The sequence below is a fragment of the Streptantibioticus rubrisoli genome, from assembly GCF_024436055.1.
GTDB lineage: Bacteria > Actinomycetota > Actinomycetes > Streptomycetales > Streptomycetaceae > Streptantibioticus_A > Streptantibioticus_A rubrisoli.
This window is the reverse complement of the sequence record NZ_JANFNH010000033.1, coordinates 1-56,551: the sequence shown is the minus strand read 5'-3', so window position 1 is coordinate 56,551 and position 56,551 is coordinate 1. Positions and strand designations below refer to the sequence as shown.

Genomic DNA, 56,551 nt, shown 5'->3' with positions numbered 1-56,551 from the left:
GCCTGATGGTTCACCTCTTCGATCACCAGGCAGTCGGGCTCGGCCTCGTCGAGAGAGAGGTCGGCCCAGCCGCGGGCGAGGACTGCGCGGCGGCCGAGTGCGCGGGCGGCTGCGATCATCGTCCGGGCGATGCCCTCGGGGGCGCGCACGCTGCCGAATCCGAAGTAGATCGGCGGCTCGCCGGCGTCGAGGAATTCTTCCAGCCTGGGCGGGAGCGGGCGGTGGTCCGTGAGCGTCCATGCCCCGGTCTGCAGTACGTCCAGCTCCGATGGCTCGGGCCACGGTGCCAGGATGGGATCGGCGGCGAGCCAGGGGGCGTCGGTGAAGATGTGGCGCCTGACGTCGCTGACCGGGGCGAGCCCGGTAGCCTCGCGCTGCGCGTTGAGAGCCGCGCCCCACATGACATTCCAGCGTTGTGCGTCCTGGGCCCATAGGGCCTGGTTGTCGATCGTGCCGTCCGTCGGCTTGTCTCCCAGCAATCCGAACACGGGCGGCGCGTGGTGCGGGGACGGCAGCGTCATGGGCGCGAACGCGGCGTACACATAGCCGATGCCTCGCCGTTCGGCCACCGAGCGAGCCGCGACCGCCAGAGCACCGCCTGCCACGATCACATCGCATCCCTCGGCGGCCGAACCCACCACCGCGAACTGATCCGCAACCGTGCCCTCGATCATCTGTCGTCGCTGCTCGGGCGTGGGCACGGTCCCTGCCGGCCGCTTCGCCGTAGTGTGTAGTTCCGGGCCGACCGGAACATAGGTGATGCCCAGTGACTCCGCCCACTCCTGGAAATCAGGCGGTGCGCACACCACAGCTTCCTGTCCCAGCTCCTGCAGCCGCAGGGCCAGGCCAATCACTGGCTGGACCTCTCCTCGCGAGCCGATCGTGGACAACAGCACCCGCATGTTCACTCCCAGGTTTTCCTGCCGCGTCTCGTCACGCGGAGGGCCATATTCGCCGCATATGGGGGCCTTGCGGCAAGATCCCCCGTGCGGTATACGGTTGAACGGGAGATGGAAGCGGGATTGTCTGTCGCCTCGGCTTCCGAACGGCGACGCCTACCACAAGCGCGTGGCGTCATCCCCTCTGCCGCCGCTAGTTGATTATGGAGCCCGGACGTCGTACGGCTGTTTCGTCGGTGGGGGCGTGAAGCGTCGCATTGTAGGCGGGCGGGGGTATGTGGAGCTGGTCAGTGGTGTAGTCGCCGAAGCAGAGCACGTTCTCGCGCCGATAGGGGCTGAGCACCGCCAGGTCGCTCACGTTCAGGCTCCAGCCCTCACGGGTCATCCGGCGCAGGGTGCGGGTCATGTCGATGGTGGTGGAGAAGACCACACTGGCGGCGACGAAATCGAGAAACTTGACCGCCTTGTCCTGCAGTTCCGGGTCGTGGCTGGCCAGCCAGCCGGCGTTGCCGAAGTGCAGCCACTTGGTGAACCCGTTGTAGGCCTCGGCCATGTTCGTCGCCCGCTGGATCTGCTCCCGCAACGCTGGATCCGACAGACCCCTCATGATCGCAACGGGTACTGAGACTGTGGCTATGTACGCGGGTTCTCGCTCGCGTACCCGGCCAGGCACCGCCTCATCTCGCGGAGTTGCTTCGTCTACGAGGGCTTGGCTGGGGCCTACGGGTGCCGCAGTGCGCTGCGCGTTGTTCAACCCCACTGCGAGATAGGCCAGTTGGCCAGACAGTTGGGAACTTCAACTTGGCGTGATCAGAAGTGAGGCCCGGCCGCGCGGCGGTCCGAGCCTGGGTCGAGTTGGCGGTCAGAGACCGGCGACGCGGTTGTGCCTGGGCGTGCTGGTCGGTGTACGGGTCGACGTAGCGGACCGTCAGTCCGAGGATCGGGGTCGGCCCCAAGGCCGAGCCAGCGGAAGATAGCACGAGGACGCGGGGCGCCTTACTCAGTAACGCGCCCGACGCTGACTGTGCGAGCCTGCGTTCATGACCGACGAACAGCCCACGCCCGCAGAGCTTTTGGCCTTTCGTTTCTGGCGAACGGCGCCGAGTCGGCGGCCGCAGCAAATGCCCTGTTCGAGGCGTGGGCCTCGACCACGGCGCTGTCGCAACTGCGGCATCTCCATGAGACGCAGGCTCTCGCGTCGTGGCTGGTCAACGGGGCTGAAGGGTCGATGAAGGCGCGTGCGTTCGCTTTGACGATGGACACGATCGACATCTTCGGCAGGGGCGAGGATCACTGGTATCAAGCAGCCAAGACTTCCGGTGACCCTCAGCTTAGCGAGAATGCGGTCCGGGGGCGGAAGATCAAGGCGACGTTGCAGCGCGACCTGGATGCCCTGTGGGTGCAGCGTGGCTACCCCCGAGTGGCGAAGCCAAATCGCCAGCAGTTGTTCGATACGCACTTCACAGAGGTCGGGGATATCCCGCGTTCGCGATGCTCTCGAACGCCGGCGGGCACCCCAGCCTCATGCAGTCGATGCTGCTGTACGGGGACCTTGAATCTGGCAAGTTCGCCTACGACTTCGACGGGCTGCACGTGCAACGCGCCTACTGGATCACGCGGGTCGGCGCGGTCTTCCTCGGCCTGTTGGATCTGGCCGCGCCCGTGCTCGGCTGGAATGACTGGGACGAGGAGGGTTTGGCCTTGCGCGCCAGGTTCGATCCTGTCGCCGAAGAGGCAGCGCGTCGCTACAACGCCCTCATCGAGGAGGCGATGAGCAAGCGGTCAAGCTGGGCGTAGCCAGCCGCGCGGTACTTCTTGCCACCCTGGGCGAGGCGGGCGGCGGCCTGAACCGATGCCCACCTCTGCCACTCAGATGTGTCGTCTCAGGAGGTTGGTGCCGCTTCAGCGGCGATAACGACACGCCGATGGGCGGTGTCCGGGTGGGGCTAGCTGCGCCAGCCGCCTGGGCAGGGTCTGTGGCATGGCGGCGAAGTGCTGAGCCTCCCTGAGCTCGAATCTCTTCAGGCCGGATGAAAGCCCGGTCGGCTCCTCATATCCAACAGTGCCCGAAGGCCGCCCAGACCCGAGCTGTGGTGGCGGACCGGCCGCGGCGGCTGACCCGGACAAGTAAGTCAAGCCTTACTTTCAAGGAAATTTGGCTGCATAGTGGAGGGCCGAGTCGAGGGGAAGGCTAGTTTTGTCCCAGGCCAATGAGGGTGCAGCAGGACAGGTCGAGGTGGAGCAAACCCATGTGGCCGCCATGTACCGGCTGCTCGATGAGCGATTGGCGGATGCACGGGCCCAGCTGGCGGATGTGCTGAAGTCATCGGCCGACAGCGCGGGCGAGGTATACGCGCGCGATGTGGCCGCAGAGCGTCTGGCACGTCAGGTTCGTCGGCTGGAGGGGGCCGAGGAGGGGTTGGCGTTCGGCCGGGTTGATGGCGCGGACGGAACCGTCCTGCACATCGGACGGCTCGGCCTGCATGTGGATGACCGGGACCTGCCACTGCTCGTCGACTGGCGAGCGGACGCGGCGCGGCCTTTCTACGAGGCGACGACCGTCCACCCCATGGGGCTGCGGCGCCGGCGTCATCTGCGAGTCGAGGGCCGTGCGGTACGTGCGGTGAGCGACGAGCTACTGGACGGATCGTCGGCCGCAGTCGGTGACATCGTCGGTGATGGTCCGCTAACGGAAGCGCTGGAGGCGCAGCGCACGGGGCGGATGCGTGCGGCGGTGGCGACGTTGCAGGTGGAGCAGGACGCGATCGTCCGGTCCCCGCATCGGGGGGTGACGGTGGTGCAGGGCGGCCCCGGGACGGGCAAGACCGTGGTTGCGCTGCACCGGGCGGCGTATGTGCTGTACGCGTTCCCGGGAGTGGCCGCGCGCGGTGTGCTGGTGCTCGGGCCGAACGCGCGGTTACTCGACTATGTTTCCCAGGTGCTCCCCTCGCTGGGGGAGAACGACGTGCTCCTGGCGACGTGCGCGGAGCTGGCCGGGGTGGAGCCCGCCGGTGTGGAGTCGTTGGATGTCGCGCGCCTTAAGGGGAGTTCCGCGCTGGCCGAGGCGCTCGCGGGCCTGGTGCGCTCCCGGCAGGCACCTGTCGGCTGCTTCGCGGTCCGGGTGGGGCAGCAGTGGGTCCGGCTGGAGAACGTAGATGTCGCGGCGGCGCGGGAGGCGGCGGTGGCGAGCGGTCTGGCGCACAACCGGGCGCGGGAGGTGTTCAAGGAGCACCTGATCGGCGCGGTCACGGATGCCCTGGAGCGCGACGCCGTCGAGGCCCTCGAACATATCGACGCCGAGATCGCCGAGAGCACGGGCCTGGATCTCGATGCCGCGGCCGAAGCCGATCTGCGGGCTCTCGGCTTCGACGACGCGCCGGCCGCGGATCCGGCCGAGGTGTTCGACGCGGACGCCGTCCGCGCGGACCTCTCGGGCGACGCCCACGTCGACCGTGCGGTGGAGGCCCTCTGGCCGCCGCTGACGCCCGACGTGGTCGTGCGGACCCTGCTGGCGGACGCTCGCACGTTGGCCAGGCACCTGCCCTCGCTCGCCCGCGACGAACAGTCCCGGCCGGTGCGTTCGCCTGATGCCCCGTGGACGGATGCCGATGTGCCGCTGCTTGATGAGGCGGCGGCCCTGGTGGACGGGCTGCCGGAGCGGTCGTTCGGGCACGTCGTAGTTGATGAGGCTCAGGAGCTGACCGCTATGCAGTGGCGGATGGTGATGCGTCGGTGTCCGACCAGGTCGATGACGCTGGTGGGTGACTTCGCCCAGGCGGGCCCTGCGACGGCGGCAAGCGACTGGTCCCAGGCACTGGGGCCGCATCTCGGCAACCGGTTCTCCCTGCACACGTTGACCGTGAGCTACCGCACGACCCAGGAGATCCTGGCGAGCACCCACGGCCTGCTGGCGCGGATCGCCCCCGGTCAGACGCCGAGCCGGTCGATTCGCCACGGCGTTCCTCCCCGCCACCTCGCCAGCTGCCCGCACTCCCTTGCCACCACCGTGGCTGGGGAGCTTCGGAGGCAGGTGGCAGCGCACCCGGGCGACCTGCTCGCCGTGATCTGCGCGGACGACCGGGTCAAGGAATTGGCGTCGGCCGATGTCGAGCGGTGGGCCCGCCTCGTGCCGGCTTCCGAAGCCCGCGGCCTGGAGTTCGACGCGATCGTCGTCGTCGCCCCGGAGGAGATCGCCGCAGCCCGCCCCGGCGGTGAGCGCGACCTGTATGTCGCCCTCACGCGTGCAACCAAGAGACTGTGCACGATCGCCGTAAATACGGCGTCACAGCACACCTCATGACGCCTGTGATGGACGCTCGGAGCGGGTACCTCGAGGGGCTGATATGGCGGGACATCCCAACGCCCCGCTGACGCCAGAAGGACGTCGTCGGTTTGGATCTCGTCTGGAGTCAGATTGCCAGAGGCGTCGACTGACTCTGGGGCGGGAATCATGTCGGCGGTGATGACAAGGTCGGCAGGACGGCTCGTGCTGTGAGGCGGGGCAGACTGCCGACGAGCCAACGCGCTCTGCTGCTGCGAGCGTCGAGCACGCAGGGCGGAGGTGCTATCGCCCTTGCTCATTACGCGGCGCCCTTCTTCGGGAGGAGAGACCACGGTCGATCATTTCCGTGATCAACTCGTCGTAGGCCGATCCTTTGGCGGTGACGGGCTGGAGCATCGACTGGGCGTAAACCTGCCAATGCGGGATGGTGGTGGTGAACACCTGCCAGCCGTCGTCTTCGAGATAGCCCCGTTGCTCCTTGGTGGCCTTGGCGTTGGCGCCGGTGCGGTTGAACAGCAGATGATCTCCCGCATCGGGAGACGCTCGATGCGGTCGATGTCCGCAGGGGGTAGGAGCGGCGTTGAGGATGGCGATGTCTGCGACACGCAGGACGGACTGCACAATGCTCCGGTGATCTTCGGCGTGACCGCAGTCGAACACAGCAAGTTCATCTCCTGAACTAGGCGGCTTTCCCGGTCTTGCCTGGACAGTGGCTGTAGTTCCACTTGCTGGCGATCAGGTGGCGGCGCCAGTTCACTCGATGACCGCCGCATGGACTCAATCATTCCGTTTATCCCACGGTGACAAACTGCCCTAAGACGCCACAATGGGCGAGCCGTCCCACCATGTGTACGGTGTACTTAATGAGCTCCTGATCGACTTTATTGGCGGCATCGGCGCAGGCCGGGAAGTAGCAAATCAAGATCGATTATGATGCTGGTCGACTGACCCTTGACAAACCTTTCAGATGGAAGAAACCATGGTGAACCCTGCTGGGCAAACAGAGCCATGGGAGGGCGCGAATGACTATAACGGATCAGTCGTCAGTGTCGCGACTTGAGGCCGATCTCTTCTTATTACACGCGCCCAGCGTATACGACTTCCGCGAGCGCGACGACATGCTGTTCGCCTATCTGAGCGACAGCGACAGTGTCAATGTCACATCGGTCTATGAGATTTATCCAATTGGCTGGTTCTCGATAAAGCAGCGGCTGGCCGACTGCGGGTTCGACACGAAGATCGTGAATGTCGCCTCGTTGATGCTCATGCATCCCGAAATAGATGTCAGGCGATTACTCGCCCGCTTCGAGGCGCCGATCTTCGGGTTCGACCTCCATTGGATGGCGCACTGTCACGGCTCGGTCGAACTCGCGGCCCTCGTGAAGGAAGTGCACCCCGAAGCGCTCACCATCTTCGGTGGCATCTCGGCGACCTACTATGCGAAGCAGCTGATTGAGTACCCGAGTGTCGATGTCGTCGTTCAGGGTTACGACACCCTCGACCCGGTCACGGAGCTGGTCGCCAGGGTCAAGCAAGGCAACAGGGACTTTCGTTCCATCCCTAATCTGCTGTACAAGGTCGATGGAGAGGTCCAATCCACCGGCTTCTCGCACACGCCGGACAGCAACTACAACAATGTGCGCAACGACTGGTCGTATTACCGCGAGGTGGCCGACGGAGGGCCGTCAGCGTCCAAGCTCATCATGACCTTGCCCAACACCGGGTGCGCGCATGACTGTGGCTGGTGCGGCGGGTCACGGTTCGCCTACCGCAACATCATGGGCGTCCGCAAGACTCTGGTACAGAAGGACAACGACCTCGTTGTCGAAGAGCTCCGCACCATGCGAGAGGCAGCGAAGCGCACCTCGATATACGCGCTTCAATGTTATTCCGAGAACAGAACGCGGATGCACCAGTATCTGGATGCCGTGAAAGAGCTCGGATACAAGAGCGTCCACTTCGAGCAGTTCAGTCTGACGCCGCCCGACATCCTCAAGAAGATGGGCGAGTCAACAGATTCCTATATCATGCTCTCCCCGGAGTCCCACGACCTGAAAATAAGCAAGGCGGCCGGTCGCGGGAACTACACCATGGAGCAGATGGAGGAATGGATTCCGCGCGCCCTGGATTACGGCGTGAAAGGCATCATGATCTGGTTCTTCATCGGTATGCCGTACCAGGACCGGCAATCGGTGATGGATACGATCGCGTACTGCGAGCGACTCATACGCAAGTTCGGAGGGTGGGCCGCCCTTCCGCTCATTTGCCCGATGGTGCCGTTCCTCGACCCGGGGTCCCAGTTCTTCGAAGAACCGGAGAAACACGGCTACCGTATCCACCACCGCACGCTGGAAGAACACCGCCAGGCCATGGTCGAGCCACTGTGGTACCGGCGGCTTAACTACGATACGCGCTGGCTGGACAGGCGCCAGCTTCAGGACGTCTCCTACGAGGCGATCACTCGCCTGGTGGAGATCAAGGGCGAGTACGGGGTGCTCCCGGCCGGGTTCTGCAAGGCCGTTCTCAAAACCATTGACGAGACACGGGCGCTGCTCGGGGAAATGGAAAGCGCGCTGCGACTCGACAAGAAGCTGCCGGCCGACCTCCGGGACGAGATCCGTAACTACAACCGCAAGGTCCTGGCCTATACGAACGACCAGATCATGCCGGTTCCCCGGCCGCTCGGCGGCCGCTGGTTCGATGATGCCACCGTCCCGCCACAGATGATCGAGGACATTCTGGCGTCGTCGGCCGCCTCGTCTCCGGTCCGCGGAGCGTAGATGAACTCGCCGTCGCATATCCAGGACGATCCATCCGCACGCCTCCGGCCGTTCCTTGGGCGTTCGCCGGGCGCACAGCGCCGGTGCGGTGAGGAAAGTCCGCAGGGGCGCCCGGTGCACGGGAGGTCGAGGTGCGCATCGCTGTGATCGGTGGTGGTCCCGGCGGGCTGTACTTCAGTGTGTTAGCCCGTCAACTTGGCCCCGCGGATGAGATCACCGTCTGGGAGCGGAACGCACCCGATGAGACGTTCGGGTTCGGAGTGGTGCTGTCCGACCAGGCGCTGGGCGGGATTGAGCGCGCTGATCCGGCCGTCGTGTCCGAGATGCGGCCGATACTCGCCCGGTGGGACGCCATCGATGTGCACTACCGTGGCACCACGTTCACGGCCCGCGGGAACGGGTTCGCCGCGATGAGCCGCGCTGGCCTGCTCACGACCCTGCAGCGGCGCTGCGCTCAACTCGGCGTTCAGGTGCGCTATGGAAGCGAGATCACCGATGTGGATGCCGTCGCCGCTGACCATGACCTCGTGGTGGCCGCTGACGGGGCGAACTCCCTGATCCGGGAGCGGTACGCGAAGACCTTCCGGCCCACGGTGCAGAACGGGAAATGCCGGTACATCTGGCTGGGCACCGACCTGCAACTCGACTCGTTCAAGTTCTACGTGGTGGACACACCGGGCGGGGCCATACAGGTGCACGCCTACCCGAACTCCCGTCATGCCAGCACTCTGATACTGGAGTTGTCCGAAAGCGCCTGGCGCGCGGCCGGGTTCGCTGATGCCGCCACTTCACAGCTCGCGCCGGGGGAAAGCGACGAACGGTCGATAGGAATCATCGCCGAGCTGTGCAAGGACATCTTGGACGGGCACAAGCTGTACCGGAACAACTCGCGCTGGCTGCGCTTTCCCACGGTGCGGTGCGAGACCTGGCGGCATCGAAACGTCGTGCTGATCGGCGACGCGGCGCATACGGCGCACTTCTCCATCGGCTCGGGCACCAAGCTCGCGATGGACGACGCGTCAACCCTGGCCAACAGCCTGCACGAGCAGCCGAGCGCGAGAGCGGCACTGGCCGCGTACGAGGCTGGGCGCCGCCCGGCGGTCCTGTCCCTCCAGCGCGCCGCGCAGGCCAGCCGGGAGTGGTTCGAGAACATCGACCAGTACACCCACCAGGATCCGCAGCAGTTCGCGGTGAACCTCCTGACCCGCAGCCGCCGGGTTTCCTACGCCAGCCTGCGCCGACGCGACCCCGAGTTCATCGCCCGGGCGGAGCGGTGGTTCGCAGGCTCGGCGGGCGGCCAGGTGAGCCCACCGATGCTCCAGCCGTTCGCCCTCGGCCGTCTGGACCTGGTCAACCGCGTCGTGGTCTCCCCTGGCGAGGTGCTCCACACCCGCGACGGTGTGCCGGATGACCTCCAACTGGTGTACCGGGGCGAGGAGGCACCGGGAGAGGCCGGGCTGGTGATGACCGGGCCGGTGTCCGTCTCCGCTACGGGCACGGCTACCCCCGGCGGTGCCGGACTGTATACCGGGGAACAGACGGCCGGATGGCGGCGGGTTGTGGATTTCGTCCACGCGAATTCGCTGGCGAAGATCGGCGTGCAACTCGGCTACTACGGCCCTGACGGCTCCACCAAGTCCCTTGGCGAGTTGCAACGCGAGTTCGCCGCCGCGGCCCGGCGCGCCGCCGCCGGGTTCGACCTGCTGGAACTGGACTGCGCGTACGGCAGTTGGCTCTCCTCGTTTCTGCCCCCGTCTGCCGACGAGCGGGGTGGGAGCAGCGGCTCGCTGCGGGACCGGCTCTGCTACCCGCTTGAGGTGTTCGGCGCGATCCGCGCTGTGTGGCCGGCCGAGCGGCCGGTCAGCCTGCGCATCTCACCGGCGCAGTGGGACCCGGGCAGGGACGGTATCGATGCGGCGGCCGAGATCGCGAACGAGTTCGCCGCGCGCGGCGCGACGGCGGTGCACGTCTGTGCCGGGACGCCGACCGACCGGGACGTGTACGCGGACCGGATCCGGAACCAGGTCGGGCGCGAGAACGAGATCGCTGTGATAGCGGCGGGATCGATCTCCGCATCCGACGTCAACGTGATCGTCCTGGCCGGGCGTGCGGACCTGTGCGTCGTCGACCAGCCGACGGTGGACTCGCCCTGGTTTTCCATGCGCGGGACACCGGATCGTTCCGCCTCGAATGAGTGGTCATAACGGAGAGGATGCCGTGCCCCCTATCGCAGATCTTGGCTTACTGCCGGAAAGTGCCGCTGAACACCATGGTGAGACCACCCTGCGTGCGGACACGTCATGGGCCTCGGCCTGCCGCACACCGAACACGGTGAGCGACTTCGCGGCCGTGGTCGCGGACTATGCCGACCGGTTGTGGGGTGCCGGGGTGCGGCCGGGCGCTGTGGTCGCCGTGGTCAAATCCAATCACTTGGATATCCAGGCGATCCAGTGCGCCGTTGTTCGCATCGGTGCGCTGCCCGCGCTGTTGTCGGTGAAAATGGATCCGGCCGATCTCCTGTACTGCCTCAAGGAACTCCAGCAGCCCTATTTCCTGACCGATGCCGAGGGCGCCGCGGTCCTGCGTCCCTGGCAGGACCGACTGGGCGAGATCGTCTCCCGCGTCCTCACGCTCACGCCCGAAGCCGCACTGGCCGGAGCGGTCGAGCTCAGCGAGTCGGCAACCCACCAGGTCACCCGCCGTCCCGGCACGGACCCGACCCTCATCACGCATTCCTCCGGCACCACCGGGAAACCCAAGCTCCTCGTGCACACGGTGGATTCCCTGTACGCCCACGTAGCCCCCCAGATGGGCGTGGTGCAATCGCTCAACTACGCCGGGATCAGCGCGAAGTGCCTGTCCTTCGTGCATGTACGGATGGCGTCCGGGCTGCTCACGGTGCTCAATACAGGAGTGCCGTTCCTCAGTATCACCTCCCCCGACCTGACCTCTGTGCGCCAGGCACTCCTGCGGTACCGGCCGGAGACTCTGGAAGCTCAGCCCAACATGTTCCTGCGCTGGGAAGCGCTGGCGCGCGAGACGCCGAATCCGTTCAGCTCGGTAAAGCGCTATGTCAGCAGTTTCGACGCGATTCACCCTCGGACGCTGCGGACACTTCTTGAGGCATCGGACCATCCGAACCCGACATTCATCCAGGCGTACGGGCAGACCGAGACCGGCCCGGTGACACTGCTGGTGACCACCCGTTCCGAGATCCGGGAGCCGGGGCGGCTGAACTCCCGTGATGTGGGCGCGCCGCTCCCCGGCATGGAGATCCGCATCGTGGATCACGCCGGATCGGAGCTTCCGGCCGACACACCCGGGAACATCGAAGTACGCACCCCCGCCCGGGCCGAATCGATGATCGGCCGTGCACCGCTACCCGGCCGTGACACCTGGTGGCCCATGGCCGACATCGGCATGCTCCGCGCCGACGGGCACCTGGAGCTGTATGACCGGCGAGTGGACCAGGTCCCCGGCGTGCCCAGCACCCTGCGCGCCGAGGACATCCTGCTCGACGAACTGCCGGAACTGGCCGAGGTCGTGATCATCGCCATGGACGGGACGGTCAGGGCGGTGGCGGCCACGGTCGACGGCAAGCCGATAGACGAAGACCGATGGCAGCGCGCCCGCGGCAAAGCCGGGCTGCCGGAAGACACCGGGGTCGACTACCGGCCGTGGGAGGAGTTTCCGCTCACCGGCACGATGAAGGTCCGCCGGAACCGGCTCCTGACGCACGGAGCCCTCGGATGAGCCGCTCAGTGGCGCCGCCTGCGCTGGTGTCCGACCAACGGTTCCTGCCGACGGAGAAAAAGGCCGCGGCGCTCGTGCTCGGCGCCGCCTTCATGCTGCTCGCCGACACCTCGATCGTGAACGTCGCGATCCCGAGCCTTCAGCGAGGTCTCGGGGCCAGCGTGCCGGACGTGCAGCTGGTGGTCGCGGGCTATGTGGTCGCTTACGCGGTGATACTCATCACCGGTGGACGGCTGGGGGACCTGTACGGCAGGCGGCGCATGTTCATGATCGGCGCCGCGTCCTTCACCCTGGCGAGCCTCGCCTGCGGCCTGGCGCAGAGTCCGGGGGAGCTCATCGCCAGTCGGGTGTGGCAGGGCCTCTCGGCGTCTGTGCTGTATCCGCAGGTCATCGCGACGTTGCACATCGCGGTTTCCGCGGAACGGCGAGGGCGCGCGTTCGCGCTGCTCGGAGCGGTGGTGAGCGGCGCCACGATCGCAGGCCCGATCATCGCCGGGCTGCTCATCGCGGCGAATGTCGCCGGGTTGCAGTGGCGCCCGATCTTCCTGATCAACGTCCCCGTCGGTGTCGTTCTGGTGGCGTTGGCACCCCGTATGGTGCCAGCGCAAAAGGGACTGCGCCTGCGGCTGGACTACGCGGGCTCGCTCACCGTCGTCCTGCTGCTGGTCGCGCTCTTGGTGCCGCTCACGATCGGCCGTGATCAGGGCTGGCCGTTGTGGGGATGGCTGCTGCTCATGTGCACGCCTGTGCTGCTGGCCGTCTTTCTCTGGCTTGAGTCAGCGCTGGAACGGCAGGGCAGGTTTCCGTTGCTACGGCCGGGTCTGTGGACCGATCCGGCTTTCCGGTTGGCCCTGGCCCTGTACCTGGTGTACTTCTCCGCGGTAGTGCCCTTTTTCCTCTACTTCTCCATCACTATTCAGTACGGCCTTGGTTACGGCGCGCTCGCGACGGCCGTGGCGATGGCGCCGTACGCGGTGGGAAGCACGATCACTTCCTTGTGGTCGGCGCGCATCGTGTCACGATTCAATGCGCCCCGCACCATTCTCGCCGGCTGTGTCGTGTGCGCCGTCGGCAGTGCGTGCATGATCGCCGCTATCGACTGGAACAGCTCGGGGCGGAATTTCGGATGGGTGATGGCACCAACAATGGTGTTCACCGGCCTGGGTCTGGGCCTGGTACTCGGTCCGTTGTTGAACTTCGTGCTGGCTCGTGTTCGGAACGACGATTCCGGGGCGGTCTCCGGGGTGCTTTCCACAGCGCAGCAGCTCGGATCATCGCTGGGCGTGGCCGTGATCGGACTGGCCTTCTTCAGGGACTTTCGTGGAGACCTGACGGCCTTGCGCTATCCGGCACTGCGGATCGACATGATGCTCGGGCTGGTCGTGGTGGTGACGGCTTTCGTGCTGGCATCCGCGCTCGTCTGGCTCATCGCGCGCCGCAACCGCGCCGACCGGGACAGTCCGGCTTCATGACAAGGAAGGCATGACAGCGAAGGTGGGAGCACCCGTGGACGGATCCTCTCGATCAGGTGCCATGACGATGCGGCAGAAGATGCTCGACCAGATAGCCGCTGGCACCATCCCGATTCCGGCCTTCGTGGCGCGCCTGTCACTCCAGGTCGTCGCGATGAAATGGCGAGCCGGGGCCGTCGTGGTCAACTTTCATATTCCCGATGATCTCTGTGTGGAACCGAATGTGGCCTTCGGCGGCCATGTCTCCAGCATTCACGACCAGGCCGCCGGGTTCGTCATGTACAGCCTCCTGGAGGACGACATGATGTTCGCCACGACCCGGCTGGACGTTAAATATCTGGCGGTGACGCGTCCTGGAGACGTGTGCGCCGAAGCCAAGCTCGACACGATGAATGAGCGCTCCGCCGATGTGCGTGTCTCGCTGCTGCAAGGCGGAAAGGTGACAAGTGAGTCGCTCGTCACCGAAGCGATAAGAAAAGTCAAAAAATGACCTGGGTGCCCGCGCACTCAGTTGACCAGACAGTCGCCAACATGCTCCCATGACGAATCTGCGAGAGAGAAGAGGACGCCGTGTTAACCGACCGGGATGTGCAGGAGCTGGTAGCAGGCGTCCTGGAGGTCGACGTTGCCGATGTCGGTATCGACACGTCATTTTATGAGGAACTCGGGATGGATTCGCTCCATAAAGCGGAATTCATCGTGGCGCTGGAGCGTACCTGCGGCGAGGAGTTCACCCCGGCGGATGCCGCGAAGATGGACAGTGTCGGTGACGTGATGCGGCTGCTTCGCGACCGGCCGCGGGTGCCATGAATCCGGCCACCGGAACTGCGAACCCGGTCGAGTTGCTGCTCCTCGGCCATGCCGGTGGTCGGCGCTGCGGCGTCGACCGTCGAATCGGTGAGGTCACCTACGCCGACATGCGGGGTGCGGTGACGGAGTACGCCGGGCGCCTGCGGGCTGCCGGGGTGCGGCCTGGCTGCCGTGCGGTCGCCGTCTCCGACGACTGCATCGCAGCGATTACCGCCGTACTCGGCTTATGGTGGCACGGCTGCGTGCCCATCGTGCTCCACCCGACGCTCCGGCCTGCGGACATCGGCTTCATCGTGCGGGACAGCGAGGCGGAGTTCGCCGAGCTGAACGTCGCCCCAGAGCAGGCTGCGGGCTTGCGGGCCGAGCTGAGCGAGATCGACGCGGAGAGGCGGGCGGCCGGGCGCGTCGGGCTGCTCACCGAACTCGGCCCCGTACCCGCGGGCCAGTCCACGCTCCCGCCTGCCGGGTTCCGCGAAACCGATGAGCTGCTGGTTCAGTACACCTCCGGCAGCACCGGCAGGCCCCGGGGCGTACGCCACTGCCTGCGGGCGGTGCGCGCGATCCTGCGCGGCGTCGGCAGCATGCTGGAGCTCACCGCGGACGACGTCGTGCTGTCCACGGCGAAACTGTCGTTCGGCTACGGATTCGGGAACTCGCTGCTGCACCCGTACGCGGCGGGCGCGAGCTCAGTGCTGCTCGACGGGCAGGCGGACGCCTACAGCGTGGCGGCGGCGCTGGACGAATTCCGGCCGACCGTGCTGTTCTCCGTGCCCCGGCTCTACGCTGGCCTGCTCAATCTCGCGGAGCAGGGCAAGGCGATCGAGACCGGCTCGCTACGACTGGCCGTGGCCACCGGGGAGCATCTGCCAGCTGAACTGGCGACCCGTATCGCCGTAGCGTTCAACGTGCCGCTGATCAACGGGTTCGGCGCCACCGAGGCCCTGCACACGGTCGTGGCGGCCGTCGTGGGGCGGGGGAGGGCCACCGGTCCTGGATCGATCGGTTTCCCGGTTCCCGGAGTGACCGCGACCATTCGCGATGACGCCGGGCGGCCGGTTGGCGATGAGATCCCCGGTCGGCTGCACCTCACCACGGAGTCGGCCGCGCTCGGCTACCTCAACCGGCCTGAGGACACCGCCCGCGTGTTCGCCGACGGCGGCGTCTACACGGGTGATATCGCCTTCCGCGCGGCCGGTGGCGACATCTGCCACGTCGGCCGCGCCGACGACATGCTTCTGCTCGGCGGATACAAGATCGCGCCAGCCGAGATCGAGCGCGTGGTCCGAGGAGTCGCCGAGGTCGCTGACTGCGCGGTCGTGGGCAGCACGGATCCCACCGGGCTCGAACAGGCCACGGTGTACGTCGTAGCGCGGGAACCGGCCCACCCGGACGAGGCCCGCAAGGCGGTGAAGTCGGCACTGCGCGCCGCCCTGGCCCCGTACAAGAGGCCGTCCCGGGTCGAGATCATCGACCAACTCCCTGTCACCGCCAACGGCAAGCTGGCCCGCTTCCGGCTCCGCCGCCAGCCTGGCGGCCCCGTCGGCAGTCCGGAGGGCAGGACATGAGCTGGGAGATCGTCGGGATGAGCGCGGTATGCGCACTGGGGGACACCGTCACCGGTATCCACCGCGCGTTGTGTTCCGGACAGTCGGGCCTGGCACCGCTCTCGAGGTTCGACGCGTCCAAGTACCGCGCGGCGGCGGCGTATGAGGTGCCGGACCGGGTGCGACCTGGTGTGGATGAACCCCTCCGGGCGACACGCTGGCTCGTCCGCGTTGTCCGGGAGGCCCTGACCGACGCGGGCCTGCCGGAACCAGAGCCCGGGCTGCCGGTACTGGTCGGGACCACGCACCGGGAGATGAGGACCGCCGAACTCTGGTGGCAGCACGATGGCCGCCTGTCTCCCGCCGATCTCCACTTCACCTCGGCTCTGCACTCCGCCTTCGGCCTGCACAACGTGCACACCATCACCAGCGCCTGCGCGGCTTCGCTGTACGGGCTCGGGATGGCCACTGACCTGATCGACCTCGGAGAAGCGGACACCGTGGTGGTGGCAGGCACCGACTCGATCACCGAGAGCTCGTTCGGTGGGTTCGACCGGATCCAGTTCCCGCCGCCGGACACGATCCGCGCGTTCGACCGGTCCCGTCGCGGCATGATCATGGGCGAGGGCGCGGTGGCGGTGGTGCTGCGGCGAGCCGGTACGCACCCCGGCCGGATACACGGCCGGGTCCGGGGTGTGAGCATGAACTGCGACGCGTCGCATCCGACGGCACCGGATCCCGCTGGTATCGCGCGGGCGATCGAGGAGGCCCACGACCGCGCATCGGTCGCTCCTGACGACATCGACTTGGTGATCGTGCACGGAAGTGGCACGCACCAAAGTGACCTGGCCGAAGCGGTCGCGCTGAAAGAAGCGTTCAAAGCCACCGATCCCGGCCCGCTCGTCACCGGTATCAAAGGCGGCATGGGCCATATTTCCGGTGGGGCCGGGCTCCTCAACCTCGTCGTGGCTCTTGAGGCGATCCGTTCCCGGACGTTGCCCCCGGTCAGCGATCTCACCGACCCGATCGAGGAAGTGGGGGAGCTGCGGATCGTATCCGGTCAGTCGGCCACCGGGCCGTTCGCCACCGCGCAGGTTCACGCCGTCGGTATGGGCGGGATCAACGCCGTGGCGATCGTGGAAGGGGCCGCGCGATGAGCACTTCGGCTGCCATGCGGACCGCGATCACCGGTGTGGCCTGGGCGGTGGCGGGACCCGATTTCGACCCGGCGACCGCGCTGGCCGGGCGGGGGATGCGTCACAAGGACCGGTCGTCGCGGTTCGCGGTGCGGGTGGCGCACCGAGCACTTGAGGACGCCGGGTTACTGGGCGCGCCGGAACTCGACGGTGCGGCGGTGGTCGTCTCCAGCAACTTCGGCAACCTGGACCCGGTATGCGACTCCGTCTCGACGATCGCTGCCGGTTGCAGCAGGGATGTCAGCCCGATGCGCGTACCGCACCTGTCGAGCGCCGTCTCAGCGGCCTGGGTCGCCATCGAGCACGGCATACACGGCCCGAATCTGACGCTGTGCAACGGCACTTCGAGCGGGCTGGACGCCGTGGCCGCGGCACGGAACCTGATCGCGGCGGGCCGGGCCACGGCGGCGCTGGTGATCGGAGTGGAACCGGATACCCCTTCGGTGGCCAGACTGCACAAAGAGACCGCTGGTACCAGATGGATCGACGGGGCCGTGGGCTTGGTGATCGAGCCCGTGCAGCACGCCGTGAGTCGCGGTGCGCGGATCCGCGCGGAGATCGCCGGATACGGCAAAGCAGCCGACGAACGGTCCGCCGTCCAGGCGGCGGGTGGCACGGCGGTCCGGCGGCGACTGGACGGCGAGCCGACCGCACGGTTCGGGCGGTGCTCGGGCGCACTGGGTGTGGTGCAGTGCGCGATGGCCGTGGAGCGACTTGGGAACGAGGCGGTGCTCGCCGTCGCGGGCGGCGGTTCCGGGGAGAGTGACGGGACATCGGTCGCGGCGCTGGTACTCACGCCCCCTCGGGGGAGGGACATATGAACACGTCCAACGGCGACCGGCGGGTCGTGATCACCGGTCTGGGGGCGATCTCCTGCCTGGGCACCGGTGTCACCGCGTACTGGGATGGACTGCTCGCGGGCGGCGGGCAACCGGCTGAGGTCCCGCTGCCACATCTCAACATGCGGACGAAGAAGATGTATCTGGTCGACCGGGCGGAGATCCCCGCCCAACCCTCCCACTACGCCGGGGTGGAGCTGGGCAGCAGCCCGCGCCTGGCGGTCGCCGCGGCCGAACAGGCACTCACCGACGCGGGCTTGGAGTACGGGGCGTGCGACGCGATTCCCGTGGTGCTCGGGGCGGAGCTGGGCAACGCGGACATGCAGGAGATCCAGCGCAGCTCTGGACGGACGGCATGGACGACGCTGACGCCCGCAGCCGCTGTCGTGGGAGCGGGAATCGGCTCGCGGGCGGCGCTGACAAGTGTGGGAAACGCCTGCTCGGCCAGTGGCTACGCGCTCACGATCGCGTTGGACATGATCCGTGCCGGTGAGGCGACCACGGTGCTGGTCGGCGGGGCCGAGGGGATCACACGGGCCGGGATGGGTGCGTTCAACCGGCTGGGAGCCGCGGATCCGGTGCGCTGCCGACCGTTCGACCGGAACCGGGCGGGAACGATGTTCGGCGATGGCTCGGCCATGATCGTGCTCGAAGCGGACGATCACGCCCGGCGGCGCGGCGCCGAGCCGTACGCCGAGTTGGCTGGTGCGGCCTGGAGTTGTGACGCCCACCATCCGACGGCCCCCGATCCGTCGGGTGACCAGATCGTCCGCGCGATGACCGCCGCGCTGGCCGACGCGAAGCTGAGCAGCTCCGATGTGGGCTGCGTCATTCCACATGGGACGGGAACGCCGCTCAACGACGTGGTGGAAAGCCAGGCTCTGCGCAGAATGTTCGGCGAACGGATACGTGAGCTGCCGCTCTTCTCGCTGAAGGCGATGATCGGTCACACCACCGGTGCGGCAGGCGCGTTCGCCTGTCTTACGGCGACGCTCATGCTGCGCCACCGGAAGGTCCCGGCGAACTCCCCGATCGATCAGGACCCGGAGTGCGGCGTCTGGCTTCCGCAGGAGGGTCCCGTGCTGTTGGACGGGCCCGCGGTCCTGGTCAACACCTACGCGTTCGGCGGGAACAACACCTCTTTCGTCGTGAAGGACGTCGCCGGGGAAGGTTCAAAGTGGTCACGGTGAGCACTGGTGAGCTGGCCGTCGTCGGCATGGGGATTGTGGCGCCGGGTATCTCCGGGCCCGAGGGCGCGCTGGCACCCCTCGGGGAGGCGGCTCCCGGCTGGTTCCGGGCGGAGGTCGCACTGCCCGGACGCGGCTACCGGCGGCTGCCCGACGCGTGTAAGTACCTCCTGGCGGCGTCGAGACTGGCGGTCAGCGACGCCGGGGACCGGTTTTCGAAGACCGAGCGGAACCACCGGGCTGCGGCGGTGGCCATCAACAACACCGGCGCCGCGCTGCTGGAGGAGCTGGACTACACGATCATGCGAGAAGGCGCCGAGGAGTTGTCGCCGTCCAGCAGCCCGTTCATAGCCATGAGCTCGTTCGCCAGCCGGCTATCGATGGAACACGGTATTACCGGATTCAATCTCACCGTCAACTCCCCGTTTACCGCTGGTCTTGAGGCGCTGCGGATAGCGGCCCGCGCCGTCGCCGCGGGCCGGGCCCGGGCGGTCCTCGTGGGCGCGGTCGAGGAAGCGCTGTCACCTTCCCAGTCGACTGGCCCCGGATCGGAGGCGGGCGCCGCCGTGCTCCACTGCGAGCCCGCCGTGGAGGGAAACGCGCGCTATGGCACGTGCGGGGTACGCGGCGCGTTCCTGGCTCCCGACGCGGCGGGCGACGCCGCCGCTGTCCTGGGCCCGCTGGTGGGCGACGACCCGCCGGGCCGGATCGACGCTGTGCTGGACGACTCCGCGGTGGGAACGGCCGCCGCCCGGTGGCTGGACCGCCTGGCCGACAAGCGCGAGGTCGTCATCGTCCCGGCCCCGGCGCAGGCCGGCTGCCTCGCCCCGCTGCAGCGCGTCATGGGCCTGTTCGCGCAGCAACACACGGCCCCCACCCGGCGGGCGGTACTGGCAGCCTCCGCCCAGGGCACGCTCGCGTTCGCCGAGCTGACCGTCGTGCCACGCACTGCCATTGGAGTTGACGGCGAAGAAGCACTCGCCGTCTGAAAAGACATCGAAAGGAGAGCCGCACGTGTCAGGCAACCAGACAGCTGGCGTCGACCTCGAAGAGCTGCGTGCGCTGATCGCCGAAGAACTCGAACTCCCGGTCGAAGAAATAACCGACGAAGCCGACCTCAAAAACGACCTCGCCGTGGACTCGCTCACCGCGATGGAAGTCGCCGTGCAACTCGAGAAGAAATACCGAATAAAAATCGACGAAGGAGAAATCACCTCACTCACCTCACTGGCGACGATCCACCGCATTGTCTCCGCCAAGGTCGAGACAGCCTGATGACTGACGCCGCCGGACGCCCCCGGCTTTCCGTTCGCGGTGGGAGAGGCACGACCACGGCACATCCCTTCGACAGTCCGCGCCCCGCATGAAGCTCAGCCTCAGCTGCCCCGCGGATTCCCAGGGCGTCCGCATCGCCGCCGAAGCCGAGGAGCGCGGCATCGACCAGTTGACGATGGCGGAAACGACGGGGAACCCGTTCCTCCAACTGGCCCGGGCGGCCGACTCCACCTCCCGCATAGAGCTCGGCTCCGGCGTGGCGATCGCCTTCGCCCGCACCCCTTGCAGGACGATCTGCACGCCCTGTCGCTACGGGGCCGCTGGAGGGAGATGGGCGAGCTCATCGACGACGAGGTGTTCGCCGCGTTCGCGGTCTCGGGCAGCCCCGCGCAGGCCGCCCGGGAGATCCACCGCCGCTACAGCGACGTTTTCACCACCTTGTGCGTCATCCCGGAGCCTGGGGCCGGCCCGGAGTCGGCGCTGGACGTGCTCACCGAGCTCAGAGCCCTCAATGACCATCTCGGCACCGATCAGCAGGGAGGAAACTGATGTTCGTTCCCCTCAAGGGATCCTGGGCTTTGATATTCGGCGTCTCCAGCGGCATGGGCAAAGCGACCGCGCGGGCGCTGGCCGAAGCGGGCTGCAACATCATTGGCGTGCACTTCGACCTGGCCGAAGGCCGGCAGCAGGCGGAGCAATACGCCAAGACACTGGGTGAGCTCGGCGTTGAGGCACATTTTTTCAACCTCAACGTCGCGGCAAAACAGTCTCGCGCGGAGCTCGTCCCCGTCATCGGCGACCTTACGTCCGGCGTCGGGCCCCGGGTCATCCTGCACTCGGTCGCCTACGGGACGCTGACGTCCCTCCTGCCGACGCAGGACGGGCAGGAGGCGGAGGTCCCGGGGGTCACGCCGAAGCAGCTCACGATGACGGTCGACGTCATGGGGCACAGCCTCGTGTACTGGATCCAGGACCTGGTGCGGGCGGAGTTGGTGCCGCGAGGGGCGAAGATCTTCGCCATGACCAGCGCTGGCGGGACGCGGGTGCTGTCCGGCTACGCGCCCGTGTCAGCGGCGAAGGCGACGCTTGAGGCCCATGTCCGCGACCTGGCGGTGGAACTCGCCCCCCGGGGGGTGGCGGTGAACGCGATCAGGGCCGGCACCACGGTCACCCCGGCGCTGCAGAAGATCCCGGGCAGCGAGAAGTTGATCGCCCATTGCCGGGACATCAATCCAGGCGGCCGGCTGACGCGTACCGAAGACGTGGCCGAAGCGATCGTCGCCTTGTCCTGCACCGACTCGTCATGGCTCACCGGAAACGTCATCGGAGTTGACGGCGGAGAAGCACTCGTCGTCTGAGCCGAGATCGAGAGCCGAGATCGAAAGGAGAGCCGCACCGTGTCAGGCACGTCGCTCATCTCACTGACGACCATCCACCACATCGTCTCCGCCAAGGTCGAGGCGTCCTGATGGCCAGCGGAGACAGGCCCGTCGCGGTCGTGACCGGCGGATCGCGCGGCATCGGACGGGCCGCCGTGCTCCGCCTGGCGGCCGATGGCTTCGACGTGGCGTTCTGTTACCGGTCCAGCCCGGAGAAGGCCGACGAAGTCGCGGCCGAGGCACGCCGCGCCGGAGCTCGGGTGCTCGTCCGCAGGACCGATATCTCGGTCGCGGGCCAGGCCGAAGAACTCGTAGCCGAGACAGAGGGCGAACTTGGCCCACTGGGGGCGGTGGTGGCCAACGCCGGGGTCGTGCGTGACCGGCCGCTTGCCGGGATGGCCGATGACGAGTGGGAAACGGTCATCCGCACAAATCTCGACGGCACCTACCACATCTGCCGTGCCGCGGCGCGATCACTCATGCGACACGACAACGGAACCATCGTCACCATCTCCTCGGTAGCGGGCATCTACGGCAACATCGGCCAGTCGAACTATGCGGCGTCGAAGGCCGGGATCATCGGGTTCACCAAGTCGATCGCGAAGGAACTCGGCCGGTTCGGCGTACGGGCCAACTGCATAGCGCCTGGCATGATAACGACGGACATGACCGACGGTCTCAGCGAAGAGAAGCGTAAAGAACAGGTCGCAAGGATCCCGCTTCGTCGGCCTGGAACGCCGGACGAGGTCGCCGATCTCGTCTCCTTTCTTGTTTCCAGCCGTTCCGCCTACATAACCGGTCAGGTCCTGGGAATCGATGGTGGCTTTTCGCTCTGATGAGAACCCGGAATGACGCGCGTCGGACCTGTGCGTCCACGCCCTGTGATTGATTGGACGGCGATCAATGGTTGCGCCAGCGCACGTTGAGCATATGCGGGTGGCCTGGGCGGACACGGACGCCAGTGGGCGTATCCACTGGTCGGTGATATTCCGCTGGGCAGAGGCCGCCGAGCACGCGTTCCTCCATACGCTCGGCTGGCAGCCCAGTGAGGTGGGCTCCTATCCCCGGCGCTCAACGGAGGCCGAGTATCACCGGCCACTGCGATTCGGTCAGCGGTTCGAGTTGCGTATCGGCGTCGAACGCGTGGGAACCAGTAGTGTCACCTTCGGCTGGACGGTCATCAGCGATGGACAGACGTGTGTCAGCGGCAGGCACACGGTGGTGCACATCGACGGGAATGGCCGCCCAGCGCCGTGGCCAGACCACCTTCGGGCCGGTTTGGTAGACGGCGACCGAAGCTCCCTGCACTCCGTTGACCAGCGCGGATGATGCCTTGGGGCGGCGACGAAGACGCCAGCGTGGCCTTCTGCCGACCGGCCGGAGGCTACAAGCGGGTGTACCTGCGGATGCGGTAGCGCAGCCCGGACGTGGAGGACTGCCAGCCTTTGTCCTCGGTGACGTTCCACGTTGCATCCGGTGTCGGGGCGTAGGTGTCGCCGTCCACCGTCGAGTCGACTTCAGTCACCGAGAGCGTCGTGGCGTATCCCAGGGCTGCCCGGTAGATTTCTCCCCCGCCGATCACCCATACCGCAGCAGGGGGAGCTGACTCCAACGGCTCGGCTGCGATTTCCAGAGCCTTGGCGATGGACCCGGCACGTTCCGCGCCTTCGGCCGCCCACTGTGGATCGCGAGTTACCACGATGTTGCGCCTGCCGGACAGCGGACGGAATCGCGGAGGCAGCGAATCCCATGTCCTGCGCCCCATCACCACCGGATGGCCGAGGGTGGTGGCCTTGAAGTGTGCCATGTCCTCAGGAAGTTGCCACGGAATCGCGTTGTCCGCGCCGATCACGCCGTCAAGGGTCTGCGCCCAGATCAGCCCGACGTTCATACCGCTACCGGGGCCTTGATGGCCGGATGGTGCTGGTAGTCGAGCACTTCCACGTCCGAGTAGGCGTATTCGAAAAGCGAGTCGGCCTGACGCAGCCGCAGCCTCGGGAACTCGAACGGGGTGCGCGAGAGCTGTTCGGTCACCTGCTCGACATGGTTGTCATAGATGTGGCAGTCGCCGCCGGTCCAGATGAAGTCGCCCGGTTCCAGGCCGACCTGCTGCGCCACCATGTGCGTGAGCAGGGCATAGCTGGCGATGTTGAACGGGACGCCCAGGAACAGGTCTGCGCTGCGCTGGTACAACTGGCAGGAGAGCTTGCCGTCGGCGGCGTAGAACTGGAAGAGGGCGTGACACGGCGCCAGGGCCATCTTGCCCAGCTCGGCGACATTCCAGGCGGAGACGATCATCCGACGGGAGTCCGGGTCCCGGCGAAGCGTGTCGAGAACCTCGCTGACCTGGTCGATGTGCCTGCCATCCGGGCCGGGCCAGGAACGCCACTGCGCGCCGTAAACCGGCCCGAGCTCGCCGTTCGCGTCGGCCCATTCGTCCCAGATGGTGACGCCGTGTTCATGCAGCCAGCCGACGTTTGAGTCGCCCCTCAGGAACCACAGCAGTTCGTACACGATGGACCTGATGTGCACCTTTTTGGTGGTGACCAGCGGAAACCCCTTCGAGAGGTCGTAGCGTAGCTGGTGCCCGAAGACACTTCGGGTGCCGGTGCCCGTCCGGTCGGCTTTGGCCGTCCCGGAGGTGAGTACCAGGCGCAACAGGTCTTCGTACTGGGTGTCCGCCACAGCCGTCGAGTCTAATGGCCCCTGCGAGGCGCCCTCGACGGCCATGTCTCCGGAACGGCCAGCGCGGGCGGTTCCGTGCCGGTCTCGACCTCGTCGTATGTCACCTGCGTGGCCAGGTCAGCCCTCCTCGCTGGCGCGGGCGACGAGCATCATCGTCGCCGAGACCACAGGCAGGTTGTTGGCGTCGCGGACATCCGTGCGTACGGTGATGAAGCCGCTGCCGCCACTCTCCTTGATGTCCTCGATGGTTGCGGTGACGGAGAGTTGGTCACCCACGTGCACTGGCCGGGTGTAGGCGAATTTCTGGTCGCCGTGAACCACCCTGCTGAACTCCAGTCCCAGTTCCGGATCTTCGAGCACCCTCTTGGCGGCTTGGTGGATGATCAAGAAGATGAAGGTTGGTGGGGCGATCACGTCTGGGTGACCCAGTGCCTTGGCGGCAGCCGGGTCGGTGTGTGCGGGGTTGGCGTCGCCGATCGCCTCGGCGAACTCTCGGATCTTCTCACGGCCCACCTCGTACGGCGCGGTGGGCGGGTACGTACGGCCGACGAAGGACTGGTCGAGGGGCACAGGCACCTCCAGTTGACGAGTCTCTGTGGCAGGACAGTAAGTGGATGTGGAACCGTGGGAAGCCCCACCATCTCAGCTCAGAGGGCACCCGCGTGCTCATCTCCAGCTCCTGGACGGCCCGTTGACCGGTCGATCCGTGACTCAGGAGGCGGTGCGCCAGGTGTTACTGGCCCACAACGCGCCACCGGTGCTCGGCCCTCCGCCGCGTTTGTAGATCGCCAGGTTGCCGTCGTCCTGCATGATCGCGTAGGCACCGGAGTGGCCCCGGGTGCCGGTGGACCACAGGGCGCCGCCGGTGCTGGGTCCGCCGCCTGGACGGTAGATCACCAGGTTCCCGTCACTCTGCATGTCAGCGTACGCGCCGGGGTGCCCATGGGTGCCGCTGGACCAGATCACCTTGCCGTCGCGCTTGCGGTACATCACCAGGTTGCCGTCCCGCTGCATCACCAGGAAGGTGCGCTTACCCTGCGTCCACCACCCGGGCTTGATGACCTGGCCCGAGGTGATGGTCCGCGGCGGTGCGTAGGAGCCGGTGGCCCACAGGGAGTTGCCCGAACCGCTGGTGCCCTGGCGGTACATGACCAGGTTTCCGTCGTCCTGCAGGGTGGCGTGGGCACCGGGGTTCCCGGCCGTGCCGCTGGACCACAGCATGCCGCCGGTGCCGGGGCCGCCGTTCTGGCCGTAGATCGCCAGGTTGCCGTCGGACTGCATGATCGCGTACGCACCGGGATACCCCGAGGTTCCGCTGGCCCACTCCACGGGGGCGGCGCTGCCGCCTGCCTTCAGACGTGCCACCAGGTTGCCGTCCGACTGCATCACCAGCCGCATGCTGCCGCTGGTGAGACTGTCGCCCGGGTTGAGTCGCTGGCCGGGCAGCAGGCGGTAGCCCGCCGCGGGCGAGGTGGGGATGTGCGGGTCGACGAGGTGGACGTTCTCCTGGGCGTCGACGTACGCGACGCCGCCAGCGAACTTGTCGACCGCCCAGGTCACCTGGCGGTCATCGGTGGTCAGCCATTTCAGCGGCGGCAGGGCGGCCAGGTCGCTGGTGACCGCGGTGCCGGTGTGGACGTCGGTCAGCACCAACTTCCCGGCAGTCATGTCGTGTTCGACGACGAAGCCGTCGCCGAGTTCGGACGGCCCGGACGGTACGGGGACGTCCGTGCCTGTCGCCAGGTCGTGGACCCCGGCAGGGCCGGAGGCGCCGCACGACCAGTAGATCCACCGACCGGCCGCCGCCTGCAGCTCGCTCGGCACGCACGGCGCGGCGATGGGGACGGTCCCGGTGGTCTGCTGCGTTGCCAGGTCGGTGGAACTGATCGATCCCGCCGTCGAGTTGGCCGTCCACAGGGTCTCACCGGAGAGCGCCGCCCCGGTGATCGGGCGGGTGAACAGCACGTTGGTGCTGGTCTTCAGCGTGGTGTCGCCGATGTACTGCTTGCCCGTGGAGGCGTTGTCGTAGACCACGAAGCGGCCGTCGGAGTCGACGAGGGTTCCGCCGCTCACCCCCGTGTTCATGCCGGTCGAGCCGGTGGGGCCCTCCACCGCCGCTCCGTATCCGTTTGCGGACTGCACGATCCGGCCGTCGCCGGTACCGATCTGCGGGCATGCCGTGCTCGTGTTCATGCAGTCGCTCACGCTGAGGGCGGGAAACGCGGTGCGGGCGCCGTAGGACGGCGGGTTGCCGAGCTGGACGGTGCGCGCGAAGGTGTTCGCGCCCGTGACATTGTCGAACTCAAGGGTGACCAGTCGGCCACCGGCCAGTGAGACTCCCGAGATGGGCGAGGGCATGGGCGGGTCGGAATCCACGGCCGTCACCGTGGGTGTTCCGCTCGCGTCGATGGTGACGCGGCGGGCCGCCCAGTCGTTGAGCGATGTTCCGCCCACCACGATGGCCCCGCCCGGGTACGGGCTCAGCGTGTCGTGGTCCCCGTGGTCGAGGATCGGGGTCACCGCTCCGCCGCTCAGCGGCATGGCCGCCAGCGGCTCGCCGAACTGGTCGTCGGCGGCCGAGTAGCCCAGGACCCAGTCGTAGGTGAAGACTGCCGAGTCTCCGACGATGGCGAAGTAGCGGACCGCGGTGTGGGTCGTGCCGTTCAACGGCACCCGCAGAGTGGTTTCCGGGGCACTGAGATCGGAACGGTTGAGCACATGGAGGATTCCGTCCATGTCGGGGAGGTACCAGCCGACGTACTTGTCCGTCAGTACCACGTACGGGGTGCGGGTCATGGCACCGAAGACGGGCGTCACATGGCCGGTGGCCATGTCCAGCAGGGCCAGCCGCCTGCCGGTACTGTCGGTGTACTCCAGAACCGCGGAGTTCGCGTTGCCCGCCAGCGGCACCGCGCTGAGCGTCACGCCAGCGGGCCATCCGGTGACCAGGGTGTCGGTCTGCTGCCCGTCGACCAGCGTGAGGATGTGGAACGAGGCGATGGTCCCATCGGCAGCCCTCGTGTAGGTAAGGACGTTCGTCCCGAGGGTCCCGATGTAGTACTGCCCGCTCGGCGGGACGATGGTGGTCGTCGTCCCGGCGTCCATGTCCTGGAGTTGGACGACGCCCTTTGCCGCGGTGGCCACAACGTCCGAGCCCGCCCCCGTGGCGAACCAGCCGCCGTGGAACCCGGGTACCGGAATGTCGGGACCACCCGAATACTTCGTCCAGACCCATTCGGACTGCCCCTCATGCCGGTGCAGGAACCCACCCGGCCCCGCGAAGGCAACCTTGTCCCGGGGTGGTTGATAGCGCGGGGCAGCCGGGATGACCGTCTCGGTGGGGGAGTCCGCGAGAGCGGACGGCGCGATGGCGCAGGCGAAGCCCGATGCCATGGCGAAAGTCGCGGCTACCGCGATGGAGCCGCGTATGAGGGCGCGTTGAGCCACCCATTCCTCCCCTAAAGACGTTGAAGACATGGGGAGGGTGGGGACCGGTGACGGCTTGCGATTGCCGTCCAGGTCGACCCGTGATGTGAAGCTCCCGCAGTTGCAAACCCACCCCGTGTAAGTGGCCGGAGAGTAGCAGCATTTTCAACTACTGCGGAAGATGCGGCAGTCGCCGATCGCAGCGCCAGGCTTCTGAGGCCGCCCCCTGGAATTCACATGGGCATCGCACCACGCGTTGCGTGTCCGTTGTACGGAAAGTGACACTCCAGTCACCCAGGGGACCCAGCGGCGTGCGAGCGCGGATACACGGCAGACTCAATCTGCTCTAATGCGTAGCGCTGGTGCGCCACGCTTCGCGTGTGTCTTTGGTGGAGACATCACGTGATGCCGCGCCTAGCGCTACGGTCATGGGTGACGGATGGACAACTGGGGGCGTGATGCTAGAGGAGACGCTGACGGCGTTGGCCATGGCGGGTGGGACGGCGGTGGTGAAGGCCGCGGGCACTGACGCGTGGAACGGCTTCAGGCAGCGGATCGCGGGATGGTTCGGCCGCGGTGATGTCCAGCGGGAACACGCCGAGTTGGAACGCCTCGACCAGACAGCGTCCGTCTTGGAAGCGGCAGGGCCAGGCGAGGTTGAGCGGGTACGCATCCGTCAGGAGGCGGCCTGGCAGACCCGCTTCGAGGCCCTGTTGGAGAGCCTGGACGAACATGAACGCAGCCAAGTGGCCGACCAGTTGCGGGTCCTGCTGAAGGAACAGGCCAGTGTGTCGGCTGGAGCGGGTGGCCTGGCCGCGGGCGGGAACGTCGACATCCACGCCGAGCAGGGATCCATCGCCGCCGCGGTGATCCACGGAGGCGCGAGCATCTCCAACCCTCCCAAGCCGGACCTGTCCCAGGGCTGAACGGTCCGGCGTCCACCAGCGCCCATACGACGCCCGCGGTAGCCCACACGCCCTGGCACGACCGGAGGGTTGTGCAGGCCAGCTCGGGCAGCATCGCGTTCGAGCACGCCGATACGGTCTTCGCCACTGTCATCAATCACGGGACGAGTGAGCCTTCCGCCGGGTTGGACGTCTATCTGGAAGCCGCCACGGCCGCGGACCGTAACCATCCCTATGGGGCGTTGTCCGTATCGGCTCCGCCGCTGGCCACCGTCTACGTGCGCCAGCAGGCCCACCGCCGCGTCCAAAAAGGCGAGGACGACGCCCAGGCGCCGCAGCCGGAGACCGAGGCGGAGGCCCAGCAACTGGCGGAGGATGTCCTGGGCCGGGATCGCAACTGTGTGGTGATCGCCGGGCCGGGCGGCGGCAAGTCCAGTCTGTTGCGCACCCACCTGGCTGCTTCGGCCGCTCGTTGGCGGGAAGGACGCACGAGCGCGACGGTACCGGTCCTGCTGCCCGCGGCCGCTTTGAGTCAACGCCCGCTTCCGGAAACGATCGCCGAAGTCGCGACCTCCACCTTGAGCCACTTCGGTCTGCGGCATTCACTCTCCGCAGAACTCTTCCGCGCTGCGCCACGCCCCGGCACCCACTGGCAGGTGTTGGTCGACGGCCTCGACGAAATAGCCGACCGCCAAGGCCGACTTGAGGTGCTGAGCACTTTGGCGGCACATGCCGCAGAGCCCGGCACACCGTACCGGTTCGTCGTGGCCACCCGACCCCTGCCCGATGGGGAACTCGACGTGCTGGGCGATGAGGTGCCGCGCTATGTGCTGCAACCCTTCACCGCTGATGACCTGCGCCATTTCGCCAAAGGCTGGTTCGAAGCCGGTCGCCTTCCGGCACCCGAGGATGCCGCCGAGAACTTCATGGCAGCCATGGAACGCACCCGCCTGGCCGCCCTCGCCCGCACTCCGCTGATGGCCACCATGCTGTGCCAGCTCTATGCCGATGCCCCTGAACGTCCCCTGCCAGCAGGACGCAGCGGCGTCTACCAGCGCTTCCTCGGCCTGCTCCACGATCGTCAGCACGCGCAGGGAACCAGCGGCATACACAACCAAACGCGTGCCGCGCTGGAGCGTTACGGACCCGAGGCACTGGCGGCCGCGCAGAACACCGTTGCACATCTGCCAGACCTCATTGCCTACCTGGCCGCCGAACGGTACGGCGGGAGCAACGAACCGTCCATCGACGTCTTGGCCCGTCATCCAAACGCCGAGTGCCCGTCAGGAGTGCTGCCAGAGGTCTGGAACGGTTTCCTCGGCGAGGCGCTGCGAAGCAGCGGGCTGCTCCACGCAACAGCGACAGGAGAGTTCGCCTTCCTCCACCAGACCCTCATGGAGTATCTCGCGGCCCGGCACGCCACTCGTGACGCAGAAGTCAGCGCATCCACATATCGCGGTCACTTTGGTAGGCGGATCGGCTTGAAGCGCTGGGCCCGAGCGAAATGGGACCCTCACGAGGATTCATACCTCGGGTTCCTCCTCGATGCCTGGAGCAATGAGGCGACTGGCGCTGCCAGGATGCAGGTTCTCTATGAAGTCGCCGTGCGGGGCGGAAACGCGTGGTGTCGATTCCTCGTGAGACAAGCAACCCTGGGGACACTGGTTCCCGCCGACATCACCACTGCCGCCGCCGCTCACCTGGCAACCATGGCTGGTGATTCGGGCATTGACTACGGCGAGCGGATTTGGTCTGCCCAACTGCTGGACGATCTAGGCGATCCCCGGGGCCGCGAAGCCCTCAACACGGTGTGCTACGACACCTCGTGTGCGTGGGGAGAACGGGTTCACACCGCCCAGCTTCTGGAGGAACTGGGAGATTCCCGAGGCCGGGACGCGCTCAACACGCTCGCCACCGATCCCGCCTTGGACTTCGGCGGACGGCTGTACGTTGCCAAACGACTGGTAGAACTGGGTGATTCCCGAGGGCGGGACGCGCTTCACCTGCTGGCCACCGACCCCGCAATCGGCCCAGGCAAGCGAAGGCACGTAGGCGATGCTTTGGGGAGACTGGGTAGCTCACGAGGACGGGAGGGGCTCGACGCCATTGCCGCCGACCCCGCGCGTATCCTCGGTTTGCGCATCGCCGTCGCCGAAGAACTTGGGAAGTTGGGCGATCCCAGAGGACGGGAGCTCCTCAACACCTTCGCCACAGACCCCACTATTGGCTTCGGCGAGCGGGGATATGCCGCCAAGTCCATGGCGAAACTGGGTGATTTCCGAGGACGGGAGATCCTCAATGCCATCGCCGCCGACCCCGAGTTCGACATCTCGGAACGCAGAGAAGCTGCCAAAGTGCTGGCAGAACTGGGCGATCCCAGAGGGCGAGAGATCCTCAACTTCATGGTTCACTGCCCTGACCACGACATCAGTGAGCGAGTCGTCACCGCCAGGTTCTTGGACGAGTTGGATGATTCCAGGGGCCGGGAGGCCCTGGATGATCTGGCAAACGACTCCGACAGCGACGTCGACGATCGCATTGTGGCCGCCATTGCTCTGGAACGGATGGGTGATTCCAGGGGGCGGGAGGTACTCAACGCTCTGGCCCGTGATCCGGACACTGACTTCGGTGCTCGGATAGGGGCCGCGGAGCTTCTGGAGGACCTCGGGTATCCCCAGGAACACCTGGACGCGCTCAACGCCATCGCCGCCGACCCCGCATCTGGCTTCGGCGAGCGGGTGACGGTCGGCAAAGCGTTGTACGAACTGGGTGATCCCAGAGGCCGAGCGGTGCTCGAAGCCCTTACCGACAGCGCCGATTACGGAGAATCGGTGATCGCAGCCCTGACGCTCTCCAAACTTGACCGTACGACGCGGCCGTGGTCACTGAAAAGACCGGGTTAGGACTGGCCCTGATTGGAAAACATGGAGTTCCTTCGGTTCGGGCACGGGAGAGGTGCCACGAACCACGGCGCACAGCTCGACCCGCCTGCCGCTCGGGCCTCCCACCCGTATTGGAGACCCAAGCGGCAGACGGCCGGAGCGTGGGGGCTGTCCGCTACCTGCTCTGCTCCAGTAGCTCCTGGTCGCACTCTCCGGGGCTGGGGTGGCATTCCTCGTGTGCCGTTGCCCAGGGGGGCGGAGTGCGGTCGGCCTCGGCCATCAGTTGGTCGAAGGTTTTGACTTCGGTTCCCGGTATCCGGGATTCGTCCCCGGTGCGCATGCTGTCGTTCCTCCAAGAGCGTGAGGCGGAAGGGCGCTCCAAACATGCCCCCGGCACGCTGGTGGGCGCTCGTTTGAGTGCTCCGAACGGGTGATGCGGGGAAGGTCAGCCCCGGCCGATGTACGGCACGGCGGTGGCCATCACCGTCGCGAACCGCACGTTCGCCTCCAGTGGGAGGGAGGCCATGTGCGGGACGGTGCGGGCCACGTCCGCCACCTCCATCGTCGGCTCGGCCAGCACGCCGGCACCGGTCACCACGGCAACCTTCTGGATTTCGCTCATGCCCCCGCAGGGTAGGCGGTGGGACGATCGACCCCGCACGCCCAAACACGTTCACACAGTCAAACGGAGGGAGCGGGCATGCCGACCGCCGACCCGCTGTCGCACAAGGAGATCGAGGACCAGCTCGCCGAACTGCCCGGCTGGCAGGCCGCGCCGGACGACTCCCGGATCACGCGCACATACCACCTCGCCCATCTGCCCGCCGCGATCTTCGCCGTCCATATCGCCAGAATCCAGGACGAGTTGCAGCATCACTCGGATCTGACGCTGGGGTACGACACCCTGGCGGTGTCGATCTCCACGCACGAGGCGGGCGGCCGGGTCACCGCCAAGGACTTCGAACTCGCCCACCGCATCGACCGGATCGCACCGGAGCACGGGGCGCGGTGACCGTAGTAACCGACATCACCAGCTGAACCGGAATCCTGGGCGGCCGATCGGTGTTCCAGTCACCCATGGACCCCAGGATGACGGAGCCCGGCGCGCCCGGCCACGAGGAGCATGACACCCCGACCGGTACTCAGATCCCCCGGGATGTCGGGCATACCGGGTGTTCCGGGCGTTCCGTAACGTCCATCACCGCCCAGCGCCGCACCGGACTCCTCGTCACCCTCGTCCTCGGCGGCCTCACCGCGCTGCCCCCGCTGTCGATGGACATGTACCTGCCGTCACTGCCCGCGGTCACCACCGCGCTGCGCAGTCCGGCGGCGACGGTACAGCTCACGCTCACCGCGTGCCTGCTCGGTATGGCGCTGGGGCAACTGGTCGTCGGCCCGATGAGCGACCGGTGGGGGCGGCGGCGCCCGCTGCTCATCGGCATGACGGTGTACGTACTGGCCACCGCGGTCTGCGCGTTCGCGCCGAACGTCGAACTCCTCATCGGTTTCCGGTTGTTGCAGGGGCTCGCGGGCGCGGCGGGCATCGTCATCGCCCGCGCCGTGGTGCGTGACCTGTACGACGGCGTGGCGATGGCACGGTTCTTCTCCACCCTGATGCTGATCTCCGGTGCCGCCCCGATCATCGCGCCGTTGATCGGCGGCCAGATCCTGCGCTTCACCGACTGGCGCGGGGTCTTCGTCGTGCTCACCGCCGTCGGCGTCCTGCTCACCCTGCTGGTGCTGCGCCAGCTGCCCGAGACGCTGCCCACCGAGCGGCGGCACGACGGCGGTCTCGGCCAGGCGCTGCGCACCATGCGCGGGCTGCTCGGCGACCGGGTGTTCACCGGGTACATGCTGGCGGGCAGCTTCGCCTTCGCCGCGCTGTTCGCGTACGTCTCCGGCTCGGCGTTCGTCATCCAGGACATCTACGGCGCCTCACCGCAGACGTTCAGCCTGCTGTTCGGGCTGAACTCGATCGGCCTGGTGGCGGTCGGACAGTTCAACGGCAAGGTGCTGGTCGGCCGGGTGCCGCTGGACCGGGCGCTGGGGGCGGGGCTCGCGGTGATCGTCGCGGCGGCGCTGGCGCTGCTGCTGATCACCTCGGGGGTCTTCGGCAGGGCGGGGTTGGTGCCGGTGGCGGTCGCCCTGTTCGTACTGATGTCCGCGATGGGGCTGGCGACGCCGAACACCAACGCCCAGGCGCTGATGCGCACCCCGAACGCGGCGGGTTCGGCGTCCGCGCTGCTCGGCACCAGCCAGTTCCTCATCGGTGCGGTCGCCTCGCCGCTGGTGGGCATCGCGGGCGGGCACACGGCGGTGCCCATGGCGCTGGTCCAGGTGAGTTGCGCGGTGCTGGCGGTCGGCTGCTTCCTCGGGCTGTGCCGCCCCTGGCGCTCCGCCGCGGCTACTGTCGCCGAGTGACCGAAGAACTGGTATGCCAGCTGCGGGCGGCCACCGAACCGGCGCCGGCACACCCCTGGTGCGCGGGCGCCGTGCTGCTCGCCGGGTGCGGCCCGGACGTCGTGGCGCACGAGGCCGTCGGCTGGGCGCTGCGGTACGCCGGGTACGACGCGCGGGCCGACCGGGGCGTGGAACTGCCGCGCGAGCGGTGGATCCCGATGCGCCGGGACACCGTCTTCGACCTGGCGTCGCTCACCAAGCCGTTCACCGCGATCGCGGCGCTCCAGGCGGTCGAACGCGGCGCCATCGCCCTGGACGGCCAAGTCGCCGGATACGCACCGGAGTTGACCGCCGCGGCCGACCACCGGATCACCGTACGCCACCTGCTCACCCACACCTCGGGACTGCGGGCCGAACTGCCGCTCTACGAGTACCGCGACCCCGTGCGGCGGCTGGCCGAGGAGGAGCCGCTGACCGCGCCGGGCAGCGCGTACCGCTACTCCGATCTGAACCCGCTGCTGCTGCAACACGTGCTGGAACGCACCACCGGCCGGTCCCTGGCCCAACTGGTACAGGACGGGATCACCGGGCCGCTGGGCATGACCGCGACCCGCTACTGCCCGCCGCGGTCCTGGCGGCACCGGATCGCCGCCACCGAGGACCAGCGCCGCCCGTGGGGAAAGCTGGACCGCGGGCTGGTGCACGGTTGCGTGCACGACGAGAACGCGTTCGCGATGGCCGGGATCGCCGGGCACGCCGGGCTGTTCTCCACCGCCGCCGACCTCGGCACGCTGTGCCGGGCGCTGCTGGACGGCGGTGCGGGCATCCTCAGCCCCGCCTCGGTGCGGCTGATGGTGGCGGACGCGGGGGTTCCGGGGCGGCCGCGGGGGTTGGGGTTCGAGCTGGACCAGCCTTGGTACATGGGGGAGTTGGCGGGGCCGCGCACTGCCGGGCACACCGGGTTCACCGGTACCAGCATGGTGATCGACTTCGACTCGGGCCGCTATGCGGTGCTGCTCGCCAACGCCGTTCACCCGGTCAGGACCTGGCGGCAGGGCAACGCACCGCGCGCCGCGGTGGCGACCTGGCTGGCCCGACGTGGACGCTGACGTGGACACCGTGCGACCCGGTCAAGAGTTGGCAACGATTGTCATGATGTCGGACCGGAGCTTGGTTGTGAAAATCGTTTCCAGTAATCTTGGGTGCAGCCAGCACTGAGGAGTGTCCCGCGCCATGACCCCCGCGATATACCGTTCCGCCGCACTCGCCCGTATCGCCGCGGGTGGTCTCGTCGTCGTCGCCCTCGCCGCGACCAGCGCCTGCGCCACCTCCGCGCCGAAGTCCAGCGGCGGCAACGCGAGCGCCAGCGGTGACGCCTCCGGCGGCAAGGTGATCCACGTGGTGGCCGCGGAGAACTTCTGGGGCAGCATCGCCGCCCAGCTCGGCGGCAGCCATGCCAAGGTGACCAGCGTCATCACCAACCCGGCCACCGACCCGCACGACTACGAGCCCACCGCCGCCGACGCCCGTACCGTCAGCGGCGCGCAGTACACGATCGTCAACGGCGTCGGCTACGACGCCTGGGCCGACAAGCTGCTGGCCGCCAACCCCGCCGACGGCCGCATCGGCCTCAAGGTCGGCGATCTGGTCGGCGTCAAGCCCGGTGGCAACCCGCACCGCTGGTACTCGCCGGACAACGTCCACCAGGTCATCGAGAAGATCACCGCCGACTACAAGAAGATCGACCCGGCCGACGCCGCCTACTTCGACCAGCGCAAGACCGCCTTCGAGACCACGTCGCTCGGCGAGTACAACCAGTTGGTCTCGCAGATCAAGGCCAAGTACGCGGGCACCCCGATCGGCGCCTCGGAGTCCATCGTCACCCCGCTCGCCGAGGGCCTCGGGCTGAAGATGCTCACCCCCGAGACCTTCCTCGACGCGATCAGCGAGGGCACCGACCCCACCGCGCGGGACAAGGCGACCATCGACCAGCAGATCAAGAACAAGCAGATCAAGATCTACGTCTACAACAGCCAGAACTCCACGCCCGACGTCCAGGCCCAGGTCAACGCGGCCAAGGCGGCCGGTATCCCGGTGACCACGGTCACCGAGACGCTCGACCCGGCGGGCGACACCTTCCAGCAGTGGCAGGTCGGCGAGCTGAAGGGCATCGAGCAGGCGCTGGCCAAGGCAACCGGTAAGTGAAGGTGAGTGAGATGACCGCGGTGACCTCCGGCATACCCGCGCAGACCCGCACCGAGCCCACCGGGCAGCCCGTGCTGAGGTTGCACGACGCGGGCGTGCGGGTCGGCGGACGGACCCTGTGGTCCGGCGTCCAACTGTCCATCGGCGCAGGTGAGTTCACCGCCGTCCTCGGCCCCAACGGGGTCGGCAAGTCCACTTTGATCAAGGCCGTCCTCGGTCTGCAGCCGCTGGCCGAGGGCGAGATACGGGTGCTGGGCCAGGCACCCGGCCAGGCCGGACGGCGGGTCGGCTACCTTCCGCAGCGCCGCAACTTCGACGCCTCGCTGCGTATCCGCGGCACCGACATCGTCGCCATGGGCCTGGACGGTGACCGCTGGGGTGTGCCGCTGCCGCTGCCGGAACGATTCAGCCCCAGGCGGCGGGCGGCCCGCGCCCGGATCGAGGAGGTCATCGAACTCGTCGGGGCCACGAAGTACGCGCACCGGCCGATCGGCCAGTGCTCCGGCGGTGAGCAGCAGCGGCTGCTGATCGCCCAGGCGCTCGTCCGCAGGCCGGAGATCCTGCTGCTGGACGAACCCCTGGACAGCCTCGACCTGCCCAACCAGGCGGCGGTCGCCGCGCTGATCGGCCGGATCTGCCGGGTCGAGGGCGTCTCGGTGATCATGGTGGCGCATGACGTCAACCCGATCCTGGGCTACCTCGACCGGGTGGTCTACCTCGCCGAGGGCGGTGCCGCCACCGGCACCCCGCAGGAGGTCATCACCTCTGAGACGCTGACCCGGCTGTACGGCACACCGATCGAGGTGCTGCGCACCTCCGACGGCCGGCTGGTGGTGGTCGGCCAGCCCGAGGCGCCCGCCCGCCACAGCGACCGGCACGCACCGGCTTCCGCGGAGGAGGCGGACCGTGCCGCTGGCTGACGCCGTGACCACCGCCTGGCCGTGGAATCCGCTCACCGACTTCCAGGTGATGTGGTCCTACCCCTTCATGGTCAACGCCTTCCGGGCAGGGGCGGTCATCGCCGTGCTCGCCGCCGCCGTCGGCTGGTTCGTGGTACTGCGCAGGCAGACCTTCGCCGCGCACAGCCTGTCGGTGGTCGGCTTCCCCGGCGCGTCGGGGGCGGTACTGGTCGGGGTCGCCGCCGGGTACGGCTACTTCGCGTTCTGCGTGGGCGCGGCGGTGCTCATCGCGATGCTGCCCGGCTCGGGGAAGGGACGCGGTGAGGAGTCCGCGCTCACCGGAACCATCCAGGCGTTCCTGCTCGCCTGCGGATTCCTCTTCGTCGCCCTGTACAAGGGGTTCCTCAACGGGGTGAACTCCCTTCTGTTCGGCAGCTTCCTGGGCATCACCACCAGCCAGGTGCTGCTGCTGACCGTGGTCGCGGCGGTCGTGCTGTGCGTACTGGCCGTCATCGGGCGGCCGTTGCTGTTCGCCTCCGTGGACGAGTCGGTGGCCGCCGCGCGCGGGCTGCCGGTACGTGCGCTGTCCACCGTCTTCATGGTGCTGCTCGGCGCGGCGACCGCCGAGGCCAGCCAGATCACCGGCTCGCTGCTGGTCTTCGCGCTGTTGGTGCTGCCCGCCGCGACCGCCCAAGTCCTCACACCACGGCCGGGGTTGAGCCTGGTACTGGCCATGGTCATCGGACTGGTGGTGACCTGGCTGGGGCTGACCGTGGCGTACTTCTCGCCGTATCCGGTCGGCTTCTACGTCACGACCTTCGCCTTCGGCGGGTACGTACTGGCCCGGCTGGTGGCCGTCGTCCGGCAGGCGTCGCTGGTGCGGCGCGGCCCGCTGCTCAGGAGTGCCGTATGAGCGCCTTCGCGCATCCGTTCTTCCTGCACGCCGTGCTGGCCGGTACGGCGATCGCCGCCGCGGCCGGGCTCGCCGGGTACTTCCTGGTGCTGCGGGCGCAGGTGTTCACCGGGGACGCGCTCAGCCACACCGCGTTCACCGGTGCGCTGGCGGCGCTGGCCCTCGGGTGGGACCTGCGGATCGGGCTGTTCGTCAGCACCATCGGGGTGGCGCTGCTGCTGGGGTTCCTCGGGCGCCGGGGGCGGTCGGACGACGTGGCCATCGGCGGGGTCTTCTCGTGGATCCTCGGGCTCGGGGTGTTCTTCCTGACGCTCTACACCACGACGCGGTCGACGGCGAACGGCGGGGCCGGGGTGAGCGTGCTGTTCGGGTCGATCTTCGGGCTGTCGGCCTCGGCCGCGTGGACGGCGGTGTCGGTGGCCGCGGTGCTGTGCGCCGTGTTGCTGGCCGTTGCGCGGCCGTTGCTGTTCGCCTCGCTCGACGAGGCGGTGGCCGCCGCCCGTGGCGTGCCGGTGCGGGTGCTCGGGCTCGTCTTCCTCGCCGTTGTCGGGGCGTGTGCGGCGGAGGCCACCCAGGCGGTGGGATCGCTGCTGCTGCTCGGGCTGCTGGCGGCTCCGGCTGGGGCCGCGCAGCGACTCACCGATTCGCCGTACCGGGCGCTGGGACTCTCCGCCGCGCTGGCGGTCGCGGAGATGTGGGCCGGGCTCGCGGTGGGGTACGCGGTGCCCAGCGTTCCGCCCAGCTTCGGCATCCTCGCGGCGGGGGCCTTGGTCTACGGCCTGACGTTCGTCCCCCTGCCCAGGTTGGCCCGTCCGCTGGGGGCGGGGTGACCACCTCGGCCGTCGCGGGTGCGCGGACCCGCGGCGTACGGCGTCGGGGGCGTACCCCGGCCGCACCTTCCCGGGCCTGAGGGAACGTAGGGTGGAGGCGTGAACGCCCTCACCCCCGTCCCCGCGCCCGCTGACGGCGACCTGCGTGCCGCGCTGCGCCGCGGTCTGGAGGCCGCCCAAGAGCCGCTGCCGCCGCGCCAGACCGCGGCGGCCGTCGAGCGGCTGATCGCGCACTACCGGGGGCGGACGCCCACTGACAGCCCGGTGCTGCGGGACCGGGCGGATGTCGCGGCGTACGCGGCGTACCGGATGCCCGCCACCTTCGAGGCGGTACGGGCGGCGCTCGCGGCCTTCCGCGCCCGGGCGGGCGAGTGGTCGCCGAAGGCACATGTCGACATAGGCGGCGGCACCGGCGCCGCCACCTGGGCGGTGGCCGACGCCTGGCCGGAAGGCCCGCACACCACCACCGTGCTGGACTGGGCCCAGCCCGCCCTGGACCTCGGCCGCACCCTGGCCGCCGAGGCCCCGCACCCGTCCCTGCGCCAGGCCGAATGGCACCGCCAGCCGATCGGCGCGGCCCTCGCACTGCCGCCCAGCGACCTGGTCACCATCAGCTACGTACTCGGTGAACTCACCGAAGCCGACCGGGAGTTGGTGGTCGCCACGGCGGCCCGCGCCGCGCACACCGTGCTCGTCGTGGAACCCGGCACCCCCGACGGCTACCGCAGGATCCTGCGCGCCCGCCAGCAGCTCGTCGACGAGGGGCTGAGCGTCGTCGCACCCTGCCCGCACAACGGCGAATGCCCGGTGCGGGACCCCGACTGGTGCCACTTCGCGGCAAGGGTCAACCGCTCCTCGCTGCACCGCCAGGTCAAGGGCGGCTCCCTGCCGTACGAGGACGAGAAGTTCAGCTATGTGGCGGCGATGCGCGACCCCGTCCCCCCGGCGGAGAGCCGAGTGGTGCGGCATCCGCAGATCCGCAAGGGCCTGGTCCTGCTGGACCTGTGCACCCGCGACGAGGGCCTGCGCCGCACCACCGTCTCCAAGCGGCACGGCGACCTGTACCGCGCCGCCCGCCACGCCGAGTGGGGCGACGCGTGGCCGCGGTAGCGCCCCGAAAGGGGCGCGGGGCTGTGTTCATGTGCGGCTCCGCCGCATGGGCGCGACCAGCCACAACGGCGCTGCGGACGACCGAGGGCACACCGCCGCACTGCCGGCGGAGCGCTCAGCGGCCGAGGACCGACATCGCCGCGTTGTGGCCGGGGATGCCGCTTACGCCCCCGCCGCGTACCGCGCCCGCGCCGCACAGCAGGACGTTGGGGTGGGCGGTCTCCACACCCCAGCGGCCGGTCTGCGGTGTGGCGTACGGCCAGGACAGGTCGCGGTGGAAGATGTGGCCGCCGGGAAGCGCGACCTCCCGCTCCAGGTCGAGCGGGGACTTGGCCTCGATGCACGGGCGTCCCTCGGCGTCCACCGCCAGGCACTCCTCGATGGGCTCGGCGAGCACCGCGTCCAGTTGCGACAGCGTCGCCTTCAGCAGTTCCTCCTTCGTCGCGGCGGGATCGGCGGCGAACAGCCGGGCGGGGGTGAGCAGTCCGAACAGGGTGAGGGTGTGCCAGCCGTCCGCGGCCAGTTCGGGGGAGAGGATGGACGGGTCGGTCAGCGAGTGGCAGTAGATCTCCGAGGGCGGTGCGGCGGGCAGCGTACCGTCGGCCGTCTGACGGTAGGCGTCCGCCAGGTTGCGGTACCCCTCGGCGATGTGGAACGTGCCGGAGAACGCCGCGCGGGGGTCGACCGCGGTGTCCCGCAGTCGCGGTAGCCGCCGCAGCAGCATGTTGACCTTGAGCTGTGACCCCTCCGGCTTCGCCGGGGCCGGATCGCCCAGCAGTCCGGCGAGCGCGTGCGGGGAGACGGCGGCCAGGACGTGCCGGGTCTCGACCCGGCCTTCGGCGAAGCTGACCTCGGCCCGGGTGCCGTCGGTGGCGATGCCGGTCGCCGCGCAGCCGGTGACGATCTCGGCCCCGGCAGCGCGGGCCGCGTCGGCCAGAGTGTCGGTCAACGCGCCCATGCCGCCCACCGGAACGTTCCAGTCGCCGGTGCCGCCGCCGATCACGTGGTACAGGAAGCAGCGGTTCTGCACCAGTGACGGATCGTGGGCGTGGCTGTACGTGCCGATCAGGGCGTCGGTCAGTACGACACCGCGCACCAGGTCGTCGGCGAAGTACGACTCCACCGTCTCGCCCAGCGGACGCTCGAACAGCGCCTGCCACGCGGCGGGTTCGTCCACCAGCCGGGCCAACTCGGCGCGGGACGGCAGCGGTTCGGTGAGCGTCGGGAAGACCCGCTCGGCGACCCGGCGCGTCATCCCGTAGAACTCCTGCCATGCCGCGAAGTCCCGGCCAGAGCCGGTGAGTTGGGCGAAGCCCTCCCGGGTGCGCGCCGGATCACCGCCGTCCACCAGCAGCCCGCCGCCACGGCCATCCGGGGTGTACGAGGAGATCCGCCGCGGCCGTACCGTGAACCGCAGCCCCAGATCCTGGACGATCTTCCGCGGCAGCAGGCTGACCAGGTACGAGTACCGGGACAGCCGGGCGTCCACGCCCGGGTACGCCCGGGTGGACACGGCAGCCCCGCCGGTCACCGGCAGCCGTTCCAGTACCAGCACCGAGCGCCCGGCGCGGGCGAGATAGGCGGCGGCGGTCAGTCCGTTGTGGCCGCCGCCGACGATGACCGCGTCGTAGTAGGGGTGGTCCGGCACTGCGCTCATCCGCGCGGCTCCCTTGGTTCCGGTCCCGTCCGTCCAGCCTGTCGAGCCGAACGTACCTCCGTTCAGCAGCGCAGTTCCATGGTCGCGCACTTCACGCTGCCGCCCGCCTTGTGCAGTTCCGACACATCGACGCCGATGGGCTCGAAGCCGCGGTCGCGCAGCGGCTGGAACAGGCCGGTGGCGGCGAGCGGCAGCAGCACATGGCGTCCGTCGCTGACCGCGTTCAGGCCCAGCGCCGCCGCGTCCTCCTCAGTGGCGATCAGCGCGTCCGGGAACAGGCGGCGCAGCACCGCCTGGCTGCCGGGGGAGAACGCCTGCGGGTAGTACATGATCTCGTCGCCGTCCAGCACGCCCAGCGCGGTGTCCAGGTGGTAGTAGCGCGGGTCCACCAACTCCAGGCCGATCACCGGGCGGCCGAAGAACTCCTGTGCCTCGGCGCGCACTTGCGGACTGCTGCGGAATCCGGCGCCCGCCAGGATCCAGGACGCGGTGGCGGTGAAGTCGCCCTCGCCCTCGTTGATGTGCTCGGGCTCGTGGACCTCGGTGAAGCCGTGGCCACGGAACCAGGCGAGGTGCGCGGGCGCCTCGCCCCTGCGTTCGGCGTTGGCGAACTTGGCGCCGAAGACCCGCCCGTCGATGACCGTCGCACCGTTGGCCGCGAACACCATGTCCGGCAGGCCGGGCACCGGGTCGAGCACGTCGACGCGGTGTCCCAGCGACATATAGCGGTCCCGAAGGTCCTCCCACTGGAAGAGGGCGATCGCGGGGTCCACCGGCTTGTCCGGATCCATCCAGGGATTGATGGAGTAGCTGACCCGGTAGTGGTCCGGTGGGCACATCAGATAACGCCGGGGCGTGGCGACACGTTCTGTGCGCAATGCGGGCTCCTCGCCGTTGAGGCTCCGATGGACGCTCGGCCGGGGACCGGGGGCAGGCCCCCGGGAAACGCGGCCGCGCACAAATGGTCCACCCGCGGGGCGGGAAAAACACCGATCCGTTCGGGTGGTTCTTCCCGCGCCCGGCGGCGCAATCGCCGTACCCGCGCGCCGGGTTACCCGGCGAAGGCCAGTGCCAGGTCGGCGAAGACCGCGCTGTTCAGCGTGAACGCGCGTCGGCACTCCTCGACCACCCGGTCCCGCTCCGATTCGTCCACCGGTAGCGCGTCGAGGAGTTCGCGGTACTCCCGTTTGAAGGCGGCCGGGTTGTCGATGCCCTCGAAGACGTAGAACCGCACACCGTCGCCCTTGCGCTGGAAGCCCCAACTGCGTTCCGCGACGCTCCGGATGACCTGGCCGCCGGAGAGGTCACCGAGGTAGCGGGTGTAGTGGTGGGCGACATAGCCCGCGGGCCAGGCGGCGGCCACCTCGGCGATGCGGTCCCGGTACGCGATGGTCGCGGGCAGCGGTGCCGCCGTGCGCCAGTCGGGCCCGCGCAGATGCTCCAGGTCCCGCTCCAACTCGGCCACCCGCAGCAGCCCGGGGTGTATGAACGGCCCGGCGACCGGGTCGGCGGCCAGTGCGTCGGCCGCGTCCTCCAACGCGCGGTAGACGAACCACAGTTGCTCGGTGTAGCGGGCGTACGCCTCCACGCCCAGCCGTCCGCCGAGCAGGTCGGCCATGAACGCGGACTCCTCCGCCTGCGTGTGCTGGGCGTGCGTCGCGGAGCGGATCAGATCGGAGAAGCGAGAGCACTGGGTCGCGGTCACACGGGCCTCCATCGGCTACGGCACGGCTGCGGCGCGCTGGCGGCGCCGCGGTGCGGCACGCACCGACGACTTGCCGACAGGCTGTCGGTAAAAGGCTACACCGGCTGGTGATCCATTCGGTATCGCTCATCCGGGGGACTGAAAGGGATTCGGCCATTTACCGCGCCGCGGCCGCACGCACGTCACTCCACGCTCACCGCCACCGCTGACGCCACCCCGCGTTCACGCGGCCGACACACAGGGAGCAGGATGGAAGTGCATCCGGCGAAACGCTCACCGACGAGAGGGGTTCTATGGAACGCAGAGGCAGGATGTCCGAGTGGCTGCGCCGCCGCCCACGGTCCACCGGCGACAGAACCCGTGCCTCGGCCCCCGACCGGGACGCGCTCCTGCTCGGAGCCGCGGCCGCGTCGTTCCCGGTGGCACCGGCCGCCCACCCGTCCGGCTTCAGCTGTTCCTGTGACCGGATCGGCTGTCCCACGCCGGGCATGCACCCGGTCTCGTTCGCCTGGCAGACCCAGGCCACCACCGACTCCGAGCAGATCTCCCGCTGGCTGGCCGCCCAGCCGCTGGCCAACTTCATCACCGCCACCGGCACCAACCACGACGTGCTGGACGTGCCCGCCGCCGCGGGGGCGATCGCGTTGCGCCGCCTGGACGCGGAGGGCGTACCGACCGGCCCGGTGGCGCGCTACGGCTCCGACCGGATGCTGTTCTTCACCGCCACCCGGGGCACCCCGGCGGACGAGGACGAATGGTGGCCGTGCGAGCTGGACTGCCACCCGGAGACCCTCGACGAGCATCCCGGACTGCGCTGGCACTGCCGGGGCAGCTATGTGCTGCTGCCGCCGTCCCGGCTGCCGGACGGCTCTGTGGTGGACTGGGCCCGGCCGCCCGACCTTCCGCTACCTGACCCGCTGCCGCTGCTCGCCGTGCTCACCGACGCGTGCGCCCAGGTCGCCGCCGAGGAGCCGCACCCGCAGGCGGCCGGGGGCTGGCTCTCCGGGCGGTAGCACCAGGGCGCACAGGGGCGCTCACCTGCCACAGGAGGACCGCTGACCAGGCGCCTGACTAGGCGCCGCTGGCCGAAACCAGACCCTCGATCCGGTTGAGGAAGACCACCTTCGCGCCCGAATCCGACCGCGCGGGCACCTTCACGACCTGTTCCGCCACCTTGAACAAGGTCACCGACTTGTTCGGTGTCCCGGTCAGCAGCGCGTTGATGTTCGGATCCTTGATCACCACCGGACCCTTGGCCACCGTCTGCTTCATCTCGTGACGTGTGGTGAAGAACACCAGCGCCCCGCCGTCCTTCAACCGCAGCGCCACCGGGGCGTACTGCGCCGGATCGGCGGGCTCGTCCGCGAACTGGGTCACCACCTGGGGGGTCGGCGCGTACTGGGTGCGCCGCTGGGCGCGCAGGGCAGAGGTCTGGTCGCCCTGGGCGAACGCCGTGGAGCCCTTGTCGCCCTGTTGGAGGTACGCGGTGTACTGGGCGCCCAACTCGCCCGGCTGGACCAGCAGATCGGTGCCGTCGACCGGCACGGGCACCGCGTAGCCCTGCCCGTCGGTCGCGAAGTCCGGCAACTGACCGGGGGCCAGCACCGACAGGTACGACGCCTTCCACGGGTCGTTCACGCTGTCGCGGGTGAAGACCAGCAACCAGCGGTTGCTGTCCCGGTTGGTGGCGGTGTCCGCGACGAACCATTTCGGCCAGCCGCGCTCCCGTGGGACCAGGAACCGGCTGTCGCTGAACCGCAGCGGCTGGTAACCGGGGTTCCCCGACGGGCTGTTGACGTGCCGGGCCTTGATCCCGGCGCCGTCGATGGCGCCCAACGCCCCGGTCTCCACCTGGGCGTTGAGCGACGGGTCCAGCTTGGTGTTGGCGTCGTTGACCACCTGGGCGAAGTGGTCGAGCGCGGCCGGGGCGTCGGCCTTCCTGACCGCCGGGACGACCGCCTGCGCGCCGTGCACGGTGACGCAGCCGGTCGCCGAGAGCGCCAGCAGCGCAAGCGCCGCCAGGCTGGGCAGCCTGCGGCGTGGCCGTATGGACAGCGGGGTCATGGCCGACGGGCTCCTTCGTGGGTTGCTGTAGTGGCGTGACCGCCGGTTCGCGGCGTCGTGGTCGCTCGCCGTCGCGGCGGGACGTTCTTACCGCGGCAGCGTCCGGCAACTCCTGCCGGGCGGACGCTACGGCAGCGTCAACACCTCGGCACCGGTCTCCGTCACCACCAGCGTGTGCTCGAACTGGGCGGTGCGCTTGCGGTCCTTGGTGACCACCGTCCAGCCGTCCTCCCAGATGTCGTACTCGTACGTGCCCAGGGTGAGCATCGGCTCGATGGTGAACGTCATGCCGGGCCGGATCACGGTGGTCGCCCGCGGGTCGTCGTAGTGCGGGATGATCAGCCCGGAGTGGAACGAGGAGTTGATCCCGTGGCCGGTGAAGTCCCGTACCACGCCGTAGCCGAAGCGCTTGGCGTACGACTCGATGACCCGGCCGATGATGTTGATCTGGCGGCCCGGCCTGACCGCCTTGATCGCCCGGTTCAGCGACTCCCGGGTGCGCTCCACCAGCAGCCGCGACTCCTCGTCGACCTCGCCGCACAGGTAGGTGGCGTTGGTGTCGCCGTGCACGCCGTGGATGTAGGCGGTGACGTCCAGGTTGACGATGTCGCCATCGCGCAGTTCGGTGGAGTCCGGGATGCCGTGGCAGATCACCTCGTTGAGCGAGGTGCAGATGGACTTGGGGAAACCGCGGTAGCCGAGGTCCGAAGGGTAGGCCTGGTGGTCGCACATGTACTCGTGCGCGATCCGGTCGAGTTCGTCGGTTGTGGTCCCGGGCTTGATCGCCTTGGCGGCCTCCTCCATCGCCCGGGCGGCGATGCGGGAGGCGACGCGCATCTTCTCGATCGTCTCGGGGTCCTGCACCTCCGGTCCGGTGTACGGGGTGGGGGCGGGCTTGCCCACGTACTCCGGGCGCGGGATCGAGGCGGGCACTCGGCGGGGCGGCGAGATGGTGCCGGGAACGAGAAGCGACTGGCCAGACATGCCAGTGAGTCTATCGGCGCCGCACAATCGAAGCTGCGGCCGCGCGGCACCTCGGGCGGCGGGACGGTAACGAACGCAGCAGGAGGGCGGCATGGCACTGTTCAGGCGCAAGAAGGCGACCGGGAAGCCCGGCGAGTGGTTCTACTGCCTCAAGCACGGCAAGGTCGAGGAGGGGCCGGAGTGCCCGGCCCTTGACCGGCTGGGCCCGTACCCCACCGCCGCCGAGGCGGGGCGGGCCATCGCCACCGCCGAGGAGCGCAACGAGGAGTGGGAGCAGGACCCGCGCTGGAACGACCAGGGCGGCTCCGCCCCTCGAGGTACCGGGAGCTGACCGCCCTTCCGGCGGATTGCCTGCGGGGGCGCGGTCGTTCGGACACCGCGGTCCGCGCCGCGGGGGGCGCTGGCCGCTCCGCTGGGAGTGCGGGGATATGCCGTCGTTCGTCCGCAGCGCCGTTGTGGCTGGTCGCGCCCACGCGGCGGACCCGCACGTGAAGACGGCCCCGCCCCCTTCAGGGCACCACCGAACCGCGGCGGACCCGAGCCTGCCTCCCGCGAGGTTGGCTGGCAGGATCGCCGTATGACTACTGATGCGAACACCCCTGACGGCGCCGCCGCGGCCAAGCCCGCGGCCAAGGACCCCTGGGACCTGCCGGACGTCTCCGGTCTGGTCGTTGGCGTGCTGGGCGGCACCGGCGACCAGGGGCGCGGTCTGGCGTACCGGCTGGCGAAGGCCGGGCAGCAGGTGATCATCGGCTCCCGCAGCGCCGAGCGGGCCCAGGCCGCGGCCGAGGAACTGGGCCTGGGGGTACGGGGTCTGGACAACGCCGAGTGCGCCCGGGCCAGCGACATCGTGATCGTCGCGGTACCGTGGGACGGGCACGCCAAGACCCTCCAGGCGCTGCGCGAGGAACTGGCGGGCAAGCTGGTGATCGACTGCGTCAACCCGCTGGGCTTCGACAAGAAGGGCGCCTACGCGCTGAAGCCGGAGGAGGGCAGCGCCGCCGAGCAGGCGGCCGCGCTGCTGCCGGACTCCCGGGTCACCGCCGCCTTCCACCACCTGTCCGCGGTGCTGCTCCAGGACCCGGCGGTGGAACGGATCGACACCGATGTGATGGTGCTGGGCGAGAGCCGGGCGGACACCGACATCGTGCAGGCGCTGGCCGCGCGGATCCCGGGGATGCGCGGGATCTTCGCCGGGCGGCTGCGCAACGCCCACCAGGTGGAGTCGCTGGTGGCCAACCTGATCTCGGTCAACCGCCGCTACAAGGCGCACGCGGGCCTGCGCGTCACCGACGTGTAGCCACCGCCGCCGTGTGGGGGGCATGGGTCAGAATGGGGTGAGTCGTCACCGACCACCCACCCGAGGAGCCCCGCCCATGCCCCGCCTCGCGCTGTTCGCCATCGCCGTCTGCGTGCTCGCCGTAGCCGCCGCCGTGGTCTCCTTCGTCCGGGGCAGCTTCCTGGGGGTCGTCTGGGTGCTGATGGCGGGCGTGTCCAGCAACATGGCGTGGTACTACCTGCGCAAGGCCAAGGCCGACCGGGCCGCCGCCGAGCCGGTCAGCCAGTAGCGGGCGAGCCCTTCCAGAACTGGAAGAGGCGGTAGCCGTACGCCGAGTACACATCCGGGATGTGGAAGGCGCGCATGATCGCGTCGATGACGGTCCAGAACACGGTGTTGATCTCCGGGATCCACAGGCAGCCGAAGACCGCGATCAGACCGAACGGGGCGTACGGCTCGATCTGGCGGCGCACCCGGTACGACAGCCACGGCTCGATGACGCCGTAGCCGTCGAGTCCCGGCACCGGCAGGAAGTTGAGGATCGCCGCCGTCAGCTGGAGCATCGCCAGGAACGCCAACGCGGCCAGGAACGGCGTCGGCGCCCAGTTCAGCCCGCCCAGTGTGAACGGCAGCATCAGGGCGAGTGCGAAGGCGACGTTGGTCAGCGGTCCCGCGGCCGAGATCAGGCTGTGCCTCCAGCGGCCCCGGATCCGGCCGCGCTCGATGAACACCGCGCCGCCCGGCAGCCCGATGCCGCCCAGGATGACGAAGATCACCGGCAGCACGATGCTCAGCGCCGCATGGGTGTACCGCAGCGGGTTCAAGGTCAGATAGCCCTTGGCGCCCACCGTGATGTCGCCGCCGTGCAGCGCGGTACGGGCGTGCGCGTACTCGTGCAGGCACAGCGAGACGATCCAGCCGCAGACCACGAACAGGAAGACCGCGAAACCGGGGTTGGCCGCGAAGCCGTGCCACACCGCCCATCCGGCGACGAGCATGATCGCGACCAGCCCCAGGAACACGGGGGAGACCTGTCGGTCGTGGCGGGTGGTTGCGGTGACCATGCGGGAAGCTCCATCGGGTACGGGAGGTGATCGGCTCCCGACCGTACAGGCTGATCCGGCGCCGCGTTGTGTCCGGCACCTCGGAAACGTCCGGTCACGGGGTTCGGTTCCATGACCGGACGCGTGGCCCGCGTCAGGTCCTGCCGCGGAACTTCGCCACCGCCAGCGGCGCGGTCACCACGGTGATGCCCACCGCCCAGGCCACCGTGATCAGCGCCGAATGGGCCACCGGCCCGCCGTTGAACAGGCCCCGGTTGGCGTCGGCCAGCGCCGAGAGCGGATTGACCTTGGTGAAGGCCTGGAGCCAACCGGGCATGGTGGTCGGCTTGGCGAAGATCGAGCTGCCGAACTGCAACGGCATCAGCACCAGCATGGCCACCCCCTGGATCGCCTGTGTGGACTTCATGACCAGCCCCAGCAGGATGAAGATCCACATCAGTGAGGCGCCGAACACCAGCGCCAGCCCCACCGCGGCGAGCAGGTTCAGCGCCGAGGTGTCGATGCTCAGCCCCAGCGCGAAGCCCATCACCAGCAGGATCGCGGTGGCGACCAGCATCCGGCCGATCTCCACCACGATCTTCGCGATCAGCACCGAGGAGCGCGCTATCGGCATGGTCCGGAAGCGGTCCATCACGCCGGTCTTGAAGTCGGTGTTGATGCCCGTGCCGACGCCCATCGCGATGTTCATGCCGATCATCGCCATCATGCCGGGGATCACGTAGTTGACGTAGGCGTGCTGGTTGCCGGAGACCGCGCCGCCGAAGACGTAGACGAACAGCAGCGTGAAGACCACCGGCATCAGCAGGACGTCGAACATCGACTCCGGGTCCTGCTTGATCTGCAGCAGGTTGCGGCGGGCCAGCGCCCCGATGTGCCGCAGGTTGGCCCGCGGCCCGATGCGGCCCTCGTACGCCACGGCGCTCATGCGGCGACCTCCAACTCGTTCGCTTCCGCGGTCTTCTGGCCGGTGAGGGCCAGGAACACCTCGTCCAGGCTGGGCAGATGGGTGCCGATACCGGCGATGGAGAAGCCGTGCGACCCCAACAGGCCGACGACGGCGGTCAGTTGCTCATCGCTGACGATGGGCACGTACACCGCGCCCTCCGCCTCGTCGGCGGTCGCCCCCGCGATGCCGTCCAGACCGGCCTGGGCCAACGCGGCCACCATCAGCGGCAGTTCGGCGCGGTCACCGGGGGTGATCCGCAGGGTGCGGCCGCCCACCTTCGCCTTCAGCGCGTCGATCCGGCCCTCGGCGATCACCCGGCCGCGGTCGATCACCGTCAGTTCGTCGGCGAGCTGCTCGGCCTCCTCCATGTACTGCGTGGTCAGCAACACGGTGGCGCCGTCGGCCACCATCCGCTGGACCTCCTCCCACACCTCGTTGCGGGTGCGCGGATCGAGCCCGGTGGTGGGCTCGTCCAGGTAGAGCACCGCGGGGCGGCCGATCATGCTGGCGGCCAGGTCGAGCCGTCGGCGCATGCCGCCCGAGTACTGCATCGCCGGACGCCGGGCCGCCTCGGTCAGTGAGAAGCGCTCCAGCATCTCGTCCGCGCGGGCCCTGGCCTGCTTGCGGGACAGGTCGAGCAGCCGCCCGATCATGTAGAGGTTCTCCCGGCCGGACAGCTTCTCGTCCACCGACGCGTACTGGCCGGTCAGCCCGATCACCCGGCGCAGCTGCCGGGGCTGGGCCAGCACGTCGTACCCGGCGACCCGGGCGGTGCCGGCGTCCGGCCGGATCAGCGTGGACAGGATCCGTACCAGGGTGGTCTTCCCGGCACCGTTCGGGCCGAGCACACCCAGCACGGTGCCCTGGGACACCTGGAGGTCCACCCCGTCGAGCGCCCTGGTCTCGCCGAACTGCTTGGCCAGGCCCCGTACTTCCACGGCGTTGCCGCCGCCACTGGTCGTCTTGAGCGGTTTCATGCGACCACGTTCGCCGACGCCACCGACAGGGCGGTGACAAGCCCCGACAGGGCACTGACAAGCCGCTGACAGGTGTCGGGGCGGACCCCGGCACCACCGCCACGAGCCACGACGCGGAATCCACCGGACCGGCGCCGCGCGCCAAGCAGGGCGGGCGAAGTCCGCCGCGCTCCGAAGGGGGCGCGGGGCTGTGTTCATGTGCGGCTCCGCCGCGTGGGCGCGACCAGCCACCATGCCGCCGCAGACGATCGACGGCACATCGCCGCACCCCCAGCGGAGCGCTCAGGCCTTCACCGAGACCAGCTTCTCGCCCTTGGAGGTGACCACGTCGAAGTGGGAGATGGCGGACGGGGGCATCGCGGTGGAGCCCTTCAGGTCCAGCGGTTGCGGATGTTCGTCGGTGCCGTAGCCCTGGCCGGAGACCGTCCAGCTGGCGATGGTCTCCTGGCGGCCGTCCTTGCCGACCACCACCAGATGGCAGGTGCGCGGGCCGTAGACGTAGGACAGTCGCAGGTCGATCTGGGTGCCCCAGGGCCTGCCGGTCATCCCGACGGTGGCCGACGCCCCGCTCACCGGGTCGGTCGCGGTGCGCTGGAACGCCGCGGCCTGCACACCGGAGACCACGGGCTCCCCCTGGGTGGCGAGCACGGCCGCGGTCGGACCGGCGACGATCAGCACGGCGGCGGCCACCGCCGTCAGCCGCCGGCGGCGCACCCTGGTCCTGCGCTGCGCCGCCACCTCGCCCAGCAGCCGGTCCAGCATCGCCTCGCCCGGCGGCTCGGGCACTCCCGCACCGCCCAGCTCCGCCAACACCGGTACCACACCGCCGAGTTCGTCCAACCGCCTGGCGCAGATGTCGCACTCCGCGAGGTGCTGCTCGAACCGGTCCATCTCGGCGTCGTCCAGCACGCCGAGCAGATACGCGCCGACATCGGTGTGCGGGTCCGGCTGTGCGTACTCGGTCACGAGGTCACCCCTCTCTCCTCCAGTGCGATCCGCAGGCTGCGCAGCGCGTAGTAGATCCGGGACCGTACGGTGCCCGGCGGCACCCCCAGCACCCGGGCGGTCTCGTTGGTGTCCCGGCCCTTGAAGTACGTCTCCACCAGCACCTGGCGGTGAGCGGGCGTCAGGTCGGCCAGCGCGTCCGAGATCGTCATCAGCCGTAGCGCGCGGTCGAGTTCGTCGGTGGCGGGCACCTGCTCCAGGTCGGCGCCGCGGTCCTCGGCCGGGCGGGCCAGCCGACCGCGGTGCGCGTCGATCACCACCCGGCGGGCGACGGTCACCAGCCACGGCCGCAGGCCCCGCCCGGTGGGATCCAGCTGGGAGGCGTTGCGCCAGGCGCGCAGCAGGGTCTCCTGCACCACGTCCTCGGCGAGGTAGCGGTCCCCGGCCACCAGGCGCAGCACATAGGCCATCAGCGGACCCGCGTGATCGCGGTAGAGCGCCCGCATCAGTTCGTCCTCCGAGCCGCGGCCCGGGAAGCGACGGCGTTCCACGCTGGCATCCTCGCGCAGGCTGGCGCCGAGGTCGACCTGAAGCACCAGTGGGCCACCTTCCGTACGTCACCGTGGGTTCACCAGGACATACGGCAGGTGGCCCGGCTTTGCTCAACGATCAGTGGAAGCTGTGCTCCGGCGCCGGGTACGCCCCGCCGACCACCTCGTCGGCGAACGACCTGGCCGCGTCCCCGAGCACCTCACGCAGCCGTGCGTACTGCTTGACGAAGCGCGGCAGCCGCCCGCCGGTCATCCCCGCCATGTCGGTCCACACCAGCACCTGCGCGTCGCACTCCGGGCCCGCGCCGATGCCGACGGTGGGCACGTGCAGCATGGTGGTGACCTCGGCGGCCAGCTCGGCCGGTACCAGCTCCAGCACCACGGCGAACGCGCCCGCGTCCTGCACCGCCTTGGCGTCCCGCAGCAGCTGCTGCGCCGCCTCCTCGCCCCGGCCCTGCACCGGGTAGCCACCGAACGCGTTCACCGACTGCGGGGTCAGGCCGATGTGCGCCATCACCGGGATGCCGGACGAGACCAGCAGCTCGATCTGGTGGGCGGAGCGTTCGCCGCCCTCCAGCTTCACGGCGCCCACCCCGGCCTCCTTGACCAGCCGGGTGGCGTTGCGCAGCGCCTGCGTCGGGCCCTCCTGGTACGAGCCGAACGGCAGGTCGCCGACGATCAGCGCGCGCCTGGTGCCGCGCACCACGGCGGCGGACAGCATGGTGATCTCGTCCATGGTGACCGGGACCGTGCTGTCGTAGCCGAGGTGACAGTTGCCCATGGAGTCACCGACCAGCAGCACCGGTATGCCCGCCTCGTCGAAGACGGAGGCGGTCATGGCGTCGTACGCGGTGAGCATCGGCCACTTCTCGCCGCGCTGCTTGGCTGCGGCGATGTCTCGCACGGTGATGCGGCGGGTACCCGTCCCTCCGTACAGCGCCTTGCTGCTGTCGGATTGCTTTTGGGCAGCCTCAACGTACGTCATGGAAAGGCTCCTGTTCGTGTCTCGAAGCGCCCTGACGGCGTCTCCGGATCGCTTCCCATGCTGACATGCCGTGGCGGCGGCCGAAAGGCCGGTGCGGTCGGACGTCCGGCTTTGCCCGCCATTTACGATACGAGACGGATTCGTATCGTAAGCCGGTCTAGCGTGGCCACCATGCCCGCAGATGACGCAGCCGTGACCTCGTCCACCACGCGGATCCCCGAAGCGGTGCACCGGCGCCGCTGGGCCATCCTGGCCGTGCTGCTGCTCAGCCTGCTCGTCGTCGTGCTCGACAACTCGATCCTCAACGTGGCGATGAAGACCATCGCCCAGCCCAGGCCCACCGGCCTGGGCGCCACCCAGAGCGAGTTGGAGTGGGCGATCAACGCCTACACGCTGGTCTTCGCCGGGCTGCTGTTCACCGCCGGACTGCTCGGTGACCGGCTGGGCCGCAAGAAGGTGCTGCTGTTCGGCATGGTGGTGTTCGGCACCGGCTCGGTGCTCTCGGCGGAGGCCGCATCCCCCGTCCAACTCGTCGGGTTCCGGGCGGTGATGGGGCTCGGCGCGGCGTTCGTCATGCCGTCCACGCTGGCGATCATCATGAACGTCTTCGAACGCGACGAGCAGCCCAAGGCCATCGGCATCTGGACCGGCTCGGTGGGTTTCGCCATCGCCCTCGGCCCGATCGCGGGCGGACTGCTGCTCCAGCACTTCTGGTGGGGCTCGGTCTTCTTCACCAACGTGCCGATCGTGCTGATCGCGCTGGTCATGATGTCGTTCCTGGTCCCCGACTCCCGGGACCCGCACCCCGGACGGCTGGACCCGCTGGGCGTGCTGCTGTCCGTCGTCGGCCTGGTGCTGCTGGTCTACGGGATCATCAAGGGCGGCCAGCTGGCCGACTTCGGCACGCCCAGGTCCTGGGTGTCCATGCTGGGCGGACTCGCCGTGCTCACCGTCTTCGTGCTGTACGAGCGGCGCAGCAGCCATCCCGCCTTCGACGTCGGGTACTTCCGCGACCGGCGGTTCTCCGCCTCGGTGGTCACCATCGGGCTGGTGTTCTTCGCGCTGATGGGCGTGACGTTCTTCTTCGTCTTCTACACCCAGAGCGTGCGCGGGTTCAGCCCGCTGCAGTCGGGCCTGCTGCTGCTTCCGCTGGCCTCGGCGCAGATCATCTTCGCGCCGCGGGCCCGGCTGGTCGTCGACCGGTTCGGCGCCCGCGCGGTGTGCACCGGGGGCATGCTGCTGACCTCGGCGGCGTTCCTGGGCTTCCTGCTGCTGGGGCGGTCGACTCCGGTGTGGGTGCTGGAAGTCGTCTTCTTCGTGATGGGTACGGCGATGGCCCACGTCATGCCCCCCGCCACCGTCATGATCATGTCGTCGCTGCCGCGTGAGAAGGCCGGATCCGGGTCCGCGGTCAACAACACCTTCCGGCAGGTGGGCGGGGCGGTCGGGGTCGCCGTACTGGGCTCGGTGCTGTCCACCGTCTACCGGCACAGCATCCGCGGCCAGCTCGCCGCGGTGCCCGGGCTTCCGGCGCACGTACAACACGCGGCGGGCGAGTCGGTCGAGGCCACGTTGGGCGTGGCGCAGCGGTTGGGGCCGGTGGGCCAGACGCTGGTCGGACCGGCTGACGAGGCGTTCATCCACGCCATGCACGCCACCGCCGTCGGCTCCGCGGCCGTCGCTCTCCTCGGCGCCGCGGTGGCCTGGCTGTTCCTGCCGCACCGCGGCCCCGTGCGCCCGCCAGCCACCGAACCGGAGAAGTCGGCGGCGCGGAGCGGGGCATAGCGGGGGATGAGGACACGGGGACGCCCGCGCAGCGCCGCCGCGGACAGTTCGATCGTGGAGACCGTGCTGCGGCTGCTGGAGGAGGGAACGACGCTCGGCGAGCTGTCCATGGAGCGCATCGCCCGCTCCGCCGGAGTCGGCAAGGCGACCGTCTACCGCCGCTGGGCCAACAAGGACGCCCTGCTGATGGACGTGGTGCGGGCGGTCGACGAGCCCCTCCCGCCGCTGGCCGGGTCGTCGGTGCGCGACGATCTGGTGGCCCTGCTGGAGGTGACGCGTCGGCACGCGTCGGCCGAACGCTCCTCGGCGGTGCTGCGCACCGTGATCGGCCACGCCCAGCACAGCCCTGAGCTGTGGCGGCGGTACCACGACACGGTGGTGCGCACCCGGTGCGAGGCGATGTGCGCGGTGCTGCGGCGCGGGGTGCGCACCGGGGAGATCCGCGACGACCTCGACGTACGGCTGCTCGCCGACCTGTTCGCCGGGCCGGTGCTGGCCCGTGCGCTGCTGTGCGAGCGGGCTTGCCTGGAGGACGGGTTGGCGGAGCGGATCGTGGACGCGGTGCTGGACGGGGTACGGCCGGGGGGCCGTACCCCGGTTCGGCCGGGTAGTCCGGTTCGGCCGGGGTGAGCTGGCGCGGCTGGTGGGCGGGGAGGGGTGGGCAGGGTGCTGGTCCCGCGTCTGGTGCGGGCGAGCGTGCTGGTCCGGGCCTGATGCGCGGAAAGTGACGGGAGCGTGCTGGTTCGGCCGTCGAATATGCGCATCGTGTCACAGCCGCCGGATGGGGACCGTGGGCGGAAACCGCCATGTCAGCCGGTCCGTCCCCTCAGATGAGCGCCGTACCCCCGTCCGCTTCAGCGGCGGAACACGGGCCGTCGTCCCCTGAGGGGCCGACCGCGGTCGGCGCGTTCGGACAGGCACGCGAACAGATGAGGACCCAACCCATGGCCCAGGCGGACACGGCGCACGGTCAGCGCGAGGGGCACGAGCCGCGCCCGAGCCGCCCCGCGATCCACTGGCGGGACGGTGGCATCTGGCGGCGCGGTTGGGCCGTCGCCGCGATCGCCCTGCTCGTGGGGCTGCTGATGGTCTTCCACGCCAGCGTTCCCAACCGCGTCGGCAACCTGGGCAGCCTGTTCGAGACGTTCCTGCCCTGGACCGGACTCGTCGTCCCGGTGCTGCTGGGCCTCGCCCTGGTGCGGCGCTCGGCGACCGCGCTGGTCGCGCTCGTAGTGCCCGCGCTGGCGTGGGTGAACCTCTTCGGCGGGCTGCTGCTCGACAGGTCCTCCAGCGGCGGCAACCTCACCGTCGTCAGCCACAACGTCAACGCCGACAACCCGGACCCGGCGGCCACCGCCAGGGACATCGCGGGCTCGGGTGCCGACATCGTCGCCCTGGAGGAACTGGCCGGGAACGCGCTGCCGGTCTACGAGCGGGGACTGTCGGGCACCTACCGCTACCACGAGGTGGAGGGCACGGTCGCGGTGTGGAGCAAGTACCCGCTCCATGACACCCGGCCGGTGGACATCCGGCTCGGCTGGGTCCGGGCGCTGCGCACCACGGTGGCCACGCCGCAGGGCGCGGTGGCGGTCTACGTGGCGCACATGCCGTCGGTCCGGGTGCGGTTGGACAGCGGGTTCACCGCCGGGCAGCGCGACCGCAGCGCGGTCGCGCTGGGGAACGCGATAGCCCGTGAACCACAGCGCAGGGTGGTCCTGCTCGGGGACCTCAACGGGACGATGAACGACCGGAGCCTGTCGCCGATCACCGCCCAGTTGCGGTCCGCGCAGGGCGCGGCGGGAGACGGGTTCGGACTCACCTGGCCCGCGGCGTTTCCCATGGCGCGTATCGACCAGATCATGGTGCGGGGTGTCGTCCCGACGCGGTCCTGGGTGCTGCCGGACACCGGTAGCGATCATCTGCCGGTGGGGGCGACGC

Annotated in this window: 54 protein-coding genes and 2 pseudogenes (1 of these 56 cut by a window edge); 36 read left to right on the top strand and 20 right to left on the bottom strand. The window is 68.9% G+C overall.

What is annotated here, in order from left to right; all coding sequences use genetic code 11:
• Together NON19_RS23380 and NON19_RS23375 are read right to left on the bottom strand one after the other, a co-directional pair.
• A protein-coding gene (locus tag NON19_RS23380; protein ID WP_255930939.1) for a glycosyltransferase crosses the window boundary here: on the bottom strand, positions 1-902 show its 5' portion. 310 nt of this gene lie to the left of the window's left edge; only the first 902 of its 1,212 coding nucleotides appear in the window; it begins with the start codon at positions 900-902; its stop codon lies off the left edge, out of view.
• A gap of 190 nt (positions 903-1,092) precedes the next feature.
• The gene (locus NON19_RS23375) at positions 1,093-1,506 is read right to left on the bottom strand and encodes a Tn3 family transposase (protein ID WP_255930938.1); all 414 of its coding nucleotides are present in this window, start codon (positions 1,504-1,506) and stop codon (positions 1,093-1,095) included.
• Between the two features lie 917 nt (positions 1,507-2,423).
• Between NON19_RS23375 and NON19_RS23370 the strand changes: the two genes are divergently transcribed.
• Positions 2,424-2,696, top strand: coding sequence for a hypothetical protein (locus NON19_RS23370; RefSeq protein WP_255930936.1), 273 nt, complete (start codon positions 2,424-2,426; stop codon positions 2,694-2,696).
• Positions 2,697-3,135: 439 nt separating this feature from the next.
• Positions 3,136-5,199 (top strand): HelD family protein, encoded by a 2,064-nt coding sequence (locus NON19_RS23365; RefSeq protein WP_504979539.1) that lies wholly within the window; start codon positions 3,136-3,138, stop codon positions 5,197-5,199.
• Between the two features lie 264 nt (positions 5,200-5,463).
• Here the strand turns inward: NON19_RS23365 and NON19_RS23360 are convergent, their stop codons facing one another.
• The gene (locus tag NON19_RS23360; protein ID WP_255930933.1) at positions 5,464-5,841 is read right to left on the bottom strand and encodes a hypothetical protein; all 378 of its coding nucleotides are present in this window, start codon (positions 5,839-5,841) and stop codon (positions 5,464-5,466) included.
• Positions 5,842-6,227: 386 nt separating this feature from the next.
• Here NON19_RS23360 and NON19_RS23355 point away from each other — a divergent pair, with 386 nt between their 5' ends.
• The 17 genes and pseudogenes from NON19_RS23355 (at position 6,228) to NON19_RS33780 (ending at position 22,745) form a co-directional block, all read left to right on the top strand.
• On the top strand, positions 6,228-7,961 hold the full coding sequence (locus tag NON19_RS23355; protein ID WP_255930932.1) for a B12-binding domain-containing radical SAM protein: 1,734 nt from the start codon (positions 6,228-6,230) through the stop codon (positions 7,959-7,961).
• Positions 7,962-8,092: 131 nt separating this feature from the next.
• Positions 8,093-10,165, top strand: a complete 2,073-nt coding sequence (locus tag NON19_RS23350; protein WP_255930931.1) for an oxidoreductase — start codon at positions 8,093-8,095, stop codon at positions 10,163-10,165.
• On the top strand, positions 10,152-11,714 hold the full coding sequence (locus tag NON19_RS23345) for a class I adenylate-forming enzyme family protein (RefSeq protein ID WP_255930975.1): 1,563 nt from the start codon (positions 10,152-10,154) through the stop codon (positions 11,712-11,714). The genes NON19_RS23350 and NON19_RS23345 overlap by 14 nt, the downstream gene beginning before the upstream one ends.
• On the top strand, positions 11,711-13,186 hold the full coding sequence (locus NON19_RS23340) for an MFS transporter (protein WP_255930930.1): 1,476 nt from the start codon (positions 11,711-11,713) through the stop codon (positions 13,184-13,186). The genes NON19_RS23345 and NON19_RS23340 overlap by 4 nt, the downstream gene beginning before the upstream one ends.
• A 61-nt stretch (positions 13,187-13,247) precedes the next feature.
• Complete coding sequence (locus tag NON19_RS23335) at positions 13,248-13,676, top strand: PaaI family thioesterase (RefSeq protein WP_255930929.1); 429 nt, start codon at positions 13,248-13,250, stop codon at positions 13,674-13,676.
• An 80-nt stretch (positions 13,677-13,756) separates the two neighbouring features.
• Positions 13,757-13,996 carry an acyl carrier protein gene (locus tag NON19_RS23330; protein ID WP_255930928.1) on the top strand — a complete coding sequence of 80 codons (240 nt, stop codon included), beginning with the start codon at positions 13,757-13,759 and terminating at the stop codon, positions 13,994-13,996.
• The gene (locus NON19_RS23325; RefSeq protein WP_255930927.1) at positions 13,993-15,561 is read left to right on the top strand and encodes a class I adenylate-forming enzyme family protein; all 1,569 of its coding nucleotides are present in this window, start codon (positions 13,993-13,995) and stop codon (positions 15,559-15,561) included. Before NON19_RS23330 ends, NON19_RS23325 begins: the two co-directional genes overlap by 4 nt.
• Positions 15,558-16,697 carry a beta-ketoacyl-[acyl-carrier-protein] synthase family protein gene (locus NON19_RS23320; protein ID WP_255930926.1) on the top strand — a complete coding sequence of 380 codons (1,140 nt, stop codon included), beginning with the start codon at positions 15,558-15,560 and terminating at the stop codon, positions 16,695-16,697. Before NON19_RS23325 ends, NON19_RS23320 begins: the two co-directional genes overlap by 4 nt.
• Positions 16,694-17,557: a beta-ketoacyl synthase N-terminal-like domain-containing protein gene (locus tag NON19_RS23315; RefSeq protein ID WP_255930925.1), complete on the top strand. Its 864-nt coding sequence runs from the start codon at positions 16,694-16,696 to the stop codon at positions 17,555-17,557. The genes NON19_RS23320 and NON19_RS23315 overlap by 4 nt, the downstream gene beginning before the upstream one ends.
• Positions 17,554-18,765, top strand: coding sequence for a beta-ketoacyl-[acyl-carrier-protein] synthase family protein (locus NON19_RS23310; protein ID WP_255930924.1), 1,212 nt, complete (start codon positions 17,554-17,556; stop codon positions 18,763-18,765). Before NON19_RS23315 ends, NON19_RS23310 begins: the two co-directional genes overlap by 4 nt.
• Positions 18,762-19,751, top strand: coding sequence for a beta-ketoacyl synthase N-terminal-like domain-containing protein (locus tag NON19_RS23305; RefSeq protein WP_255930922.1), 990 nt, complete (start codon positions 18,762-18,764; stop codon positions 19,749-19,751). Before NON19_RS23310 ends, NON19_RS23305 begins: the two co-directional genes overlap by 4 nt.
• Before the next feature lie 25 nt (positions 19,752-19,776).
• Positions 19,777-20,037, top strand: a complete 261-nt coding sequence (locus NON19_RS23300) for an acyl carrier protein (RefSeq protein WP_255930920.1) — start codon at positions 19,777-19,779, stop codon at positions 20,035-20,037.
• 88 nt (positions 20,038-20,125) lie between these two features.
• Positions 20,126-20,314: pseudogene (locus tag NON19_RS33785) on the top strand (LLM class flavin-dependent oxidoreductase); the annotation flags it as partial.
• A 53-nt stretch (positions 20,315-20,367) separates the two neighbouring features.
• On the top strand, positions 20,368-20,586 hold the full coding sequence (locus NON19_RS23295) for a hypothetical protein (protein ID WP_255930918.1): 219 nt from the start codon (positions 20,368-20,370) through the stop codon (positions 20,584-20,586).
• The gene (locus NON19_RS23290) at positions 20,586-21,395 is read left to right on the top strand and encodes an SDR family oxidoreductase (protein WP_255930916.1); all 810 of its coding nucleotides are present in this window, start codon (positions 20,586-20,588) and stop codon (positions 21,393-21,395) included. The genes NON19_RS23295 and NON19_RS23290 overlap by 1 nt, the downstream gene beginning before the upstream one ends.
• A 110-nt stretch (positions 21,396-21,505) precedes the next feature.
• Entirely contained in the window at positions 21,506-22,252 is a 747-nt protein-coding gene (fabG, locus tag NON19_RS23285; RefSeq protein ID WP_255930914.1) for a 3-oxoacyl-ACP reductase FabG, read from the top strand.
• Between the two features lie 67 nt (positions 22,253-22,319).
• On the top strand, positions 22,320-22,745 hold the full coding sequence (locus NON19_RS33780) for an acyl-CoA thioesterase (RefSeq protein WP_372514245.1): 426 nt from the start codon (positions 22,320-22,322) through the stop codon (positions 22,743-22,745).
• Positions 22,746-22,800: 55 nt separating this feature from the next.
• Here NON19_RS33780 and NON19_RS23280 read toward each other — a convergent pair whose 3' ends face one another.
• The 4 genes from NON19_RS23280 to NON19_RS23265 form a co-directional block, all read right to left on the bottom strand.
• Complete coding sequence (locus NON19_RS23280; protein WP_255930912.1) at positions 22,801-23,307, bottom strand: dihydrofolate reductase; 507 nt, start codon at positions 23,305-23,307, stop codon at positions 22,801-22,803.
• Positions 23,304-24,101: a thymidylate synthase gene (locus NON19_RS23275; RefSeq protein WP_372514248.1), complete on the bottom strand. Its 798-nt coding sequence runs from the start codon at positions 24,099-24,101 to the stop codon at positions 23,304-23,306. Before NON19_RS23275 ends, NON19_RS23280 begins: the two co-directional genes overlap by 4 nt.
• A gap of 117 nt (positions 24,102-24,218) precedes the next feature.
• Positions 24,219-24,671 carry an FAS1-like dehydratase domain-containing protein gene (locus tag NON19_RS23270; protein ID WP_255930910.1) on the bottom strand — a complete coding sequence of 151 codons (453 nt, stop codon included), beginning with the start codon at positions 24,669-24,671 and terminating at the stop codon, positions 24,219-24,221.
• 141 nt (positions 24,672-24,812) lie between these two features.
• Positions 24,813-27,548: a hypothetical protein gene (locus tag NON19_RS23265; RefSeq protein ID WP_255930908.1), complete on the bottom strand. Its 2,736-nt coding sequence runs from the start codon at positions 27,546-27,548 to the stop codon at positions 24,813-24,815.
• 437 nt (positions 27,549-27,985) lie between these two features.
• Here NON19_RS23265 and NON19_RS23260 point away from each other — a divergent pair, with 437 nt between their 5' ends.
• Positions 27,986-28,453 carry a hypothetical protein gene (locus tag NON19_RS23260; RefSeq protein WP_255930906.1) on the top strand — a complete coding sequence of 156 codons (468 nt, stop codon included), beginning with the start codon at positions 27,986-27,988 and terminating at the stop codon, positions 28,451-28,453.
• Positions 28,454-28,524: 71 nt separating this feature from the next.
• Positions 28,525-31,335 (top strand): HEAT repeat domain-containing protein, encoded by a 2,811-nt coding sequence (locus NON19_RS23255; protein WP_255930905.1) that lies wholly within the window; start codon positions 28,525-28,527, stop codon positions 31,333-31,335.
• A 154-nt stretch (positions 31,336-31,489) separates the two neighbouring features.
• Here NON19_RS23255 and NON19_RS23250 read toward each other — a convergent pair whose 3' ends face one another.
• Both NON19_RS23250 and NON19_RS23245 read right to left on the bottom strand, forming a co-directional pair.
• The gene (locus NON19_RS23250) at positions 31,490-31,654 is read right to left on the bottom strand and encodes a hypothetical protein (protein ID WP_255930904.1); all 165 of its coding nucleotides are present in this window, start codon (positions 31,652-31,654) and stop codon (positions 31,490-31,492) included.
• Positions 31,655-31,759: 105 nt separating this feature from the next.
• Positions 31,760-31,894: pseudogene (locus tag NON19_RS23245) on the bottom strand (3-oxoacyl-ACP reductase); the annotation flags it as partial.
• 120 nt (positions 31,895-32,014) lie between these two features.
• Here NON19_RS23245 and NON19_RS23240 point away from each other — a divergent pair.
• From NON19_RS23240 to NON19_RS23205, 8 genes are all read left to right on the top strand, one after another.
• A complete protein-coding gene (locus tag NON19_RS23240; protein ID WP_255930902.1) occupies positions 32,015-32,326 on the top strand; it encodes a 4a-hydroxytetrahydrobiopterin dehydratase in 312 nt (103 codons plus the stop codon).
• A gap of 77 nt (positions 32,327-32,403) precedes the next feature.
• Positions 32,404-33,735, top strand: coding sequence for a multidrug effflux MFS transporter (locus tag NON19_RS23235; RefSeq protein ID WP_255930900.1), 1,332 nt, complete (start codon positions 32,404-32,406; stop codon positions 33,733-33,735).
• Positions 33,732-34,823 carry a serine hydrolase domain-containing protein gene (locus tag NON19_RS23230; protein ID WP_255930898.1) on the top strand — a complete coding sequence of 364 codons (1,092 nt, stop codon included), beginning with the start codon at positions 33,732-33,734 and terminating at the stop codon, positions 34,821-34,823. The genes NON19_RS23235 and NON19_RS23230 overlap by 4 nt, the downstream gene beginning before the upstream one ends.
• A 124-nt stretch (positions 34,824-34,947) precedes the next feature.
• Positions 34,948-35,919: a metal ABC transporter solute-binding protein, Zn/Mn family gene (locus tag NON19_RS23225; protein ID WP_255930896.1), complete on the top strand. Its 972-nt coding sequence runs from the start codon at positions 34,948-34,950 to the stop codon at positions 35,917-35,919.
• Positions 35,920-35,930: 11 nt separating this feature from the next.
• Positions 35,931-36,839 carry a metal ABC transporter ATP-binding protein gene (locus NON19_RS23220; protein ID WP_255930894.1) on the top strand — a complete coding sequence of 303 codons (909 nt, stop codon included), beginning with the start codon at positions 35,931-35,933 and terminating at the stop codon, positions 36,837-36,839.
• Positions 36,826-37,731, top strand: a complete 906-nt coding sequence (locus NON19_RS23215) for a metal ABC transporter permease (RefSeq protein ID WP_255930892.1) — start codon at positions 36,826-36,828, stop codon at positions 37,729-37,731. The genes NON19_RS23220 and NON19_RS23215 overlap by 14 nt, the downstream gene beginning before the upstream one ends.
• Entirely contained in the window at positions 37,728-38,561 is an 834-nt protein-coding gene (locus NON19_RS23210) for a metal ABC transporter permease (RefSeq protein WP_255930890.1), read from the top strand. Before NON19_RS23215 ends, NON19_RS23210 begins: the two co-directional genes overlap by 4 nt.
• Positions 38,562-38,660: 99 nt before the next feature.
• Positions 38,661-39,671, top strand: a complete 1,011-nt coding sequence (locus NON19_RS23205) for a small ribosomal subunit Rsm22 family protein (RefSeq protein WP_372514243.1) — start codon at positions 38,661-38,663, stop codon at positions 39,669-39,671.
• A gap of 115 nt (positions 39,672-39,786) precedes the next feature.
• Here the strand turns inward: NON19_RS23205 and NON19_RS23200 are convergent, their stop codons facing one another.
• The 3 genes from NON19_RS23200 to NON19_RS23190 form a co-directional block, all read right to left on the bottom strand.
• Positions 39,787-41,328 (bottom strand): phytoene desaturase family protein, encoded by a 1,542-nt coding sequence (locus NON19_RS23200; RefSeq protein ID WP_255930888.1) that lies wholly within the window; start codon positions 41,326-41,328, stop codon positions 39,787-39,789.
• A 62-nt stretch (positions 41,329-41,390) separates the two neighbouring features.
• Positions 41,391-42,206, bottom strand: coding sequence for a dimethylargininase (gene ddaH, locus NON19_RS23195; protein ID WP_372514242.1), 816 nt, complete (start codon positions 42,204-42,206; stop codon positions 41,391-41,393).
• A 173-nt stretch (positions 42,207-42,379) separates the two neighbouring features.
• The gene (locus NON19_RS23190; RefSeq protein WP_255930885.1) at positions 42,380-43,045 is read right to left on the bottom strand and encodes a biliverdin-producing heme oxygenase; all 666 of its coding nucleotides are present in this window, start codon (positions 43,043-43,045) and stop codon (positions 42,380-42,382) included.
• Between the two features lie 281 nt (positions 43,046-43,326).
• On the opposite strand from NON19_RS23190, the gene NON19_RS23185 reads away from it, so the two are divergent.
• Complete coding sequence (locus NON19_RS23185; RefSeq protein ID WP_255930883.1) at positions 43,327-44,046, top strand: bifunctional DNA primase/polymerase; 720 nt, start codon at positions 43,327-43,329, stop codon at positions 44,044-44,046.
• Positions 44,047-44,104: 58 nt separating this feature from the next.
• Here NON19_RS23185 and NON19_RS23180 read toward each other — a convergent pair whose 3' ends face one another.
• Positions 44,105-45,097 (bottom strand): SCO2278 family lipoprotein, encoded by a 993-nt coding sequence (locus NON19_RS23180; RefSeq protein WP_255930881.1) that lies wholly within the window; start codon positions 45,095-45,097, stop codon positions 44,105-44,107.
• A gap of 126 nt (positions 45,098-45,223) precedes the next feature.
• Complete coding sequence (gene map, locus NON19_RS23175) at positions 45,224-46,081, bottom strand: type I methionyl aminopeptidase (RefSeq protein ID WP_255930879.1); 858 nt, start codon at positions 46,079-46,081, stop codon at positions 45,224-45,226.
• 91 nt (positions 46,082-46,172) lie between these two features.
• Here map and NON19_RS23170 point away from each other — a divergent pair, with 91 nt between their 5' ends.
• The 3 genes from NON19_RS23170 (at position 46,173) to NON19_RS23160 (ending at position 47,649) form a co-directional block, all read left to right on the top strand.
• A complete protein-coding gene (locus NON19_RS23170) occupies positions 46,173-46,412 on the top strand; it encodes a hypothetical protein (RefSeq protein WP_255930877.1) in 240 nt (79 codons plus the stop codon).
• A 246-nt stretch (positions 46,413-46,658) separates the two neighbouring features.
• Entirely contained in the window at positions 46,659-47,381 is a 723-nt protein-coding gene (npdG, locus tag NON19_RS23165) for an NADPH-dependent F420 reductase (RefSeq protein WP_255930875.1), read from the top strand.
• 76 nt (positions 47,382-47,457) lie between these two features.
• Positions 47,458-47,649, top strand: a complete 192-nt coding sequence (locus NON19_RS23160; protein ID WP_255930873.1) for a hypothetical protein — start codon at positions 47,458-47,460, stop codon at positions 47,647-47,649.
• On the opposite strand, the gene NON19_RS23155 is transcribed toward NON19_RS23160, so the two are convergent.
• The 6 genes from NON19_RS23155 to panB all read right to left on the bottom strand — a co-directional run bounded on the left by NON19_RS23155 (position 47,639) and on the right by panB (position 52,828).
• Positions 47,639-48,424 carry a site-2 protease family protein gene (locus NON19_RS23155; RefSeq protein WP_255930871.1) on the bottom strand — a complete coding sequence of 262 codons (786 nt, stop codon included), beginning with the start codon at positions 48,422-48,424 and terminating at the stop codon, positions 47,639-47,641. The two genes, NON19_RS23160 and NON19_RS23155, sit on opposite strands and share 11 nt — an antisense overlap.
• A gap of 133 nt (positions 48,425-48,557) precedes the next feature.
• Entirely contained in the window at positions 48,558-49,349 is a 792-nt protein-coding gene (locus NON19_RS23150) for an ABC transporter permease (RefSeq protein ID WP_255930869.1), read from the bottom strand.
• Positions 49,346-50,347 carry an ATP-binding cassette domain-containing protein gene (locus tag NON19_RS23145; RefSeq protein WP_255930867.1) on the bottom strand — a complete coding sequence of 334 codons (1,002 nt, stop codon included), beginning with the start codon at positions 50,345-50,347 and terminating at the stop codon, positions 49,346-49,348. The genes NON19_RS23150 and NON19_RS23145 overlap by 4 nt, the downstream gene beginning before the upstream one ends.
• Before the next feature lie 282 nt (positions 50,348-50,629).
• Positions 50,630-51,313, bottom strand: a complete 684-nt coding sequence (locus NON19_RS23140) for an anti-sigma factor family protein (protein WP_255930865.1) — start codon at positions 51,311-51,313, stop codon at positions 50,630-50,632.
• Positions 51,310-51,861, bottom strand: coding sequence for a sigma-70 family RNA polymerase sigma factor (locus tag NON19_RS23135; RefSeq protein WP_303654206.1), 552 nt, complete (start codon positions 51,859-51,861; stop codon positions 51,310-51,312). Before NON19_RS23135 ends, NON19_RS23140 begins: the two co-directional genes overlap by 4 nt.
• 100 nt (positions 51,862-51,961) lie before the next feature.
• A complete protein-coding gene (gene panB / locus NON19_RS23130) occupies positions 51,962-52,828 on the bottom strand; it encodes a 3-methyl-2-oxobutanoate hydroxymethyltransferase (protein ID WP_255930863.1) in 867 nt (288 codons plus the stop codon).
• 171 nt (positions 52,829-52,999) lie between these two features.
• Between panB and NON19_RS23125 the strand changes: the two genes are divergently transcribed.
• The 3 genes from NON19_RS23125 to NON19_RS23115 form a co-directional block, all read left to right on the top strand.
• The gene (locus NON19_RS23125; protein ID WP_255930862.1) at positions 53,000-54,613 is read left to right on the top strand and encodes an MFS transporter; all 1,614 of its coding nucleotides are present in this window, start codon (positions 53,000-53,002) and stop codon (positions 54,611-54,613) included.
• Between the two features lie 54 nt (positions 54,614-54,667).
• On the top strand, positions 54,668-55,243 hold the full coding sequence (locus tag NON19_RS23120) for a TetR/AcrR family transcriptional regulator (protein WP_308213720.1): 576 nt from the start codon (positions 54,668-54,670) through the stop codon (positions 55,241-55,243).
• 314 nt (positions 55,244-55,557) lie between these two features.
• Positions 55,558-56,551: endonuclease/exonuclease/phosphatase family protein (locus NON19_RS23115; protein ID WP_255930860.1), on the top strand; the 994-nt coding region annotated here is incomplete at its 3' end.

What these genes read in the sequence shown, in the direction of transcription:
- NON19_RS23375 (WP_255930938.1), bottom strand. Translation starts at nt 1,506, where the DNA reads ATGAGGGGTCTGTCGGATCCAGCGTTGCGGGAGCAGATCCAGCGGGCG.
- NON19_RS23370 (WP_255930936.1), top strand. Translation starts at nt 2,424, where the DNA reads ATGCAGTCGATGCTGCTGTACGGGGACCTTGAATCTGGCAAGTTCGCC.
- NON19_RS23345 (WP_255930975.1), top strand. Translation starts at nt 10,152, where the DNA reads ATGAGTGGTCATAACGGAGAGGATGCCGTGCCCCCTATCGCAGATCTT.
- NON19_RS23340 (WP_255930930.1), top strand. Translation starts at nt 11,711, where the DNA reads ATGAGCCGCTCAGTGGCGCCGCCTGCGCTGGTGTCCGACCAACGGTTC.
- NON19_RS23335 (WP_255930929.1), top strand. Translation starts at nt 13,248, where the DNA reads ATGACGATGCGGCAGAAGATGCTCGACCAGATAGCCGCTGGCACCATC.
- NON19_RS23325 (WP_255930927.1), top strand. Translation starts at nt 13,993, where the DNA reads ATGAATCCGGCCACCGGAACTGCGAACCCGGTCGAGTTGCTGCTCCTC.
- NON19_RS23320 (WP_255930926.1), top strand. Translation starts at nt 15,558, where the DNA reads ATGAGCTGGGAGATCGTCGGGATGAGCGCGGTATGCGCACTGGGGGAC.
- NON19_RS23315 (WP_255930925.1), top strand. Translation starts at nt 16,694, where the DNA reads ATGAGCACTTCGGCTGCCATGCGGACCGCGATCACCGGTGTGGCCTGG.
- NON19_RS23310 (WP_255930924.1), top strand. Translation starts at nt 17,554, where the DNA reads ATGAACACGTCCAACGGCGACCGGCGGGTCGTGATCACCGGTCTGGGG.
- NON19_RS23295 (WP_255930918.1), top strand. Translation starts at nt 20,368, where the DNA reads ATGGGCGAGCTCATCGACGACGAGGTGTTCGCCGCGTTCGCGGTCTCG.
- NON19_RS23290 (WP_255930916.1), top strand. Translation starts at nt 20,586, where the DNA reads ATGTTCGTTCCCCTCAAGGGATCCTGGGCTTTGATATTCGGCGTCTCC.
- fabG (WP_255930914.1), top strand. Translation starts at nt 21,506, where the DNA reads ATGGCCAGCGGAGACAGGCCCGTCGCGGTCGTGACCGGCGGATCGCGC.
- NON19_RS33780 (WP_372514245.1), top strand. Translation starts at nt 22,320, where the DNA reads ATGGTTGCGCCAGCGCACGTTGAGCATATGCGGGTGGCCTGGGCGGAC.
- NON19_RS23280 (WP_255930912.1), bottom strand. Translation starts at nt 23,307, where the DNA reads ATGAACGTCGGGCTGATCTGGGCGCAGACCCTTGACGGCGTGATCGGC.
- NON19_RS23260 (WP_255930906.1), top strand. Translation starts at nt 27,986, where the DNA reads ATGCTAGAGGAGACGCTGACGGCGTTGGCCATGGCGGGTGGGACGGCG.
- NON19_RS23250 (WP_255930904.1), bottom strand. Translation starts at nt 31,654, where the DNA reads ATGCGCACCGGGGACGAATCCCGGATACCGGGAACCGAAGTCAAAACC.
- NON19_RS23240 (WP_255930902.1), top strand. Translation starts at nt 32,015, where the DNA reads ATGCCGACCGCCGACCCGCTGTCGCACAAGGAGATCGAGGACCAGCTC.
- NON19_RS23235 (WP_255930900.1), top strand. Translation starts at nt 32,404, where the DNA reads ATGACGGAGCCCGGCGCGCCCGGCCACGAGGAGCATGACACCCCGACC.
- NON19_RS23225 (WP_255930896.1), top strand. Translation starts at nt 34,948, where the DNA reads ATGACCCCCGCGATATACCGTTCCGCCGCACTCGCCCGTATCGCCGCG.
- NON19_RS23220 (WP_255930894.1), top strand. Translation starts at nt 35,931, where the DNA reads ATGACCGCGGTGACCTCCGGCATACCCGCGCAGACCCGCACCGAGCCC.
- NON19_RS23210 (WP_255930890.1), top strand. Translation starts at nt 37,728, where the DNA reads ATGAGCGCCTTCGCGCATCCGTTCTTCCTGCACGCCGTGCTGGCCGGT.
- NON19_RS23200 (WP_255930888.1), bottom strand. Translation starts at nt 41,328, where the DNA reads ATGAGCGCAGTGCCGGACCACCCCTACTACGACGCGGTCATCGTCGGC.
- NON19_RS23190 (WP_255930885.1), bottom strand. Translation starts at nt 43,045, where the DNA reads ATGGAGGCCCGTGTGACCGCGACCCAGTGCTCTCGCTTCTCCGATCTG.
- NON19_RS23185 (WP_255930883.1), top strand. Translation starts at nt 43,327, where the DNA reads ATGGAACGCAGAGGCAGGATGTCCGAGTGGCTGCGCCGCCGCCCACGG.
- NON19_RS23180 (WP_255930881.1), bottom strand. Translation starts at nt 45,097, where the DNA reads ATGACCCCGCTGTCCATACGGCCACGCCGCAGGCTGCCCAGCCTGGCG.
- map (WP_255930879.1), bottom strand. Translation starts at nt 46,081, where the DNA reads ATGTCTGGCCAGTCGCTTCTCGTTCCCGGCACCATCTCGCCGCCCCGC.
- NON19_RS23170 (WP_255930877.1), top strand. Translation starts at nt 46,173, where the DNA reads ATGGCACTGTTCAGGCGCAAGAAGGCGACCGGGAAGCCCGGCGAGTGG.
- npdG (WP_255930875.1), top strand. Translation starts at nt 46,659, where the DNA reads ATGACTACTGATGCGAACACCCCTGACGGCGCCGCCGCGGCCAAGCCC.
- NON19_RS23160 (WP_255930873.1), top strand. Translation starts at nt 47,458, where the DNA reads ATGCCCCGCCTCGCGCTGTTCGCCATCGCCGTCTGCGTGCTCGCCGTA.
- NON19_RS23155 (WP_255930871.1), bottom strand. Translation starts at nt 48,424, where the DNA reads ATGGTCACCGCAACCACCCGCCACGACCGACAGGTCTCCCCCGTGTTC.
- NON19_RS23150 (WP_255930869.1), bottom strand. Translation starts at nt 49,349, where the DNA reads ATGAGCGCCGTGGCGTACGAGGGCCGCATCGGGCCGCGGGCCAACCTG.
- NON19_RS23145 (WP_255930867.1), bottom strand. Translation starts at nt 50,347, where the DNA reads ATGAAACCGCTCAAGACGACCAGTGGCGGCGGCAACGCCGTGGAAGTA.
- panB (WP_255930863.1), bottom strand. Translation starts at nt 52,828, where the DNA reads ATGACGTACGTTGAGGCTGCCCAAAAGCAATCCGACAGCAGCAAGGCG.
- NON19_RS23125 (WP_255930862.1), top strand. Translation starts at nt 53,000, where the DNA reads ATGCCCGCAGATGACGCAGCCGTGACCTCGTCCACCACGCGGATCCCC.